Origin of the sequence: Bradyrhizobium sp. 137, assembly GCF_023074095.1 — a bacterium.
In the GTDB taxonomy this organism is placed as follows: domain Bacteria; phylum Pseudomonadota; class Alphaproteobacteria; order Rhizobiales; family Xanthobacteraceae; genus Bradyrhizobium.
In genome coordinates this window covers 1-44,990 of the sequence record NZ_JADPKU010000007.1, presented here as the reverse complement: position 1 = coordinate 44,990, position 44,990 = coordinate 1, and the positions used below count along the sequence as shown (strand labels likewise).

45 protein-coding genes are annotated in these 44,990 nt (G+C 64.7%); 29 read left to right on the top strand and 16 right to left on the bottom strand.

Annotation, left to right across the window (positions count from 1 at the left end; all coding sequences use genetic code 11):
* On the top strand, positions 1–521 hold a 521-nt coding region (locus IVA78_RS01815), incomplete at its 5' end, for a GyrI-like domain-containing protein (protein ID WP_247463940.1).
* A gap of 5 nt (positions 522–526) precedes the next feature.
* Positions 527–1,243 carry an SIMPL domain-containing protein gene (locus tag IVA78_RS01810; protein WP_247300064.1) on the top strand — a complete coding sequence of 239 codons (717 nt, stop codon included), beginning with the start codon at positions 527–529 and terminating at the stop codon, positions 1,241–1,243.
* Between the two features lie 52 nt (positions 1,244–1,295).
* Here the strand turns inward: IVA78_RS01810 and IVA78_RS01805 are convergent, their stop codons facing one another.
* Positions 1,296–2,360: an MBL fold metallo-hydrolase gene (locus IVA78_RS01805; protein WP_247463937.1), complete on the bottom strand. Its 1,065-nt coding sequence runs from the start codon at positions 2,358–2,360 to the stop codon at positions 1,296–1,298.
* A gap of 466 nt (positions 2,361–2,826) precedes the next feature.
* On the opposite strand from IVA78_RS01805, the gene ffh reads away from it, so the two are divergent.
* From ffh to IVA78_RS01770, 7 genes are all read left to right on the top strand, one after another.
* A complete protein-coding gene (gene ffh, locus IVA78_RS01800) occupies positions 2,827–4,374 on the top strand; it encodes a signal recognition particle protein (protein WP_247463934.1) in 1,548 nt (515 codons plus the stop codon).
* An 85-nt stretch (positions 4,375–4,459) separates the two neighbouring features.
* Entirely contained in the window at positions 4,460–4,792 is a 333-nt protein-coding gene (gene rpsP / locus IVA78_RS01795) for a 30S ribosomal protein S16 (RefSeq protein WP_011083313.1), read from the top strand.
* Between the two features lie 9 nt (positions 4,793–4,801).
* On the top strand, positions 4,802–5,341 hold the full coding sequence (rimM, locus tag IVA78_RS01790) for a ribosome maturation factor RimM (protein ID WP_247463932.1): 540 nt from the start codon (positions 4,802–4,804) through the stop codon (positions 5,339–5,341).
* A 6-nt stretch (positions 5,342–5,347) separates the two neighbouring features.
* Positions 5,348–6,103 (top strand): tRNA (guanosine(37)-N1)-methyltransferase TrmD, encoded by a 756-nt coding sequence (gene trmD, locus IVA78_RS01785; RefSeq protein WP_247463929.1) that lies wholly within the window; start codon positions 5,348–5,350, stop codon positions 6,101–6,103.
* 109 nt (positions 6,104–6,212) lie between these two features.
* The gene (gene rplS / locus IVA78_RS01780; RefSeq protein ID WP_247463927.1) at positions 6,213–6,593 is read left to right on the top strand and encodes a 50S ribosomal protein L19; all 381 of its coding nucleotides are present in this window, start codon (positions 6,213–6,215) and stop codon (positions 6,591–6,593) included.
* 412 nt (positions 6,594–7,005) lie between these two features.
* The gene (leuC, locus tag IVA78_RS01775; RefSeq protein WP_247463925.1) at positions 7,006–8,412 is read left to right on the top strand and encodes a 3-isopropylmalate dehydratase large subunit; all 1,407 of its coding nucleotides are present in this window, start codon (positions 7,006–7,008) and stop codon (positions 8,410–8,412) included.
* Between the two features lie 92 nt (positions 8,413–8,504).
* A complete protein-coding gene (locus IVA78_RS01770) occupies positions 8,505–8,714 on the top strand; it encodes a hypothetical protein (RefSeq protein WP_247463922.1) in 210 nt (69 codons plus the stop codon).
* Between the two features lie 102 nt (positions 8,715–8,816).
* Here the strand turns inward: IVA78_RS01770 and IVA78_RS01765 are convergent, their stop codons facing one another.
* Positions 8,817–9,389, bottom strand: a complete 573-nt coding sequence (locus IVA78_RS01765; protein ID WP_247463919.1) for a hypothetical protein — start codon at positions 9,387–9,389, stop codon at positions 8,817–8,819.
* Between the two features lie 178 nt (positions 9,390–9,567).
* On the opposite strand from IVA78_RS01765, the gene IVA78_RS01760 reads away from it, so the two are divergent.
* Positions 9,568–9,867 (top strand): DUF1330 domain-containing protein, encoded by a 300-nt coding sequence (locus IVA78_RS01760; protein ID WP_247463902.1) that lies wholly within the window; start codon positions 9,568–9,570, stop codon positions 9,865–9,867.
* Positions 9,868–9,871: 4 nt separating this feature from the next.
* On the opposite strand, the gene IVA78_RS01755 is transcribed toward IVA78_RS01760, so the two are convergent.
* Together IVA78_RS01755 and IVA78_RS01750 are read right to left on the bottom strand one after the other, a co-directional pair.
* Entirely contained in the window at positions 9,872–10,126 is a 255-nt protein-coding gene (locus IVA78_RS01755; RefSeq protein WP_247463899.1) for a hypothetical protein, read from the bottom strand.
* A 55-nt stretch (positions 10,127–10,181) separates the two neighbouring features.
* Positions 10,182–10,460 (bottom strand): hypothetical protein, encoded by a 279-nt coding sequence (locus IVA78_RS01750; RefSeq protein ID WP_247280362.1) that lies wholly within the window; start codon positions 10,458–10,460, stop codon positions 10,182–10,184.
* 156 nt (positions 10,461–10,616) lie between these two features.
* On the opposite strand from IVA78_RS01750, the gene IVA78_RS01745 reads away from it, so the two are divergent.
* The 3 genes from IVA78_RS01745 (at position 10,617) to IVA78_RS01735 (ending at position 12,759) form a co-directional block, all read left to right on the top strand.
* A complete protein-coding gene (locus IVA78_RS01745) occupies positions 10,617–11,015 on the top strand; it encodes a metallopeptidase family protein (RefSeq protein ID WP_247280345.1) in 399 nt (132 codons plus the stop codon).
* 273 nt (positions 11,016–11,288) lie between these two features.
* Positions 11,289–11,894 (top strand): 3-isopropylmalate dehydratase small subunit, encoded by a 606-nt coding sequence (leuD, locus tag IVA78_RS01740; protein ID WP_247463897.1) that lies wholly within the window; start codon positions 11,289–11,291, stop codon positions 11,892–11,894.
* A 79-nt stretch (positions 11,895–11,973) separates the two neighbouring features.
* Positions 11,974–12,759, top strand: a complete 786-nt coding sequence (locus tag IVA78_RS01735; protein ID WP_247463894.1) for a capsular polysaccharide synthesis protein — start codon at positions 11,974–11,976, stop codon at positions 12,757–12,759.
* 84 nt (positions 12,760–12,843) lie between these two features.
* On the opposite strand, the gene IVA78_RS01730 is transcribed toward IVA78_RS01735, so the two are convergent.
* Positions 12,844–14,325 carry a tetratricopeptide repeat protein gene (locus tag IVA78_RS01730; protein ID WP_247463891.1) on the bottom strand — a complete coding sequence of 494 codons (1,482 nt, stop codon included), beginning with the start codon at positions 14,323–14,325 and terminating at the stop codon, positions 12,844–12,846.
* Positions 14,326–14,665: 340 nt separating this feature from the next.
* A complete protein-coding gene (locus IVA78_RS01725) occupies positions 14,666–15,547 on the bottom strand; it encodes a CoA ester lyase (protein WP_247280349.1) in 882 nt (293 codons plus the stop codon).
* Between the two features lie 103 nt (positions 15,548–15,650).
* Here IVA78_RS01725 and IVA78_RS01720 point away from each other — a divergent pair, with 103 nt between their 5' ends.
* Positions 15,651–16,295 (top strand): carbonic anhydrase, encoded by a 645-nt coding sequence (locus IVA78_RS01720; protein WP_247463888.1) that lies wholly within the window; start codon positions 15,651–15,653, stop codon positions 16,293–16,295.
* A 115-nt stretch (positions 16,296–16,410) separates the two neighbouring features.
* On the opposite strand, the gene IVA78_RS01715 is transcribed toward IVA78_RS01720, so the two are convergent.
* A complete protein-coding gene (locus tag IVA78_RS01715; protein ID WP_247280351.1) occupies positions 16,411–17,445 on the bottom strand; it encodes an aspartate-semialdehyde dehydrogenase in 1,035 nt (344 codons plus the stop codon).
* 116 nt (positions 17,446–17,561) lie between these two features.
* Between IVA78_RS01715 and IVA78_RS01710 the strand changes: the two genes are divergently transcribed.
* Both IVA78_RS01710 and IVA78_RS01705 read left to right on the top strand, forming a co-directional pair.
* Positions 17,562–18,350: a hypothetical protein gene (locus tag IVA78_RS01710; RefSeq protein WP_247463886.1), complete on the top strand. Its 789-nt coding sequence runs from the start codon at positions 17,562–17,564 to the stop codon at positions 18,348–18,350.
* 210 nt (positions 18,351–18,560) lie between these two features.
* Positions 18,561–18,956 (top strand): hypothetical protein, encoded by a 396-nt coding sequence (locus IVA78_RS01705; RefSeq protein WP_247280352.1) that lies wholly within the window; start codon positions 18,561–18,563, stop codon positions 18,954–18,956.
* A gap of 144 nt (positions 18,957–19,100) precedes the next feature.
* Here IVA78_RS01705 and leuB read toward each other — a convergent pair whose 3' ends face one another.
* The gene (gene leuB, locus IVA78_RS01700) at positions 19,101–20,213 is read right to left on the bottom strand and encodes a 3-isopropylmalate dehydrogenase (protein WP_247280353.1); all 1,113 of its coding nucleotides are present in this window, start codon (positions 20,211–20,213) and stop codon (positions 19,101–19,103) included.
* Between the two features lie 219 nt (positions 20,214–20,432).
* On the opposite strand from leuB, the gene IVA78_RS01695 reads away from it, so the two are divergent.
* A complete protein-coding gene (locus IVA78_RS01695; RefSeq protein ID WP_247280354.1) occupies positions 20,433–21,620 on the top strand; it encodes a YbfB/YjiJ family MFS transporter in 1,188 nt (395 codons plus the stop codon).
* 101 nt (positions 21,621–21,721) lie between these two features.
* On the opposite strand, the gene IVA78_RS01690 is transcribed toward IVA78_RS01695, so the two are convergent.
* From IVA78_RS01690 to IVA78_RS01675, 4 genes are all read right to left on the bottom strand, one after another.
* The gene (locus IVA78_RS01690; protein WP_247280355.1) at positions 21,722–22,504 is read right to left on the bottom strand and encodes a molybdopterin-binding protein; all 783 of its coding nucleotides are present in this window, start codon (positions 22,502–22,504) and stop codon (positions 21,722–21,724) included.
* Positions 22,505–22,517: 13 nt separating this feature from the next.
* Positions 22,518–23,147, bottom strand: coding sequence for a cytochrome b/b6 domain-containing protein (locus tag IVA78_RS01685; RefSeq protein WP_247280356.1), 630 nt, complete (start codon positions 23,145–23,147; stop codon positions 22,518–22,520).
* Positions 23,148–23,327: 180 nt separating this feature from the next.
* Entirely contained in the window at positions 23,328–23,882 is a 555-nt protein-coding gene (locus tag IVA78_RS01680; RefSeq protein ID WP_247463883.1) for a fasciclin domain-containing protein, read from the bottom strand.
* A gap of 337 nt (positions 23,883–24,219) precedes the next feature.
* Complete coding sequence (locus tag IVA78_RS01675) at positions 24,220–24,981, bottom strand: SDR family NAD(P)-dependent oxidoreductase (RefSeq protein ID WP_247463880.1); 762 nt, start codon at positions 24,979–24,981, stop codon at positions 24,220–24,222.
* A gap of 86 nt (positions 24,982–25,067) precedes the next feature.
* Between IVA78_RS01675 and IVA78_RS01670 the strand changes: the two genes are divergently transcribed.
* Positions 25,068–26,597 (top strand): malonyl-CoA synthase, encoded by a 1,530-nt coding sequence (locus IVA78_RS01670; protein ID WP_247463877.1) that lies wholly within the window; start codon positions 25,068–25,070, stop codon positions 26,595–26,597.
* A gap of 74 nt (positions 26,598–26,671) precedes the next feature.
* On the top strand, positions 26,672–27,136 hold the full coding sequence (locus tag IVA78_RS01665; RefSeq protein ID WP_247463949.1) for a DUF3658 domain-containing protein: 465 nt from the start codon (positions 26,672–26,674) through the stop codon (positions 27,134–27,136).
* A 148-nt stretch (positions 27,137–27,284) separates the two neighbouring features.
* On the opposite strand, the gene IVA78_RS01660 is transcribed toward IVA78_RS01665, so the two are convergent.
* Positions 27,285–28,145, bottom strand: a complete 861-nt coding sequence (locus IVA78_RS01660) for a sulfite exporter TauE/SafE family protein (protein WP_247463872.1) — start codon at positions 28,143–28,145, stop codon at positions 27,285–27,287.
* A 510-nt stretch (positions 28,146–28,655) separates the two neighbouring features.
* Here IVA78_RS01660 and sdhC point away from each other — a divergent pair.
* The 10 genes from sdhC (at position 28,656) to IVA78_RS01610 (ending at position 40,604) form a co-directional block, all read left to right on the top strand.
* Positions 28,656–29,054: a succinate dehydrogenase, cytochrome b556 subunit gene (sdhC, locus tag IVA78_RS01655; protein WP_247299897.1), complete on the top strand. Its 399-nt coding sequence runs from the start codon at positions 28,656–28,658 to the stop codon at positions 29,052–29,054.
* Complete coding sequence (gene sdhD, locus IVA78_RS01650) at positions 29,051–29,467, top strand: succinate dehydrogenase, hydrophobic membrane anchor protein (protein WP_247276140.1); 417 nt, start codon at positions 29,051–29,053, stop codon at positions 29,465–29,467. Before sdhC ends, sdhD begins: the two co-directional genes overlap by 4 nt.
* 3 nt (positions 29,468–29,470) lie before the next feature.
* Positions 29,471–31,306 (top strand): succinate dehydrogenase flavoprotein subunit, encoded by a 1,836-nt coding sequence (gene sdhA / locus IVA78_RS01645; RefSeq protein ID WP_247299894.1) that lies wholly within the window; start codon positions 29,471–29,473, stop codon positions 31,304–31,306.
* A gap of 130 nt (positions 31,307–31,436) precedes the next feature.
* Positions 31,437–32,219, top strand: a complete 783-nt coding sequence (locus tag IVA78_RS01640; protein ID WP_247463944.1) for a succinate dehydrogenase iron-sulfur subunit — start codon at positions 31,437–31,439, stop codon at positions 32,217–32,219.
* 186 nt (positions 32,220–32,405) lie between these two features.
* Complete coding sequence (locus tag IVA78_RS01635; protein ID WP_247463869.1) at positions 32,406–34,538, top strand: hybrid sensor histidine kinase/response regulator; 2,133 nt, start codon at positions 32,406–32,408, stop codon at positions 34,536–34,538.
* 55 nt (positions 34,539–34,593) lie between these two features.
* Complete coding sequence (locus IVA78_RS01630; protein ID WP_247463867.1) at positions 34,594–36,552, top strand: ABC transporter ATP-binding protein/permease; 1,959 nt, start codon at positions 34,594–34,596, stop codon at positions 36,550–36,552.
* A 99-nt stretch (positions 36,553–36,651) separates the two neighbouring features.
* Positions 36,652–37,476 (top strand): FkbM family methyltransferase, encoded by an 825-nt coding sequence (locus IVA78_RS01625; RefSeq protein WP_247463864.1) that lies wholly within the window; start codon positions 36,652–36,654, stop codon positions 37,474–37,476.
* A gap of 24 nt (positions 37,477–37,500) precedes the next feature.
* Positions 37,501–37,887, top strand: a complete 387-nt coding sequence (locus IVA78_RS01620; protein ID WP_247421283.1) for a VOC family protein — start codon at positions 37,501–37,503, stop codon at positions 37,885–37,887.
* An 83-nt stretch (positions 37,888–37,970) separates the two neighbouring features.
* Entirely contained in the window at positions 37,971–38,213 is a 243-nt protein-coding gene (locus tag IVA78_RS01615) for a hypothetical protein (protein ID WP_247463861.1), read from the top strand.
* Between the two features lie 186 nt (positions 38,214–38,399).
* Positions 38,400–40,604 carry an OmpA family protein gene (locus IVA78_RS01610; RefSeq protein ID WP_247463857.1) on the top strand — a complete coding sequence of 735 codons (2,205 nt, stop codon included), beginning with the start codon at positions 38,400–38,402 and terminating at the stop codon, positions 40,602–40,604.
* 66 nt (positions 40,605–40,670) lie between these two features.
* Here IVA78_RS01610 and IVA78_RS01605 read toward each other — a convergent pair whose 3' ends face one another.
* The 3 genes from IVA78_RS01605 to IVA78_RS01595 all read right to left on the bottom strand — a co-directional run bounded on the left by IVA78_RS01605 (position 40,671) and on the right by IVA78_RS01595 (position 44,744).
* Positions 40,671–42,428 carry an alkaline phosphatase gene (locus IVA78_RS01605; RefSeq protein WP_247463854.1) on the bottom strand — a complete coding sequence of 586 codons (1,758 nt, stop codon included), beginning with the start codon at positions 42,426–42,428 and terminating at the stop codon, positions 40,671–40,673.
* A 103-nt stretch (positions 42,429–42,531) separates the two neighbouring features.
* On the bottom strand, positions 42,532–43,869 hold the full coding sequence (gene argG, locus IVA78_RS01600; RefSeq protein ID WP_247463851.1) for an argininosuccinate synthase: 1,338 nt from the start codon (positions 43,867–43,869) through the stop codon (positions 42,532–42,534).
* Between the two features lie 98 nt (positions 43,870–43,967).
* On the bottom strand, positions 43,968–44,744 hold the full coding sequence (locus tag IVA78_RS01595) for a phosphatase PAP2 family protein (protein WP_247276129.1): 777 nt from the start codon (positions 44,742–44,744) through the stop codon (positions 43,968–43,970).
* Positions 44,745–44,990: the final 246 nt, after the last annotated feature.

Genomic DNA, 44,990 nt, shown 5'->3' with positions numbered 1-44,990 from the left:
GCGCTCAAGCATCGGCGGTCTGTACCGGGGCGGCCGCCACCCCCGCCCCGGTACAGACCGCCGATCCTTTTGGCCTCGAGACCGTGCTCGAGCCCAAGAAGGTCGTGATGGTCAAGGGCACTGCCAATTGGGATTCGGCCTTCGACACCCTGATCGACGCCTTCAAGGCGCTGAACACGCTCCTGGACAAGCAGGGCATCAAGCATGCCGGCAATTCGATGATCGTCTACACCTCCACCGACGACACCGGCTTCACCTTCCTCGGCGAGATCCCGGTCGAGCAGGATCCGAAGAACCTGCCCAAGGACATGAGCATCGGCAAATCGCCGGAGGGCAAGGCGCTGAAATTCGTCCATCGCGGCTCCTACGACAACATGGACAACACCTATGAGGCGATCACCAATCACCTCGACGACAAGAGGTTGGAAGCCAAGGATACCTTCATCGAGGAGTACCTCACCGATCCCCTGAAGACGGCCGAGGACAAGCTCGTGATCAACGTTTTCGTGCCGCTGAAGTGAGAATGATGAAAAAGCCTGCCGTCCTTTTTGCTCCACTCGCCGCCGTTTTCGCCACAACGCTGCTGGCGGCCCCCGCCCGCGCCGACGATTTTCCGTCAGCCATTTCGGCGAGCGGCGAAGCCACGATTTCCGCCGCCCCCGATCTCGCGCAGATCGACGCCGGGGTCGCCAACGATGCCAAAACGGCGAAGGAAGCCTCCGATGCCAACAACGCGGCGATGGGCAAGGTGCTGCTGGCGCTGAAGGGCGCCGGGATTGCCGAGAAGGATTATCAGACCTCGCGCCTGTCGCTCCAGCCGCAATACGGCCAGAACAAATCCACCGGCGCCTCGCCCGTGGTCGGCTTCCGCGCCTCCAACCGTGTCACCGTGAAAATTCGCGACGTGACCAAGGTCGCAGGCATCATCGACACGCTGGTCAGCGCCGGCGCCAACGACATCGGCAATATCTCCTTCGAGGTGACGCAGGCCTCAAAACTGCTGGATGATGCGCGCGAGCAGGCAGTCGCTGATGCCCGCCGCAAGGCGGAGATTTACGCCAAAGCCACCGGCGTCACGCTAGGGGCGCCGCTCAGCGTCACCGAGGGCGGCGGCCCGGTACCGCTGTTCAAAGGCCGCGTCGCTGCGGCTCCGATGGCTGCACCCGCAGCCGTCGCGCCCGGCGAGGAGACTCTGTCGGTGACGGTGAATGTGAGCTGGGCGATCAAGCCGAAAGAGCAATGACTCTGGTGTCCCGGATGCACTGCGTCCGGGACACGCGCAGTTTGCCGGCACGCTAAATCTCCACCACCTGCCCCGGCAGCATCGCGACGAACCGCTCTTGCGGAATCTTCGCGGCATCCAGCGCTTCGACCAGCGCCTTTGCCGGCGCATCGATTGCCTCATCCGTCAGCTGGAACGTGCCGTGATGATGCCCGAGCGCTTCCTGCGCGCCGCAATCCGCGAGCGCCTTCACGGCATCTTCCGGATTCATGTGCTGGTCACGCATGAACCAGCGCGGCTCGTAGGCACCGATGGGAAGGATCGCGAGCCGCAGCGGCCCGTGCTTCTCCGCGACGCGGCGGAAATGCCTGCCCTCGCCATAGCCGGAATCGCAGACGACGTAGATCTTGCCGGCCGGCGTCTCCAGCACGAAGCTCGCCCATAGCGCCTTGTTGCGATCGAACACACCGCGCGCGGTCCAGTGCCGGGTCGGAACCAGATGCACGGCGATGCCGCCACCGAGCTCGACGCGGTCGTGCCAGTCGAACGCCTCCGCCTTGACCGTGGGATCCCAGCTTCGAATCGTCACGTCGTTGCCGAGCGGGGTGACGACGCGCGGCGCAAAATTCTTGGCGAGCCGCGATAGCGTCGAGATGTCCAGGTGATCGTAGTGGCCGTGCGAGACCAGCACGACGTCGATCTTCGGCAAATGTTCGAAGGCAATGCCGGGATCGTTGTGCCGCTTCGGCCCGGCCCAGGCGACCGGCGAGACCCGCATCGACCAGACGGGATCGACCAGGATGTTGAGGCCGCCGGTCTGGATCAGCCAGCTGGCGTGGCCGACGAAGGAGAGCCGCACCTTGTCGCCGTCGACCCGCGCCGGCGGGGTGTCGGCATGGGGGCTCGGGGCCCAATCCGGCCATTCTGCGCGCTGCCGCTTGCCGCCGAATTGCCAGCGCAGCACCTCTCGAAGCGATTTCGGCGGCGCGCCGTCGGGATCGAAGAAGTGCAGACCGTTGAAATGGTCGGAGGCCGGACCGTCATAGGTTTTCATGCGAGACATCCAAAGGGACGGAATAGCGACGAGCGCGCCGGCCCCGGCTAGCAGTCCGAACAGGCGGCGGCGGGTGATCGGCACGGCGGCTCAGGGATGATAGTGGAGATCAGTCATCGCCATCTATATGGGCGAAGCCCAGGGAAATGGAACCGGCGGCAAAAGGGCCCTAAATTTCAGGACCTTGTCCTGGCAAAGGCGCCGCGGCACCCTAACTTTCCTTGACTTTTGGGCGTGAGCGGCGTTTAACCCCGCCACTTTCTCGGAAAGGCTTTCTTTTCGACCCGCCGACTGGCCCTGGAGGCCGGAGGTCAACGCCCGACAGCGCTGTGCGCCCTCGGGCGCAAAGGTGTTTGGAACTACGTCTTGGGGCAATGCGCCAAGGCACATTCAGGGTCATCCCCCGCGAAGGCGGGGGATCCAGTATTCCAGAGACGTCTCGGCTAAAGCCGAGAAGCCGCGGCGTACTGGATGCCCCGCCTGCGCGGGGCATGACAGCGGAGAGTAACGGCGCGCCCCTCATCGGGGGGACAGCAACAGGATAACGGCATTGTTCGACAATCTGTCGGAACGGCTTGGCGGCATCCTCGATCGTCTGACGGGGCGCGGGGCGCTGACCGAAAAGGACGTCGACGCCGCGATGCGCGAGGTGCGCCGCGCGCTGCTGGAGGCTGATGTCGCGTTGGAGGTGGTGCGCAGCTTCACCGAACGCGTCCGCGAGCAGGCGATCGGCGCTACCGTCGTCAAGTCGGTCACACCAGGCCAGATGGTGGTCAAGATCGTCCATGACGAGCTGATCAACACGCTCGGCGCCGAAAGCCAGACCATCGACGTCAATTCCGTGCCGCCGGTGCCGATCATGATGGTCGGCCTGCAAGGCTCCGGTAAGACCACCACCACCGCCAAGCTCGCCCGCCGCCTGGTCCAGCGCGACAAGCGCAAGGTGCTGATGGCTTCGCTCGACGTCTATCGCCCGGCGGCGATGGAGCAACTGGCCGTGCTCGGCCGCGATCTCGACATTCCAACGCTCCCCATCGTCGCAGGCCAGCAGCCGCCGCAGATTGCCAAGCGCGCGCTGGAGGCCGGCAAGCTCGGCGGCTACGACATCGTGCTGCTCGATACCGCCGGCCGCACCACGCTCGACGAAGAGATGATGGCGGAGGCGGCCGCGATCAAAGCCGCGGCCAATCCGCATGAAGTTCTGCTGGTCGCCGACAGCCTAACCGGCCAGGACGCCGTGAATCTCGCGCGCTCGTTCGATCAGCGCGTCGGCCTCACCGGCATCGTGCTGACCCGCGTCGACGGCGACGGCCGCGGCGGCGCCGCGCTGTCGATGCGCGCGGTCACCGGCAAGCCGATCAAGCTGATCGGCACCGGCGAAAAGACCGATGCGCTGGAGGATTTCCATCCTGATCGTATCGCCGGCCGCATCCTCGGCATGGGCGACGTCGTCTCGCTGGTCGAGCGCGCCGCCGCCAACATCGACGCCGAGAAGGCCGCGCGCACCGCCGAGCGCATGCGCAAGGGTCAGTTCGACCTCAACGACATGCGCGAGCAGCTGTTGCAGATGTCCAACATGGGCGGCATCAGCGGGCTGATGGGCATGATGCCCGGCATCTCCAAGATGAAGAACCAGATCGCGGCCGCCGGCATCGACGACAAGATCCTGAAGCGCCAGGTCGCGATCATCGATTCCATGACGCGCGAGGAGCGCCGTCACCCCGACTTGCTGAAAGCGAGCCGCAAGAAGCGCATCGCTGCAGGGAGTGGCCAGAGCGTCGAGCACGTCAACAAGCTCCTGAAGATGCACCGGAACATGGCCGACGTGATGAAGGCCATGGGCTCGGGCAAGCGCGGCCCGCTCGCCGGCATCGCGCAGGCCATGGGCTTTGGCGGCGGCATGAAGATGCCGTCTCCGGAAGAGATGAAGGCTCTTCAGGAGAAGATGCAGAGCGGCGGCGGACAGGGCCTGCCGAGCCTGCCGAAGGATTTGCCGGCTGGTCTTCGCACCGGCCTGCCCAACGTTCCCGGACTGACTGGGCTCAGCGGCAAGCCGATGCTGCCGGGCCTCGGCGGTTTCCCGGGCAAGAAGAAATGAGGAATTCGTCGCACGGGATCGCAAGCGTCCCGCGCAACGCGGAATACCAATCAACCCAACAGACTGTACTTTGAAGGAGAACTTGATGTCCGTCGTTATCCGCCTCGCCCGTGCAGGCACCAAGAAGCGTCCCGTCTATCACGTCGTCGTCGCCGATTCGCGCTTTCCGCGCGATGGCCGCTTCATCGAGCGTCTCGGTTATTTCAACCCGCTGCTGCCGAAGGATAACGAAGCCCGCCTCAAGCTCGACATGGAGAAGGTGAAGGCCTGGGTCGCCAAGGGCGCGCAGCCGTCGGACCGCGTGTCTCGCTTCCTCGACGCCGCCGGCGTCAAGAAGCGCGAAGCGCGCAATAACCCGCAGAAGGCCGTGCCGCGCAAGGAGCGCAAGGCGCAGGCCGAAGCCGCCGCGAAGGGTTAAGGCCAGACCATGCCGGCGCTGGTCTGCGTCGCGCGGATCGGCGCCGCGCACGGGGTGCGCGGTGCGGTCAAATTGTGGACCTTCACCGAAGATCCCTTTGCCATCAGGCGCTACGGTCCGCTGCTATCCAAGGACGGCAAGCGCCAGTTCGAGGTCGCAACGGCGCGCGAGGCCAAAGATCATCTGGTCGCGACCTTCGCGGGGGTCACGACCCGCGATGAGGCCGAACGGCTCAACGGCGTCGAGCTCTACGTCCCGCGCGACAAGCTGCCCGCGACCGACGCGGACGAATATTACCACACCGACCTGATCGGGCTCGCCGCCGTCACCACGGACGGCGACGCTCTCGGCCGCGTGCTCGCGATCCATAATTTCGGCGCCGGCGACATCATCGAGATCGCTCCGCTCAAGGGCACGACGCTGCTGCTGCCGTTCTCCAACGCGGTGGTGCCTGAGGTCGACATTGCCGGCGGGCGTGTGGTCATCGCCCTGCCGCAGGAGATTGAGGGCGAGGACCCTACCGCTAGTCGTCCCGGCGAAGGTAATTGAGATGCAATGACCACCCCCTCACCCTGGCGCGCGACGGTGCTGACGCTGTTTCCGGACATGTTTCCCGGGCCGCTCGGCGTGAGCCTGGCCGGCCGGGCGCTGGCGGGCGGGCTTTGGCAACTCGAGGCGCGGGACATCCGGGCCTCCGCCACCGACCGCCACCGCAGCGTCGACGACACCCCGGCCGGCGGCGGGCCGGGCATGGTGCTGCGGGCGGATGTCCTGGCCGCCGCCATCGATGCCGCTGAAATCAGCCCGGATCGGCCCCGTCTGCTGATGAGCCCGCGCGGTCGGCCATTGACCCAGGCCCGCGTTGTGGAACTGGCCAGGGGTCCCGGCCCCCTCATCGTCTGCGGACGGTTCGAGGGGGTGGACCAGCGGGTGATCGACGGGAGATGCCTGGAGGAGGTCTCGATCGGCGATTACGTGCTGTCCGGGGGCGAAATCGCCGCGTTGGCCGTGATCGACGCCTGCGTCCGGCTGCTGCCGGGGGTGATGGGCAAGGAGACATCGGGAACCGAGGAAAGTTTTTCGGACGGCCTGCTCGAATACCCGCAATACACCCGCCCGCAGCTGTTCGAGGGGGCTCCGATCCCGGAGATCCTGACCTCCGGCGACCACGCCAAGGTCGCGGCTTGGCGGCGGGCGCAATCCGAGGCGTTGACGGCGGCCCGGCGGCCGGATTTGTGGGCCCAGATCCCGAGCAAGGCCCCGAATCGGGCCGGGCGCCAAAAAACGCCAAAAAACAAGACAGACGGGTGACAAACGCTCCGGCTTGCCTTATAGGAGCGGCCACATCCGCAATGGCTGGATAGACGAATTTCGCGCAGCCCCCGTTGAAAAGGCTGGGCGCGCCGATGGAGATTTACCCATGAACCTGATCAAGCAGCTCGAACAAGAGCAATTCGACAAGCTGTCCGCCGGCAAGGACATCCCGGAATTCGGCCCCGGCGACACCGTGATCGTCAACGTGAAGGTCGTGGAAGGCGACCGCACCCGCGTGCAGGCCTATGAAGGCGTCTGCATCGGCCGTTCCGGCGGTGGCCTCAACGAGAGCTTCACCGTGCGCAAGATCTCCTATGGCGAGGGCGTGGAGCGTGTGTTCCCGGTGATGTCGCCGATGATCGACTCGATCAAGGTGGTGCGCCGCGGCAAGGTGCGCCGCGCCAAGCTCTATTACCTCCGCAACCTTCGCGGCAAGTCGGCCCGCATCGCCGAGAAGCAGGACCGCGCGGCTGCCGTCGGCGAGTAAGCTTCGCCACCAGGCAAGTTTCGAAAAGCGCGGGGCTCGGCTCCGCGCTTTTTTGTTTCCCCGCGCTGTCATTGCGGGGAGTCCTTGCGACGAAGCAATCCAGACTGTCTCCGCGGACGCATTTCTGGATTGCTTCGCTGCGCTCGCAATGACGACGCCGCTAAGCTCTCGCGCTTTAACTTCCGCGTGCTATATATCTCTAGAATGTTTCCAGATCTGACCAGCCTCGCCCCCGTCAAGCGCATCGTCATCGACGATCGCTCGCGGCTGCCTGGCCGGTTCTTCGGACGCTTCGCGACCTCGGCAACCTCAGAGCTTACGCGCGCAGCTTAAACGCTGCGCCGACGATTTTGTTGCCCGCGCGCCAAGTGCGCCTATCCGCTTACACAGCATTCCTTCGGAGCTGACGCTCATGTCCAAGCCGACCACATTGTACGACAAGATCTGGAACGACCATCTGGTGCACGAAGCCGAGGACGGCACCTGCCTGCTCTATATCGATCGCCACCTGGTGCACGAGGTGACCTCGCCGCAGGCGTTCGAAGGCCTGCGGGCCACGGGTCGCAAGGTGCACGCGCCCGAGAAGACGCTCGCCGTCGTCGACCACAACGTGCCGACCACCGACCGCACCAAGCCGAATCCGGACCCGGAAAGCATCGAGCAGATCAAGGCGCTGGCCGAGAACGCCAAGGAATTCGGCATCGAATATTACAACGAGTTCGATAAGCGCCAGGGCATCGTTCACGTCATCGGCCCCGAGCAGGGCTTTACGCTGCCCGGCACCACCATCGTCTGCGGCGACAGCCACACCTCGACGCACGGCGCGTTCGGCGCGCTCGCGCATGGCATCGGCACGAGCGAGGTCGAGCACGTGCTGGCGACGCAGACGCTGATCCAGAAAAAAGCGAAGAACATGCGCGTCACCGTCGATGGCAAATTGCCTGACGGCGTGACGGGCAAGGACATCATCCTGGCCATCATCGGCGAGATCGGCACCGCCGGCGGCACCGGCTACGTGCTGGAATATGCGGGCGAAGCGATCCGCGCGCTCAGCATGGAAGGCCGCATGACGGTCTGCAACATGTCGATTGAAGGCGGCGCCCGCGCCGGTCTCGTCGCACCCGACCAGAAGGCCTACGACTTCCTGCGCGACCGGCCGAAGGCGCCGAAGGGCGCGGCTTGGGACGCAGCGATGCGCTATTGGGAGACACTGCGTTCCGACGAAGGCGCGCATTTCGACCACGAGCTGCGGCTCGACGCCGCAAAGCTGCCGCCGATCGTGACCTGGGGCACTAGCCCGGAGGACGTCATCTCGGTGACCGGCATCGTGCCCGACCCCGACAAGATCGAGGACGAGGCCAAGCGCATCTCCAAGCATCGTGCGCTCAAGTATATGGGCCTGACGGCGGGAACGAAGATCACCGACATCAAGCTCGACCGCGTCTTCATCGGCTCCTGCACCAATGGCCGCATCGAGGATTTGCGCGCCGCCGCCAAGATCGCGGAAGGCAAGCAGGTCTCTGGCCACGTCAATGCGATGGTGGTGCCGGGCTCGGGCATCGTGAAGGAGCAGGCCGAAGCTGAAGGTCTCGACAATATCTTCATCAAGGCCGGCTTCGAGTGGCGCGAGCCGGGCTGCTCGATGTGCCTCGCCATGAACCCGGACAAGCTGAAGCCGGAAGAGCGCTGCGCCTCGACCTCGAACCGCAACTTCGAAGGCCGTCAGGGCTTCAAGGGCCGCACCCATCTGGTGTCGCCGGCGATGGCGGCAGCGGCGGCGATCGCGGGTCACTTCGTCGACGTCAGGGACTGGCGCTGAGCTGCTCCCTGCAATTATAGCGATCGCGGCAAGCTGCCCTTAATCGGCAGCGCCGACATTGCGTCCTCGCGGATTTCGCGAGGACGCAAGCCATGGCCGACAAGCCGGAATATGTCGATTTGATCAGCGAGGCCACGCGCCAGCACCGCCGGCGCGCAACGCCGCTGCGCATTGTTGCCAAGCCCGAGGTCCAGGAAACCTCGAAGCTCAGCCGCTGGCCGCCGGCGATGTTCAGGCAATGGAAGCTTGAGAATTTGCGGCGGTGGAAATCCGCGTCGTGGAAGCTGAAGGATTGGCTGTAGGCCACGCTGTCATTCCGGGGTGGCGCGGAAGCGCCAGACCGGAATCTCGAGATTCCGGGTTCGATGCTTCGCATCGCCCCGGAATGACGGTGCTAACTCACATCACCAATACCGGTACGGATAGTGCCAGCGGGGCCAGCGGCAGACGCGGCGCGGGCCGTAATAGGTCCAGATGATCCGGCAGCGGCGCGGATAGTGGTAGTAGGGATAATAGCCGCCGTAATAATAGCGCCGGTGGAAGTGACGGTAGCCGTAATAGGGGCGGTGATAGCCCCAGTGACGGTGATAGCCGCCATAGCCACCGTAGCGAACGCCGCCATAGCGATAGCCGCCGATATGGCTGTGAAAGGCCGGCGCGGCGCGGAAGCCGCCGATATGGCCGCCACGAAATCCACCGCCGCGGAAGCCGCCGATATGTCCTCCGCCGCCATGGAAGCCGCCACCGCGGAAACCTCCGCCGTGAAAGCCGCCACCATGTCCGCCGTGCCCGCCGCCGTGGCGAACCTGCATGACGAGATCGTCGGCTGCAGCCTTCGTCGCGGGCGACGTGGCCGGATTGATCAACGTGAGTGCTTCAGCGCGACGCGCGGTGCCGGCCGACAGCATCAGCGCCGTGGCGGCCGCGATCCCGAGCAAGCGCATCGGGCTTGCCTTGAGACCTGATGTCCTCAGCATGGAATCCTCCCTAAATCTGGACAGCGCAGTTGCGGCGCGACGTCTTGGCCGCGCCAAACGCTGTTCAATTGCGGTCGCTCCCTGGATTAGACTGAGGAGACCGATGTGAACGCCCCATGAATGAACGACGCTGGGCTTCGCGATGCGACGCAGTGCCGCGACGGAAGGAGTTTTGGAAATGACTGTCTACGCGATTGCGCAATTGAAGATGACAGACCGCGCGGCCTATGACCGTTATCAGGAGCGCTTCTTCGACGTGTTCAAGAAGTATGGCGGAAAGCTGCTCGCCGCGGACGAACATCCGCGCGTGCTCGATGGCGCATGGCTGCATGACAAGATTGTCATGATGTCATTCCCGGATGAGGCTGCGTTCCTCGCCTTCTCGAACGCACCCGACTACGAGGAAATCTCGCGCGACCGCAAAGCGGGTGCGCAGGCGACGATACTTCTGGTCAAGGGATTTGCGCCAGACCGCTAACGCGTCACCACCACGGCCCGTAGCCGAACACGAAGGGAGCAGGCACCGCGTAGGGATAGGGACGGTAGTGGACCGGCCGCGCGTAATAGCGTGGATCATGGTGCGCAGCCGGCCGCACCATGTCATGGGTTCGCGCGTGTCGTCGCACATCGAAAACGGCGATCCCGGCCGCGGCCTCCGGCACCCTTCGCGCAGTGGAAGCGCGCGGCAGACCGGCGGCAAGCCCGACGGCAACGGCTAATGCAATCCATCTCGCCATGACGACCCCCACGAGGCCACCGCGCCGTTCGTTGGCGCGGGCAGTGAACCTGGCATCAGCCCCGGCGCCAGTAACAGCTCACACGCGGCACGATCACCGTGCCGCTCGGGCGGTACTCCTGCACATAGGTGGCGTTGCACACGCGGACTGCGTCGGGGCCCGGATTGTAGCGCGGATAGACACCGTCCGGGCTGTAATAGGGCGTGACGCGCAGGCGTGCCGGGGCCCGCTTGCGCGGCGGGGGAACGTCGTCCGGCGAGGCGGCCTGGGCGAGACGGATCTCGGGGGCGGTCTGCGCCTCGGCGCCAACGCAAAACTGCGAAAACAACCCCATGCACAGTAGCGTCAGCGCTGTTTTCGCTCGCATTTTTCCGCCCACCTGAAACGTCCCATTCGAGGTCCCACGCTCCCCGTTTTGGCGGCGCTCGTCAACCTCGCCGGGCTTATAAAGCCAGATGCATCGCCGCGGAACCCGCGGTAAGAGAACCCCATGTGGACGGAATTGAAAGCGCCCTCACTGGCCGAGATGGAAGCGACGGCGCACGACATCTTCGAGCGCCTGCCGGCGGAGTTTCGCAAGCTCTGCGAGGGCGTCATCATCCGCGTCGACGACTTCCCGACCGATGAGGTGCTGGACGAGATGCAATGCGAGAGCGAGTTCGACCTGCTCGGCCTGTTCCAGGGCATCGGCCTGCCGCAGCAGAGTTTCGGCGACGTGGCGCGGCTGCCCAACATGGTCTGGCTCTACCGTCGGCCGATCCTGGACTATTGGGCCGAGCACGACGAGACCCTCGGCCACATCGTCCGCCACGTCCTGATCCACGAGATCGGCCACCATTTCGGTCTGTCGGACGACGATATGGCCGCGATTGAGGCGAAGGCGGATTGAGGGCCGCACAAAGCCGGTGCGCTCCCTCTCCTGCTTGCGGGGGAGGGCTGGGAGAGGGTGTCTCCACAGCGGGAAAGTCCCCTAGAGGAGAGAGCCCCCACCCGCCGCGCTACGCGCGTCGACCTCCCCCGCAAGCGGGAGAGGTGCAATCCCGATGCCGCACCAGTCCAGCCTCAAACCCGCCAGCAGACGAGATCTGCCGAATTCGGCCTAGGATTTCCAGCCCGATCGCGATAAACACCTGTCCCCTAGACCCATCCGGGAAGCGCAACCATGGACAAGTTCACCACGCTGGAAGGCGTCGCGGCGCCGCTGAAGATCATCAATGTCGACACCGACATGATCATTCCGAAGCAGTACCTCAAGACCATCAAGCGCACCGGCCTTGGCAAGGGGCTCTTCTCCGAGCAGCGCTACAAGGACGACGGCAGCGAGAATCCCGATTTCGTGCTGAACCAGCCGGCCTATCGCAACGCCAAGGTGCTGGTGGCCGGCGACAATTTCGGCTGCGGGTCGAGCCGCGAGCACGCGCCCTGGGCGCTGCTCGACTTCGGCATCCGCTGCGTGATCTCGACCTCGTTCGGCGACATCTTCTACAACAACTGCTTCAAGAACGGCATTCTGCCGATCCGCGTCTCGCAGGAAGACCTCGACAAGCTGTTCGACGACGCTGAGCGCGGCGCCAACGCGACGCTGACGATCGACCTGCCCAACCAGGAAATCCGCGGTCCCGACGGCGGCAAGGTCAAATTCGAGATCGATCCGTTCCGCAAGCACTGCCTGATCAACGGCCTCGACGACATCGGCCTGACGATGGAAAAGAAGGACTCGATCGACAGCTATGAGGAGAAGCTCAAGCGCGAACGCGCCTGGGCCTGAGATCGCTTTTCTGGTTCGAGCCCCGGTGCTGACCGCGCCGGGGCTTTTTCTTTGCTCTGACTATCCTTATAGCTCGCGCATGCTGCCCGACATCGTCACCTTCTGGCATGGTCCGATGGACGCCCTGCGCCAGACCTGTCTGCGCTCGCAGCTGGCTGCCGGCCACAAGATCACGGTCTATAGCTTCGACACCATTCCGGGCCTGCCTGCAGGCATCGCGAATGCGGATGCCGAAGCGATCCTGCCGCACGCCTTCTCCGAACGATTGCGGCCGCCGCAGCCGGACGGCAGCTGGCGCGACTGGACCACGCTGCAGTTCAGCGACTTCTTCCGCATGAAGCTGATGGCGAAGGGCCTCGGCCTCTGGCTCGATGCCGACGTGCTGCTGCTGAAGCCCGTCGAGATCGATCCGGCAAAACCCTATTTCGCCTGGGAGCGGCCGCGCCAACTCGGCAATTCCGTGATCTACCTGCCGGCCGGGCACGGCATCGTCGCGGCGTTCGAGGAGCTGATGGAGCAGGAGGAGCTGACGCCGAACTGGCTGTCCGTGCGCCACCGCGTCACCTTCGCGATGCGCCGCCTCCGCGGCGGCTCGAACCGTCTCTCGGACATTCGCGTGGCGATCTACGGACCGGCGGCACTGACCGCGCTCGCGCGTCGCACCGGCGAGCTCGCTTACGCGCTGCCCAAGCAATCGTTCTACGCCGTGCATGCCGAGCCAAAACTGTTCTTCGATCCATCGAGCTATCTCGGCCTCGTCACCAATCCCGAGATCATCGGCCTGCACATCTCGCCCAAGGGCCGTGGCGGCGAAAAGCCGATTCCGGGCAGCCTGTATGCCTGGGCGGCGGAGCGGTTCGGATAGCGGCCGCGTAGAAAGTGCGCTCCAAAGGCGGCTCTCCCGCAAGCAAGTCCGCGTTGGGCACTGAGATTGCTCTTCGTTTGAAGATCATTTAGCAGCCACGAAATAGAAGTCCTGTCGGCCGGAGATCGAGCCGTAACTGAAGGGTTTTTGCCGACGACCGGTCGCTTCCATGACATCGTCGCGAACGAAATCGAAGAGCCTGCGGACTTCGAGGCCCGGCGTTGGAACATTCTTGACGAAGGCAGCCGCGAACGGACTATTGATCCCGTCACCGTCGAGTGCGGTCTCGCCATCCTTGGCGGCGTAGACCACCAGCGTTCCCGCCTCTGGCTCGATCGGGGCCAAACCTCGCGATACCGAACGCGACGCCACCGTCATCGTCCGCTTCATCTGGTTTGCGAATGGGTTGTCGCGGCAGGCATCGAGAATGACGAGGCGCAGCTTTTTGGCGCGCTCCGCCGCATTGAGAACCTGATCAACCGGAACGGCTTCAAATCCGATTTCGCGATCCGCGGCAATCTTGGCATCCGTCGGAATGAGATAGTTGACGCCGCCGACTTCCATGCCGTGCCCGGCATAATACACGACGGCCCAATCCGCCGTTTCCGCACGTGCTGCGAATTCGCGCAGGGCATTCACCAGCGCATCCTTGCGGAGATTGGTCAGCAGAGTAACTGCTTCGAACCCAGTGAGCTTCAGCACGTCGGCGACGAGGCTTGCATCCCGCACGGGGTTCGCTAGCGCGGCGACGTTTTCATAAGCCGAATTGCCGATCACGAGAGCGATGCGGCGATCGCCGTTCGCAGCCCCGGACGCCACGACAGCCGGCGCGACACTGGGTTTCTCGACCAATATCGTTGCTGGCCGCGGCGAAGGCAGGACAGCAAGCCGCTCGCGGGCCTTGTCCTGGGCCCATCTTGTGGCGCCATGGGCCAATCCGAGCGTGGCATTGAAGTCGGCCCTTGCTTTGGCGAAATCTCCGCGCTTCTCGTAGGCCAATCCGCGATTGACATACGCGTTCGCGTATGTGGGATCCACGCGTATCGCTCCTGTGTAATCTGCAATGGCGCGGTCCGCGTCCCCCTTGCTGCCGTATGCATTCCCGCGGTTGAAATAGGCGTTTGCATTGGTGGGCTGCAGGCGAACCGCTTCGCTATAGTCAGCAATTGCGCGGTCGGTGTTGCCTTTGTTGCTGTAGGCATTGCCTCGATTGTAGTACGCGTTCGCATAGGCCGGATCGAGCCGGATTGTCGCCGTGTAGTCCGCGATCGCACGCTCCGTGTCGCCTTTGATGCTATAAGCGTTGCCGCGATTGTAGTACGCGTGCGCATGCGTCGGATCGAGACGGAGCGTTGCCGTGTAGTCCGCTATGGCACGATCATTGTTGCCATTAGCGCTGTAAGCGTTGCCCCGGTTGTAGTAGGCGTTCGCATCCTTGGGATCTCGCCGGATCGCCTCCGAGGCGGCTGCAATGGCAGCGCTCGTGTCGCCCTTGACGCGATCGACAGCCGCTGCCGGGCCAGCGAGGGCAAGAATGACAAAGCAGTAAAATAATTTGCGGAGCATAAGAACCCCACTCGCCATATCGAAAGGATGGAAGCCATATTTAAACGGCGCAAATTTAATGGGGCAACCAGCCGGACTGTGTGACCTAAATCACAGGAATATCGGCTTCGCGGCGGCTGTCGCCAGTTGGTGCTGAGGATAGATGCCCGTGCACTCGAGCGCTTGCTGAGGAGCATCATGCCCGGTTGCGAACATGCCGGCGCACCGGCGAGAGGTCCAGAGATATCGTGCTTGGATAGGATATGGGCGAGCAGCTCAGGCTTGTGATCCAGGCACGCCGCCGGGAATCGACCAACGTTCCGTCGAGATCGAGGAGGACGCAGCGGGCTGCGCCCATGGCTCAGCCCTTCCCCATCGCCGCGATTGCGTCTGCGATCTCGATCGTTCGCCGCGCCATGTCCGCGTGCAGGCGCTCCACCATCGCGCCGTCGAGCCGGATCGCGCCGCGCGAGACGTTCTCCGGCAATTCGAACGCCGCGATGATTTTTCGCGCCCGCGCGACTTCCTCTTCGGGCGGGGTGAAGATCGCGTTGCAGGCATCGATCTGCGAGGGATGGATCAGCGTCTTGCCGTCGAAGCCGAGATCGCGACCTTGCGCGCATTCGGTGGCAAAGCCGTCGGCATTGGCGATGTCGCTATAGGGGCCGTCGAGGATTTCGAGGCCGTGGGCGCGCGTCGCCAGGATACAATGGGTGATCATCGGGATCATCGCGGCACGGCCCGGCAGCATCCTGATGCGGGTCTCGCGCGAAATGTCGTTCGGGCCGAACACGAAGCCTGCGAGGCGGCTCGACGGATCGCGGCCGGCGGCGGCCAGTTCCTCGGCATGGAGCACGGCGCGCGCGGTCTCGATCATGGCCCAGACCTTCACGGTCGACGCAGCGCCAAGCTCGGCCAGCTTCCGGCCGATCGTATCGAGATCTTCGATGCTTGAAACTTTTGGAACCAGGATGCCGTCCGGGGACGCCTTAGCAGCCATCGCGACGTCACCGGCCCACCAGGGCGTGTCGAGGCCGTTGGTCCGGATCAGGACCTCGCGTTTGCCAAAACCCTTGGCGGCGATCGCGGCGGCGATGCCGTCGCGCGCCACCGCCTTGGCCTCGGGGGCGACGGAATCCTCGAGGTCGAGGATGAGGCCGTCGGCGGGAAGATTGCGCGCCTTTTCCAGCGCGCGGGGGTTGGAGCCGGGCATGAACAGATGGCTGCGGCGCGGGCGGGTCATGCGAGCGTTCCTTCCTCGTCAGTCCTCTGACCGAAGCCGATAGCATCTGGCCTGCCTATTCGAAAGGCTTGTTCGCCCCTGCGGTCTATGATTAGGCATAGGCATGACGACATTCCCGAAGCATTTGCTGGAAGGCTACAAGGCCTTCGCCACCCAGCGGCTGCCGACCGAGCAGAACCGCTATCACGAACTCTCTGTCAAAGGACAGTCGCCCGAGACGATGGTGATCGGCTGCTGCGACTCGCGGGTCTCCCCCGAGGTGATCTTCGATGCCGGGCCGGGCGAACTCTTCGTCGTCCGCAACATCGCCAACCTGGTGCCGACCTATCAGCCTGACGAGAACGCACACGGCGTCTCGGCGGCGCTGGAATTTGCGGTGACGGTGCTGAAGGTGAAGCACATCGTGGTGCTCGGCCACGCCCAATGCGGCGGCATCCGTGCCTTCATCGACAAGAGCGAGCCGCTGACGCCGGGCGACTTCATCGGCAAATGGATGCAGATGTTCATCAAGCCGGGCGAGGTGGTCGAGCAGCGCGAGCACGAGACCATGGCGCAGTTCGTCGAGCGCATCGAGAAGGCCGCGGTGTTCCGCAGCCTGGAAAACCTGATGACCTTCCCGTTCGTGCGCAAGGCGGTGGAGAGCGGCCAGATGCAGACCCACGGCGCCTATTTCGGCGTGGCCGAGGGCACGCTGTTCGTGCTGGACAAGGCCGCGAAGGAATTCAGGAGCGCGCAAAGCGTGGCGTAGGCTACCACTCTTGTACGGTGGGCAAAGCGGAGCGTGCCCACCACTTCTGTCGCAATCTGGAGAGATGGTGGGCACGGCGCTTCGCGCCTTTGCCCCACCCTACGGCAGCTCGACTTTACGCCGCCTTCTTCTTCGCACTGATCAGCTTGCGGTTGATCAGGACTTCCGCGATCTGGATCGCGTTCAGCGCGGCGCCCTTGCGCAAATTGTCGGACACGCACCACAGCACGAGGCCGTTCTCCACCGTCGCGTCCTCGCGGATGCGGCTGATATAGGTGGCGTCCTCGCCGGCCGCTTCGTAAGGGGTGGCGTAGCCGCCGGGCTCCTGCTTGTCGATGACGAGGCAGCCCGGCGCCTTGCGCAGGATCTCGCGGGCTTCGTCCGCACTGATCGGGTTCTCGAACTCGATGTTGACGGCCTCGGAGTGACCGACGAAGACCGGCACGCGCACGCAGGTGGCGGAGAGCTTGATCTTGGGATCAAGAATCTTCTTGGTCTCCGCCATCATCTTCCACTCTTCCTTGGTGTAACCGTCCTCCATGAAGACGTCGATGTGGGGGATGACGTTGAATGCGATGCGCTTGGGGAATTTCTTCGCGACCAGCTCGTCATTGGTGTAGACGGCCTTGGTCTGCGAGAACAATTCGTCCATCGCGTCCTTGCCGGCACCCGACACGGATTGATAGGTCGAGACCACGACGCGCTTGATGGTCGCCTTGTCGTGCAGCGGCTTGAGCGCGACGACGAGCTGCGCGGTCGAGCAATTCGGGTTGGCGATGATGTTCTTCTTCTTGAAGCCTTCGGTCGCAGCCGCATTCACTTCCGGCACGATCAGCGGCACGTCCGGATCCATGCGCCACGCCGAGGAATTGTCGATCACGACCGCGCCGGCCGCGCCGATCTGCGGCGACCATTCCTTCGACACCGAGCCGCCCGCCGACATCAGGCAGATGTCGACGTCGGAGAAGTCGTAATGCTCAAGCGCTTTGATCTTCAGGGTGCGATCGCCATAGGAGACCTCGACGCCGACGCTGCGGCGTGACGCCAGGGCCACGACCTCGTCGGCGGGGAATTTGCGCTCATCCAGGATGTTGAGCATTTCCCGTCCGACATTGCCGGTCGCGCCGACGACTGCGACTTTGTAACCCATCGTTCACTCTCCGATGAAAAAGCCCGTTCCTGAAGCTGACGCTTAAACAGGAAGAGCAGCGCTTCTATGCGAGAACCGGCCTCAAGACAACGTTGGACCATGCCTGAAGGCCGTGGATGCAGTCGCCAGAGGCCAGCACGGCCGTTAGCCCCACCCAGATCCACCTGGCGCTTGCAGCCTTCGCCGATGAGGTCGTCGGCACGCTGGCGCGCCTGATCGCCTATGTGGGGGCGCTCGCCCTGTTTGCCATCCTCGCCCTCGCGGCCCTCGGCCAGCTGCCCGACTTGCGCGACGATGAGCCGGCGGACAAGCCAGCCTGGAGCGTGGCCGACCGCTCGCACCCGGCCTTCGCCATCAGCCGGATCGATTCATCAGAGAAAACAGCCTCTTACACCATCCTTCGGCATCCCGAAGGCGGCCGCAGGGACGTGCTGCGCTGGACAAACGAGGCCGGCCAGCCCGTGGCCGAGCTCGACATCTACCGGGAAGGCGGCGAGTTCGACGTGGCTCGTCCGGCGATTGCGGATCTGGCCGTGGAAATGGGATTGAGCACGACGAGCACGCTGGAGCAGGCCGGCCTGATCGACACGAAATTCGGTCCGGTCGCCCTGTTCCGGCCGGTCGGCGCGGCGGAGGGGACGCGGGCTTGCCTCGGCTATCTCAAGCGCAGCGAGGAGCCGGCGCTGCAGATCTCCGGCTTCTCCTGCCAGGGCAACACCCTGCCCGCCCGGCGCGCGGCGATTGCCTGCACGCTGAACCGGTTGACGCTGCTGACCTCGGGCAACGAGCCAAGGCTGGCCGAATTGTTCGCCCGCGCCGAGTTGAAGCGCCGCACCTGCGATTCCCCGGGATCACCGGACTGGCTGCTGGGCGCCGCCAACGCGCAATTGCGCGGGGCGCTTTAGGTTGTTGTTTGAGCGTGATCAAACCGCTGCACACTTTTCCGGATCACGCTCAAGACCGCATCAAGCTCAAGTGGCTGGTATTGATGCAACTTTTGCCGGCACGCGCGATTATTCCGAGCTGGTGTGACCCAATTGACCTAGTTGCGTCTGCCCCGGCCGGGCTAGTATGGGGTGAAATCGACTGGCGGCCTGCCGCCTGAAGGGGACGTGATGAGCTTGAATTTCTCTGCGGCGAACAAATTGGCGACCTTGCTTGCGGCGGGCGTCGTCATTGCCATGTCCTCTGCGATCGGTTTGGCTTCGCCGGCTTCGGCCGACACCAAGACCAAGCGCTATGACGAGCGCGGCCGACACTATTACGGACCGAGCGGCCCCAACGCGGTCTACCAGCAGGGCCGCACCCGCATCTATGTGAGCAAGCGCTCCTGGCTCGACGGCGGCACCGAGGTCAATCCCGGCGACCGCAAGTTCAGCGACTACGCCTTCCCGCCGGCGGTGGGCTATCCGTCCTTCGCCCGCGAGAACCTCAACCGTCCGATCGACCGCCAGCCGCTCTCGCCGCCGCAGGATGTCGGCGGTTACCCGCAGAATTTCCCGCTGTACTGAAGCGGACCGTCGACCGAATCAAAATGGCCGGGCTCACGCCCGGCCATTTTGTTTGGGCCGTCATTCCGGGGCGGCTCGAAGAGCCGAACCCGGAATCTCGAGATTCCGGCTCTGGTCCTTCGGACCATCCCGGAATGACGGCATCTACCCATGCAGCTTCTGCAATTCCTTCAAAATCGCTTCGCCCATCTGCGTGGTCGAGGCGGCTCTGGTGCCTTCCGACTTGATGTCGGCGGTGCGCAGGCCGCTGGCCAGCACGGCGGCGATCGCGGCATCGACCTTGTCGGCGAGATCGCCCATGTCGAAGGAGTAGCGCAGCGCCATGCCGAAGGACGAGATCATCGCGATGGGATTGGCGAGGCCCTTGCCGGCGATATCGGGGGCGGAGCCGTGCACCGGCTCGTACAGCGCCTTGCGCTTCTTGCTCTTGACGTCGACCTCGCCGAGCGAGGCCGAGGGCAGCATGCCGAGCGATCCGGTCAGCATCGCCGCGATGTCGGACAGCATGTCGCCAAACAGATTATCGGTGACGATGACGTCGAACTGCTTCGGCCACTTCACCAGCATCATGCCGCCGGAATCGGCGAGCTGATGCTCGAGCGTGACGTCAGGGTATTCGCGCTTGTGAACTTGCGTGACGACCTCGTTCCAGAGCACGCCCGACTTCATGACGTTGCGCTTCTCCATCGACGTCACCTTGTTCTTGCGCTTCTTGGCAAGCTCGAAAGCGACGCGGGCGATGCGCTCGATCTCATAGGTGTCGTAGACCTGGGTATCGACGGCGCGCTTCTGACCGTTGCCGAGATCGGTGATGGTCTTGGGCTCGCCGAAATAGACCCCGCCCGTGAGCTCGCGCACGATGACGATGTCGAGGCCCTCGACCGCTTCGCGCTTCAGGCTGGATGCATCGGCCAGCGCCGGGTAGCACATGGCGGGACGGAGGTTCGCGAACAGAGCGAGATCCTTGCGCAGGCGAAGCAGGCCGGCCTCCGGGCGCACCTCATAGGGCACGGCATCCCATTTCGGGCCGCCGACCGCGCCGAAGATCACGGCGTCGGCGTCCTTGGCCTTGGCCATGTCGCCTTCCGAGATCGACACCTTGTGCGCGTCATAGGCTGCGCCGCCAACAAGGCCCGTATCGGTCTCGAACTTGGCGATGCCGGCCGAATTGAGCCAATCGATCAACCGCTTCACCTCGCCCATCACCTCGGGGCCGATACCGTCGCCGGGGAGCAGCAGCAGTTTATGGGTCGCCATGGTCGTATCCTCAGTTTTTCCTCGTCATTGCCGGGCTTGACCCGGCAATCCAGCCTTCTTGAAAAGATGGATGCCCGGGTCAAGCCCGGGCATGACGAAGGGGATGAATTTCGGCCGGAGTGCTAGAGCGGCGTTGCGCGCTTGGCAAGACACCATTGCCGGGGAGCCGGCTGTGCAAAACGGATGGAGCCTGCCACACTCGCGCGGCCGGAGTACTCCTTGCACGCCCCTGACCGCCTGCCGCCCTACGCGCATCCCGCGCGGCTGATCCTGACCTTGTCGCTGGCGGCGACGGTCGGGCTTGGGATCGGCCGCTTTGCCTATGCACTGGTGCTGCCGGATATGCGGGAGACCCTCGACTGGTCCTACTCGGCGGCCGGGTTCATGAACACCATCAACGCCGTCGGCTACCTCGTTGGCGCGCTGGTGGCGTCCCGGCTGATCCAGCGGGTCGGCTGGTCGGCGGCGATCCGCCTGGGAACCCTGGCCTGCGTCGCCGGGCTCGCCACCTGCGCGCTATCCGGCAATTTCGTTGCGCTGAGCCTCGCGCGCCTCGTGCTGGGCTTGGGCGCGGCGGCCGGCTTCGTCGCCGGCGGCGCGCTGGCTGCGACCATCGCCCAGTCGCGCCCGGAGCGCGCCAATTTCCTGCTGAGCCTGTTCTACGCCGGCCCGGGCATCGGCATTCTCGCCTCGGGGCTGATCGCCCCGTTCACGTTGCAATATTTCGGGCCAGGCTCGTGGTGGATCGTCTGGTGGGCGCTGACGCTGCTGTCCGTCGCAATGACGATTCCGCTGTTCCTGATCCGCATCGAAAGCGGTGCGCGCTTCTCGGAAGGCAGCCACGCGTCGTTTGCGATTCTGCCCGTGCTGATCTATCTCGCCGGCTACTTCCTGTTCGGCGCCGGCTACATCGCCTACATGACCTTCATGATCGCCTATGTGCGCGACGGCGGCGGCGGGGCCGCGGCACAGGCCGCATTCTGGAGCCTGATCGGGCTGAGCGCCTTCGTCACGCCATGGGTTTGGCGCGGCGTGCTGGCGCTCGATCGCGGCGGGCTTGCCACCGCCATCATTCTCGGCACCAACGCGTTAGGAGCCGCCTTGCCGATGCTGGGACATTCGCCGGCGTGGCTTGCGGTCTCCGCGGTGGTGTTCGGCGTCGCGTTCTTCGCCGTGGTCGGCTCGACCACCGCCTTCGTGCGCTTCAACTATCCGCCCGAGATGTGGCCGACCGCGATCGCGGCGATGACGATCTCGTTCGGCGTCGGCCAGACGCTGGGGCCGATCGTGGTCGGCGCGATCACCGATGCGCTGGGGAGCTTGAGTTACGCGTTGAACGTATCGGCGGCGCTGCTGGCGCTGGGGGCGTTGGCGGCGCTGTGCCAGCGCAAGGTGGCGTCGGCATAATCGTCGTTTCCGGGGCGCGCGCAGCGCGAACCGGGAATCCAGAGGTTTGTGGCGCGAGATTCCGGGTTCTCGCTTCGCGAGCCCCGGAATGACAGCCTCAATCAGCTCCCACTAAACGAATTATACCCCTGGTCTTCCCAATAGCCGCCCTTGTAGTCGTTGGTGACTTCCATGGACACCACGTATTTCGGATTCTTGAAGCCAAGTTTTGTCGGCACGCGGATCTTCATTGGGAAACCGTAGGCGCGCGGCAGAATCTCGTTCGCGTATTTGAATGTCATCTGGGTCTGCGGATGCAGCGCGCTGCGCATGTCGAGCGGCGAGTTGTAGCCGTCCTTGTCGGCGCACTGGAACCAGACATATTTCGCACGCGTGTCGGCGCCGATCAGTTTGAGGAAATCGCGCAGCGGCGTGCCGGTCCAGCTTCCGATCGCGCTCCAGCCCTCGACGCAGATGTGGCGGGTGATTTGCGTGACCTGCGGCAGCTTGTAGAGCTCATCCAGCGTCCAGGACTTCGTGTTGTCGACGAGGCCGCGCACCTCGAGCTTCCAGTCTTTGCCGTCGACGTCGGGCGCGTCGTCGAGATCGTAATAGGCGTTGAACGGGAACGGCTTGGTGATCGCGCTCTCGGGAAACGTCGGCGCCAGCGCATCGGGATTGAAGATGAAGGCCTGCACCGCGTCGTTGAACTTGGAGACCTGCTTCAGCATCTCCTCGGCCGAGGAGGAATCGACGACGTCGCAGCCGGTGAGCAGCGTCAGCGCCCCTAAGCTGGCGCCGCCCGCGATGAAGCGGCGGCGGGTGACATCAGGCATCGTCTTGATGGAGTCCTTGATCAGCAATCGCTTGTCGACGCCGGGGATCAGGAATGAGCGCTTGGCCATGATCTCCTCCCTCTCAACGACCAATGATCATCGCGCGTAGGCTCTTCGGCACCAGCAGCGCGAGAGCAACGTGAACGATCAGGAACGCACAGATCGCGGCCATGCAGAAGAAGTGCACATAGCGCGCGGTTGGATAATCGCCGAACAGCATCACCAAATAATAGAGCTGCACCGGCTTCCAGATCGCGAGGCCCGAGAGCACGATCAGCACGCCGACCACGATGATGCCGGCATAGAGCAGGCGCTGCACGTAATTGTAGACGGTGAGATCGTCATGGCCGAGCTTGAAGGTCAGCGCCGCCCTGACGTCGTGCAGCACGCCGGACGCCGTGATCGGCAGCAGCTTCTTGCGGAAGCGGCCGGTGGCGAACCCGGTGATGAGATAAGCGAGGCCGTTGATCATCAACAGCCACATCGCCGCAAAATGCCAGAGCAGGCCGCCGCCAAGCCAGCCGCCGAGTGTGTACTCGCGCGGAAAGCTGAAGCCGAACAGCGGCGAGGCGTTGTAGATCTGCCAGCCCGACAGGATCATCAGGATCATGGCAAGCGCATTGATCCAGTGCATGATCCGCACCCAGGCCGGCTGGATCACTTTGGCCGGAGTGGCCCTGACCTGCTCGTCGCTGACTGTGAGGCTCGCCATGATGGTTCCGTCCTGAAGGTCGTGACAGCAATTATACGCCGAAGCGTCCGCTTTCGTTACGCCCTTCCGGCATCGAATCGATACCGGCAGGCTATCACGGTCACAATAAAGCGAGCCGGGTACCCCCGGCTCGCCGCCTCAAGGCCTCCTGTTCGGGGGATGAAACAGGACCGCGCAGTATTACGTCGCCGGCATCAGCACGGTGTCAACCACATGGATGACGCCATTCGACTGGTTGACGTTGGAGATCGTCACCATCGAGGTGCCGCCCTTGGCGTCGACGATCCAGACCTTGCCGTCCATTTTCTTTACCGTCAGCTCCTCGCCTTCTGCGGTCTTCAGCTTCTTGCCGTCGGTGAGGGCAGAGGCATCGAGCTTGCCGGGCACGACATGGTAGGTCAGGATCTTGGTCAGCGCCGCCTTGTTCTCGGGCTTGACCAGATTGTCGACGGTGCCGGCCGGCAGCTTGCCGAAGGCGGCGTTGGTCGGCGCGAACACCGTGAACGGGCCCTTGCCTTCGAGCGTCGGCACCAGGCCGGCCGCCTTCACCGCCGCCACGAGCGTGGTGTGGTCCTTGGAGTTGACCGCGTTCTGGACGATGTTCTTGGACGGGAACATCGCGGCGCCGCCGACCATGACGGTCTTTTCCTCGGCGCTGACAGGCGCGACGACGGTCGCGGTGATGGCGAGGGCACTGAAGGCGGCGGCAGCGAGACAGGCAATGCGCTTCGACATGGAGAATCTCCCGATTGAATTGAGACCGGCGACGGCCGGCGTTGAGCTGGCAACAACGGCGGCTGCGACAGTGTGGGGTGATGCAGCAGTGCCGTCGTTGGACCGAATTACGGGAGGGCTTGGGCTGCGGTTTCGGGTCAAAACTCTTTGTGATGCGTGAAACTATGGGGAAGGAATTACGTGTGGGGGCGCGCGAGAGGGTGCGAAGCGGACGGTCCTGTAGGGTGAGCAAAGCGCGCCATGCGCTTCCTCAAATGCGGAGAGATGGTGGGCAGAGCGCTTCGCGCCCTTGCCTACCCTACGGCAGTGTGCCTCCATCCGCGCTCCAGGCTGACATTCAATCCCTGCTCTGCGGCGTCTGGATGAAGCCGCGATTATGCGTGGGGCTGATCAACACTTCGTTGATGCAGACTCTGGCCGGCATGCTTGCGATGAAGGCGATGGTGCGGCCGAGATCTTCGGATTGCAGCATCCTGGCCTGCTCCTCCTCGCTCGGCACCACCGGGCGCAGTTTCAGGATCGGCGTCGCCACCTCGCCCGGCATCAGGCAGCAGGCGCGCAGGCCGTTGACGCATTCGTCCATGTTGAAGGAATGGGTCAGCGCCAGCACCGCATGCTTGGTCGTGGTATAGGCCGGGCCCGGCATCTTCGAGACATGACGGCCGGCCCAGGACGAGACGTTGATGATCGCGCCGTCCTGCTGCTTGCGCATCGTCGGCAGCACCGCGCGCATGCAATAGAGCACGCCGTTAAGATTGACCTGGACCAGTCTGTCCCAGCCTTCCAGTTCCATGTCTTTCCAGCTGCGCTTCGGGACATTGATGCCGGCATTGTTCACCAGCAGATCGATCCGGCCATGTCTGGCGACGATCTGATCGGCCGCCTTCTGGGCTTCCGTGGCGTTGGACACGTCCAACATAATGGCCTCGGCCGTCCCGCCCGCTCCCGTGATCTTCGCGACCACGGCATCCAGGGCTGGCTGGCGCCGGCCCGAGACCACCACCGTCCAGCCATCGGCCGCGAGCGCCTCGGCGCCGGCCTCCCCGATGCCGCTGCCGCCGCCGGTGACCCAGGCCACGCGTTTCCCGTTTCTTGTCATGCCAACTGTCTCCGTTGCTTCTGCGGGGCGGTTTTTGCTAATCCAGCCCTCGGTTTTGACCGGCCTTTACCGGCGAGGAATGTTGCATGAACCAAGCTGCCAACGCCAACCTGTTTTCCCGCCTGTTCGACGGCCTTTCCGATCCCAAACGCCTCGCGATCGAGACGCATGACGGCGCCCATATCAGCTATGGCGATCTGATCGCGCGCGCGGGGCAGATGGCGAATGTGCTGGTCGCACGCGGCGTGAAGCCCGGCGATCGCGTCGCGGTGCAGGTGGAGAAATCGGTCGCCAATATCGTGCTGTATCTTGCCACCGTGCGGGCCGGCGCGGTCTATCTGCCGCTGAACACTGCCTATACGCTGAACGAGCTCGACTACTTCATCGGCGATGCCGAACCGTCGCTGGTGGTCTGCGATCCCTCCAAGGCCGAGGGCCTCGCCCCGATCGCTGCCAAGGTGAAAGCCGTGGTCGAGACGCTCGGCCCTGACGGCAGGGGCTCGCTGACGGATGCCGCCGCCAAGGCGAGCAGCGAGTTTACGACGGTGCCGCGCGAAAACGGCGACCTCGCCGCGATCCTCTATACGTCCGGCACCACGGGCCGCTCCAAGGGCGCGATGCTCACCCACGACAATCTGGCGTCGAATTCGCTCAGCCTCGTCGATTACTGGCGCTTCACGGACAAGGACGCCTTGATCCACGCGCTGCCGATCTACCACACCCACGGCCTGTTCGTTGCGACCAACGTGACGCTGTTCGCGCGCGCGTCGATGATCTTTCTGCCGAAGCTCGATCCGGATCTGATCATCAAGCTGATGGCGCGCGCCACGGTGCTCATGGGCGTTCCGACCTTCTACACACGGCTTCTGCAGAACCCCGCGCTGTCGCACGAAACGACCAAGCACATGCGGCTGTTCATCTCGGGCTCCGCGCCACTGCTGGCCGAGACCCATCGCGAATGGTCGGCCCGCACCGGCCACGCCGTGCTCGAGCGCTACGGCATGACCGAAACCAACATGAACACGTCGAACCCCTATGACGGCGAGCGCGTGCCCGGCGCGGTCGGCTTCCCGCTGCCCGGCGTCTCGTTGCGCGTGACCGATCCCGAGACAGGGAAAGAGCTGCCGCGCGACGAAGTCGGCATGATCGAGGTGAAGGGCCCGAACGTCTTCAAGGGCTATTGGCGTATGCCGGAGAAGACCAAGGCGGAATTCCGGCCCGACGGCTTCTTCATCACCGGCGATCTCGGTAAGATCGACGCCAAGGGCTACGTCCACATCCTCGGCCGCGGCAAGGACCTCGTCATCTCGGGCGGCTTCAACGTCTATCCGAAGGAAATCGAGAGCGAGATCGACGCCATGCCCGGCGTGGTCGAATCCGCCGTGATCGGCGTGCCGCACGCCGACTTCGGCGAGGGCGTCACCGCGGTGCTGGTGCGCCAGCCCGGCGCGAGCATCGATGAGGCGACCGTGCTGAAGGGCCTGGAAGGGCGGCTCGCCAAATTCAAGATGCCCAAGCGCGTTTTCGTCGTCGACGAGCTGCCGCGCAACACCATGGGCAAGGTGCAAAAGAACATTTTGCGCGAGACGTATAAGGATATCTACGCGAAGAAATAGGGCTCAATCGCTCCGGGATTGGGGGGAACGCATGAACCGAGAGCAGGCCGTCCGGATCAACGATCATCTGCTTGATGCTTGCGAAGCCCTCGACCGGGCTCGAATGGCGATTGCAGCACTTGGCAAGACCGAGCGGATGGAGCTCGGAGACTGGCTTAACGCTCGTCGGCGCTCTGGAGGACAAGCTGCTCCTGCCGATTTACGAGCAGCATCCGGATCTGGAGCCGCCATTGGCCGATTTAGAGGAGCCGACGGTCACCAGTGAGCTCACATGGAATGACGTCCAGCTTCTGCCGCCAGTGACCGAGCAGCGTTTCGACGAGATCATTTTTTCGGTCATGGAGCGGACTTGGCGGAAGACCGCCATGATGGTGTGGCTTGTGGTGAATCGCTGCAGGGAACTTGGATTGTCGATCGACGACGAAACGGTTGCTGCGCGATTGAAGGCGCTTTCCGACTCCGATCGCATCGACGGTATCGGCGATCTCCGAATGTGGCGCCACAGCGAAGTACGATTGAAGGACGAGACCGCCGATTAGGCCAGATCGGGGCTCAGTCCGGTCACTTGGTGTAGCGTACGCTCTCAACCCCGCCCTTGCGAGGAGCTCTTGCGACGAAGCAATCCAGACTGCTGTTGTTGAAAGATTCTGGATTGCTTCGCTTCGCTCGCAATGCGGGAGTGTGTAGCTACTGTCCGCCCAACAGGCTCAGCACAAACCGGCTGCCCACGATGAACAGATAGCAGCCGAACGCGACCTCCAGCGTCCGCTTCGACATTGCATGCGCGGCTTTCACGCCGAGCGGCGCGGTGACGAGGCTCATCGGCATCACCAGCGCGGCGCCGATCAGCGAGACGTAGCCGAGCGCGAACGGAACTTGCAGCGCTACGATGGCCGGATAGGTCGCCGCGGCCGGCCAGCCAGCATAGACGTAGCCGAGCGCGCCGGGGATCGAGATCAGCACGGCGAGCGCCGATGAGGTCGCGACCGCCTGATGGATCGGACGCCCGTAGAACGTCATCAGCAGGTTGGAGAACAGGCCGCCGCCGATGCCCATCAGCGTCGAGAGGATGCCGACGCAGAAGCCGTAGACCCGCATCAACCCGCCCTTCGGCAGATCGCCGCCGAGCTTCCAGCTCTCGCGCGCGAAGACGAGCCTCGCCGCAGCGGCGTAGGCGACGCAGACGAACACGATCTTGAACAGCCGCTCCGGCGCGTAGCGCGCAACCACGCTGCCGGCGACAACGCCAATGACGATCGGCAGCCACCAGAGGCGCAGGATCGCCATGTCGACCGCGCCGCGCCGGTAATGCGCCTGGAACGAGCGAAGCGAGGTCGGGATGATGATCGCGAGCGAGGTGCCGATGCAGAGCGGCATCCGCACTTCCAGCGGCACGCCAACGATGCGGAAGCATTCGTAGAGCACCGGCACGAGGATCGCGCCGCCGCCGATGCCGAACACGCCGGCCAGGAATCCCGAGAGTGCGCCGGTTGCAATCAGCAACAGCGCGAGCTCGATGATCTCCTTGATATCAAGGCCTGCAATCACCCCTGACCTACTCCGGCATCGCCCCGAAACGTCCGCTCGGATTCGGCTGCAGGCCCAGCTGTAGAAGATCTGATTTGCCCGGTCGACACGCCGCGCCTGCCGCCTTGGGTGGGATGCAGGACGCGCATATCCGCCATCGCGCGGAAAATCGGTGCGCACGGCAGAAATTGGACATGGCCGTTCGCCCGAGGCGCTTCGCGCGTCATGAACTGACTGGCGCGAGCGACATTCGCACCACCATCATGGCTTGGAGGCGTTCCAATAGTGATTTCAATGGACCTCCCCGAAGCTCACAAAGGATGAACATATATTCGATCTTTCGTTGGTAGGCCTTGGCTCTGGTATACCAAGCCTCTGATTGGCCTTGTTTCATCAACGCTCTAGAGCTGAACTCGCGTTCGATTTATGCCCATTTGGTGATTGCGCAGGCGAAATCGACTCCGTAAATAGAGCCGACCTTTCCGATCCCCACGCGCCCTTCTGTTGGGCCGCGATACAACATCAAAGCCCATGACCGCACGGATCGAACGACCGCTCTCGCCACACATGCAAGTCTACCGCTGGACGCTGACGATGGCGCTGTCCATCGTCCATCGCGCCACCGGTATCGCCCTTTATGTCGGAACCCTGCTGCTGGTCTGGTGGCTGGTTGCCGCAGCCTCCGGTCCGGCCGCCTATGGCCATGTCCAGGCCTTCGCCGGCAGCATCATCGGCCGGCTGATCGTGTTCGGCTACACCTGGGCGCTGATGCATCATATGCTCAGCGGCATCCGGCATTTCGTGTGGGACCTCGGCTACGGCTTCAAGGCCAATGAGCGGGAAGCGCTGACCTGGGGCGCCCTGATCGGCGGCATCGCTCTGACGGTGCTGATCTGGATCATCGCCTATGCGATTGGAGGCGGCCGATGAGTTTTGACGAATCCCACGGCTCGCCGCAGCGTCCCTCGATGCGCACCCCGCTTGGCCGCGTCCGCAATCTCGGCGCCGCGCATTCGGGCACGTCCGATTTCTGGCGCCAGCGCATCACCGGCGTCGCGATGACGCTGCTGATGATCCCGGTGCTGGTGATCATCATGATGCTGCTCGGCCGCAACCAGGTCGGCGCTGCGCAGATTCTCAGCTCCATTCCTGTCGCGGTGATCCTGCTCCTCTTCATCATCGCCAGCGCCTGGCACATGAAGATCGGCATGCAGGTGGTGATCGAGGACTATGTCCATAACGAGAAGCTGAAGCTCACCGCCATCATGCTCAACAACTTCTTCTCGGTCGCCGTGGCGCTCGCCTCGACCTACGCGATCCTGAAACTGTCATCCGGAGTGTAACCCATGGCCACCACAACGAATGGCTCGGGCAAGGGCGCTCCCGCCACCAACGGCAAAGCCTATCCGATCGAAGACCACACCTATGACGTCGTCGTGGTCGGCGCCGGCGGCGCGGGCCTGCGCGCCGTGGTCGGCTGCAGCGAAGCCGGCCTGCGCACCGCCTGCATCACAAAAGTGTTTCCCACCCGCTCGCACACGGTCGCTGCGCAGGGCGGCATCTCCGCCTCGCTCGGCAACATGCACAAGGACGACTGGCGCTGGCACATGTACGACACCGTCAAGGGGTCGGATTGGCTCGGTGACCAGGACGCGATCGAATACATGGTGCGCAACGCGCCCGACGCGGTCTACGAGCTCGAGCATTGGGGCGTGCCGTTCTCACGCACCGAGGACGGCAAGATCTACCAGCGCCCGTTCGGCGGCATGACGACCGAATTCGGCAAGGCCCAGGCGCAGCGCACCTGCGCCGCCGCCGACCGCACCGGCCACGCCATGCTTCACACGATGTACGGCCAGTCGCTGCGCCACGCGGCCGAGTTCTTCATCGAGTTCTTCGCCATCGACCTGATCATGGACGACCAGGGCACCTGCCGCGGCGTCATCGCGCTCAAGCTCGACGACGGCACGCTGCACCGCTTCCGCGCCCAGACCACGATCCTGGCAACCGGCGGCTACGGCCGCGCCTATGCCTCCTGCACCTCGGCGCATACCTGCACCGGCGACGGCGGCGGCATGGTGCTGCGCGCCGGCCTGCCGATGCAAGACATGGAGTTCGTCCAGTTCCACCCGACCGGCATCTACGGATCGGGCTGTCTCGTCACCGAGGGCGCGCGCGGCGAAGGCGGCTATCTCGTCAACTCCGAGGGCGAGCGCTTCATGGAGCGCTATGCGCCGTCGGCCAAGGATCTCGCCTCGCGTGACGTCGTCTCGCGCGCGATGACCATCGAGATCCGCGAAGGCCGCGGCGTCGGCAAGAAGAAGGACCACATCTTCCTGCACCTCGACCATCTCGATCCCGCGGTGCTGGCCGAACGGCTGCCGGGCATCTCCGAATCCGCAAAGATCTTCGCCAATGTCGACGTGACGCGCGAGCCGATCCCGATCGTGCCGACCGTGCACTACAACATGGGCGGCATCCCCACGAATTATCACGGCGAGGTGCTGACCAAGAAGGATGGCGACGACAACGCCATCATCCCGGGCCTGATGGCGATCGGTGAAGCCGCCTGCGTCTCGGTGCACGGCGCCAACCGCCTCGGCTCCAACTCGCTGATCGACCTCGTCGTGTTCGGCCGCGCCGCGGCGCTCCGCCTCGCCGAGAAGCTCACGCCCAACGCCAAGCAGCCCGAGCTGCCGGCGAACTCGGCTGACCTCGCGCTCGGCCGGCTCGACCATTACCGCTACGCCTCCGGCGGTACGCCGACGGCGAAGCTGCGTGAAGGCATGCAGCACGTGATGCAGAACAATTGCGCGGTGTTCCGCACCGGCGAGGTGTTGAGCGAAGGCCAGAACCTGATCCAGAAGGTCCACAGCGGCATCACCGACATCGCGGTGTCCGACCGCTCGCTGGTGTGGAATTCGGACCTCGTCGAGACGCTCGAATTCGACAATCTGATCTCGCAGGCGGTGGTGACGATGAACTCGGCCGCCAACCGCACCGAGAGCCGCGGCGCTCATGCGCGCGAGGATTTCTCCGAACGCGACGACAAGAACTGGATGAAGCACACGCTGGCCTGGCTGGACGAATCCGGCAAGGTCAAGATCGAGTACCGCCCCGTTCACAACTACACCATGACCAACGACGTGCAGTACATCCCGCCGAAGGCGCGCGTGTATTGATCATTGCTTGTCATTGCCGGGCAAAAGGCGCGAAGCGTCGTCTTCAAACCTGATGACCCGGCAATCCATACTTTAAAGATGGATGCGCGGGTCGAGCCCGCGCATGACGGAAGAACCAGAGGCAGGACTTATGGTTGAATTCGCACTTCCGAAGAACTCCAAGATCACTGGCGGCAAGACCTGGCCGAAGCCCGCGGGCGCCACCGAGCTCCGCGAGTTCAGGGTCTACCGCTGGAATCCGGACGACGGCAAGAATCCGAGCGTCGACATCTATTATGTCGACACCAATGATTGCGGTCCGATGGTGCTGGATGGCCTGATCTGGATCAAGAACCACATCGATCCGTCGCTGACCTTCCGCCGCTCCTGCCGCGAAGGCGTCTGCGGCTCCTGCGCCATGAACATCGACGGCCAGAACACGCTGGCCTGCACGCGCTCGATGCACGACGTGAAGGACGGCGCGGTGAAGATCAACCCGCTGCCGCATCAGCCGGTCGTCAAGGACCTCGTCCCCGACCTGACCAATTTCTACGCGCAGTACGCCTCGGTCGAGCCGTGGCTGAAGACGACCTCGCCGACGCCGCAGAAGGAATGGCGCCAGAGCCACGAGGACCGCGAGAAGCTTGACGGCCTCTACGAGTGCATCCTGTGTGCCTGCTGCTCGACCTCGTGCCCGAGCTATTGGTGGAACAGCGAGCGCTATCTCGGCCCCGCCGCGCTGCTTCAGGCCAACCGCTGGGTGTCCGATTCGCGCGATGAAGCGACCGGCGAGCGGCTCGACAATCTCGAGGACCCGTTCCGCCTCTATCGCTGCCACACCATCATGAACTGCGCCAAGGCCTGCCCGAAGGGCCTGAACCCCGCGGAAGCCATCGCCGAACTCAAGCTCAAGATGGTCGAGCGCCAGATCTGAGTCGAAATTGATGGTCCCGCCCCGGCCGGGCTGGCCGGGGTATGCTGCAATCGCACGCAATTCGAGGAGAATTTTCTCCAACCCGCTGCGCGCGCAAATTTTCGATCCACAACCAAAGGTTCCAGCAGAAGCTGCTTCCTTCCCTGCGCGTGATTCAGTTAAGCTCCGGCCAGGGACGGAGCGACTGTGCAGAGGGCGCAACGCAATTCGCTGAAACTGTTGCAGTGGATGATGGCGGCATCCCTGGCGCTGCCGATTGCGCTGTTCGCCATCGCCGCCGCGATCTCCTACACATCGACGAATGACATCGCCGACCGCGAGATCGAGCGCACCCTCGACGTCGCGCATGAGCATGCGCTCAAGGTATTTGAAACCATCGACCGCAGCCTTGCCGAGCTCAACGAGGTCGTGCGCAGCCTTCCCGACGAAACCATCCGCGTGCGCGAACCGGCTTTGCACCGTCGCCTGAAGCGGCTGACCGATTCGCTGCCGCAGCTCAAATCGGCCTGGATCTTCAATGCGGACGGAAAAGCGCTGGTCAACAGCCTCGTCTCGCCGCCGCCGGAGCTGAGCTTTGCGGACCGCGATTACTTCTATGCCCACGTCGACCAGAGCATCGGCACCTTCATCGGGACGGCGCTGACGCCACGCCCGCCCTATCAGGGCGCCCGCTTCTTCGGCGTGAGCCGGCGCCGCGATGCCGACGACGGCCGCTTCATCGGCGTGATCCAGGCCTCGGTCCTGCCGGAATATTTCGAGAGCTTTTATGCCAGGATCGGCTCCGATCCCGGCAGCTTCTTCGCAATGGGACGCACGGACGGCGCACTGCTCGCGCATTTCCCGCGGCTCGACCACGACCTGCGGCTCGATCCGGGTGGTCCGGTTGGCCAAAAGATCGCGACAAGCCCCGAGCACGGCCTCATGACCATCGCCTGGCCGTTGGACGGGATTGAGCGCCGCATCGGCTACCGGCGCATCGCCGAATATCCGATCTATGTCAGCGCCGGGCTCGAAAGCTCGGCCATCCGGGCACGCTGGTTCGCCACCATGGGCCAGCATCTGGTGTTCGGCATTCCCGCGACGGCGCTGCTGTTCCTGCTGCTCGCCTTCGCGTTCCGCCGCACCCAGCATCTCCAGGCCGAGGCCGCAGCGCGGCGAGAAGCCGAGGACGCGCTCAAGCACAGTCAGCGCCTGGAGGCGCTCGGGCAACTCACCGGCGGCGTCGCGCACGACTTCAACAATCTGCTGACGGTGATCCGCGCCTCGGTCGACCTGCTGAATCGCCCGCAACTGACCGAGGAGCGGCGGCAGCGCTACATCACGGCCATCGCGGACGCAGTTGCGCGCGCCGCCAAGCTGACCTCGCAGCTCCTCGCCTTCGCGCGGCGCCAGACCTTGAAGCCGGAAGTGTTCGATGTCGGACAGCGGATGCAGTCGCTGCATGACATGCTGGCAACGCTGCTCGGGCCCGCCATCGAGATCGTCACGCGGCTGCCGGCCGAGCCCTGCCTCGTCAACGCCGATGCCGGCCAGTTCGAGACGGCGCTGATCAACATGGCGACCAATGCGCGCGATGCCATGCAGGGCAAGGGCAGGATCACCTTCGAGGTCGAGGCCGCGACGACCATTCCGGATACGCTGGCCCCCGGCGCCCATGGCTACATAAGCGTCACCGTCCGCGACACCGGGATCGGCATTCCTGCGGCGCGGCTCGGGCGCATCTTCGAGCCGTTCTTCACCACCAAGCAGGTCGGCCACGGCACCGGTCTCGGCCTGTCCCAGGTGTTCGGTTTCGCCCGGCAATCCGGCGGCGAGGTGACGGTCACGAGCGAGGTGGGACAAGGCAGCACCTTCTCGCTCTATCTGCCGCGCGTGCCGCTGGAGCTGCGGCCGCAGCGGCAGGCGCCGAGCACGGCGCCGGCGGTGGCCGGCAGCGGCATGTCGGTGCTGGTGGTCGAGGACAACATCGAGCTCGCCAATTTTGCCGCCGACGGGCTGACCGAGCTCGGTTACAGCATCACGCTGGTCGACAATGCGACCGATGCGCTTGCCGAGCTCGTCGTGGACGCCGATCGTTTCGACGTCGTGTTCTCGGACGTGGTGATGCCTGGGATGACCGGGCTCGACCTGGCGCAGGCGGTCCGCGACCGTGGCATCGGCGTGCCGGTCGTGCTGACCACGGGCTACAGCCAGGCTCTATCCCAGGATGGCGCCGCCGAGTTCGATCTCGTGCAGAAGCCCTATTCGATCGAAGAATTGTCGCGCGTGCTCCACCGGACCGCCCGGCTGCGGCGCGTCCGGGACGGCGCTGCCGAATGAATCGGCGCGCTCGGAACCCAAGGGAACCGTTTGATTTCCTTTGCGTTGTCGGCCCATGCACAAGCCGGCTGCGAAGCGCGAACAGGGCAAGAATCCGCCCATTGTCGAGATCAAAGGCGAGAACGGCGATGACGTGGCGCCGCCGCCGCCCGAGCTGCTCGAACCGGACCCCGAACTGTCGCCCGAAGAAGCCGAGCAGGCCCGCAAGGACTATCTGCTGACGCGCTTCTGGATCAGCGCGCGCGGCTTCTGGGGCCGCAACGGCGATCGCATGGCCTGGCCGTTCTCGATCGGCCTCGGCATCCTGATCGTCCTGACCGTCGGCTTCCAATACGGCATCAACGTCTGGAATCGCGCGATCTTCGACGCCATCGAGAAGCGCGATGCGACGAGCGTCTTCCATCTCACGGCGCTGTTCTTCCCGCTCGCAATCGGCAGCATCGTGCTCGGCGTCGCCCAGGTGTTCGCGCGGATGAGCATCCAGCGGCGCTGGCGAGCCTGGCTCACGAGCAGCGTGCTGACGCGCTGGCTCGCCAACGGCCGCTATTATCAGCTTAACCTCGTCGGCGGCGATCACAAGAATCCCGAATACCGCATCGCCGAGGATCTGCGCATTGCGACCGACTCGCCGGTCGATTTCCTCGCCGGCGTCACGTCCGCGCTGCTGTCGGCCGTGACCTTCATCATCGTGCTCTGGACCATCGGCGGCGCACTCACCGTCAGGCTCGGCGGCTCAAGCCTCACCATTCCCGGATTCCTGGTGATCGCCGCGATCCTCTACGCCGCGACCGCCTCCAGCTCGATCCTGGTGATCGGCCGCCGCTTCGTGCAGGTCTCCGAGGACAAGAACCAGGCCGAAGCCGATTTCCGCTACACGCTGACGCGCGTGCGCGAACATGGCGAGAGCATCGCGCTGCTCGGCGGCGAACAGGAGGAGCGCGACGGCATCGACCGCAATTTCACCAGCGTGCTTCGGCAATGGGCGCGCCTGGCCGGACAGCACATGCGGACGACGCTTGTCTCGCAGGGCTCCAGCCTCGTCGCGCCCGTGGTCCCCCTCCTGCTCTGTGCGCCAAAATTCCTCGACGGCAGCATGACGCTGGGACAGGTCATGCAGGCGGCCTCCGCCTTCACCATCGTGCAGAGCGCGTTCGGCTGGCTGGTCGACAATTATCCGCGCCTCGCCGACTGGAATGCCTGCGCGCGGCGCATCGCCTCACTGATGATGTCGCTCGACGGTCTCGAACGTGCCGAGCAAGGCGATGGGCTTGGCCGCATCAAGCGCGGCGAGACCAGCAATGACGCCATGCTGGAGTTGAAAGACCTTTCTGTCACGCTGGACGACGGCACCGCCGTGGTCGGCGAGACCGAGGTGGTGATCGAGCCGGGCGAGCGGCTTCTGGTCGCCGGCGAATCCGGCACCGGCAAGAGCACGCTGGTGCGCGCCATTGCGGGGTTATGGCCGTGGGGCGGCGGCAGCGTCAATTTCCATCCCGACCGGCGGCTGTTCATGCTGCCGCAGCGGCCCTACGTACCCTCAGGATCGCTGCGCCGCGCGGTGGCCTATCCCGGCGCCGCTGACGATTGGACGATCGAGGAGATCGGCAAGGCCCTGCGCAAGGTCGGCCTCGATCACCTCAAGGAGAAGATCGAGGAGGAGGCGCCGTGGGACCAGACGCTATCAGGCGGCGAGAAGCAGCGCCTCGCATTTGCGCGGCTGCTGCTGCACAGTCCCGACATCATCGTGCTCGACGAGGCCACATCCGCGCTCGACGAGAAGAGCCAGGACAAGATGATGAAGATGGTCACCGACGAGCTGCCGAAGGCGACCATCGTCAGCGTCGCACATCGCGCCGAGCTGGAGGCTTTCCACAGCCGCAAGATTGTGCTGGAGCGCCGCAAGGGCGGCGCCAAGCTCGTCAGCGACGTCGAACTGATCCCGCGCAAGGGCAAGCGCAGGCTGCTCGGCCGCTTCCTGCGCCAGCGCATGGCCCCGCCGAAGAAGGCGGCGTGACTCTCGGTTCGCCGTCCCGGCCGTAATCGCCCGCATCGAGCGTTGGAGTCCCTCGCAAAACCGGCTATGCATGCGCCGCTTGCAATGAGGACCGCCTGCTTGACGACCGACAACGCCCCTTCGTCCGCGCCGTTCGGCGCCTTTGCGCCGAATGCGGCGCAGGCCGCTCTCATTCGCCTGGCCCAACAGTCCGGGCTGAAGCGCGGCGCGTTCCGGCCCTGGATGTCGCGGCTGGTCAACCTGCTGCGCGGCGGCCCGGTCGACGTGCAATATCAGGGCGCTTCGTTCCGCTTCTATCACCAGGGCAGCGCGACCGAGCGCGGTGCGCTGTTCAATCCCGACTACAATCTCGACGAGCTCGATTTCCTGCGTGAGCACACCCCGGCGGGCGGCACATTCGTCGACGTCGGCGCCAATGTCGGCACGTTTGCGCTGGTGATGGCGCGGCAGGTCGGCACCAAAGGCAAGGTCGTGGCGATCGAGCCGCATCCGACGACGTTTGCGCGGCTCGCGTTCAATCACGCCGCATCGAACGCGACGCAGGTGCGCCTGGTGCAGGCCGCTGCCGGTGACAGCGACGGCGAATTGATGATCGAGAGCGGCGGCGGTAATCTCGGTGCCACGCACGTCGTCACCGGCACGGCGAGCGCTGATGCGATCAAGGTCCCCTCGCTGCGCCTGACCCGTATCCTCGACGAGGCTGGCGTCACGCAGATCGATTCGCTCAAGATCGACGTCGAAGGCTTCGAGGACCGCGTGCTGATCCGCTTCTTCCGCGACGCGCCGCTATCGCTGTGGCCCCGCGCCGTGGTAATCGAACACCTGTCACAAAACGAATGGCAGCAGGATTGTATTGCCGACATGGTGGCGCGCGGCTTTGCCATCGCGCGCAAGACGCGCAGCAATACGTTCCTGTCGCGCTGACAGGGACGAACAACGGAGGTTGCGATGCTGGATCACATGGGATTCTCGGTCTCCGACTATGAGCGCGCCAAGGCGTTCTATGCCAAGGCGCTGGCGCCGCTCGGTTACAGCCTGATCATGGAAGTGACGGCAGAGCAAACCGGGCACGCCGCAGCCGCAGGGTTCGGCGCCGACGGCAAGCCGGATTTCTGGTTCGGCGGCCAAGGCGCGATGAACAAGCCGGTGCACGTCGCGATCGCAGCCAAGGACCGCGCCACGGTGGACGCGTTCTACAAGGCGGCGATAGCGGCGGGCGGACGCGACAACGGGCCGCCCGGCATCCGCCCGCATTATCATGCGAACTATTACGGCGCCTTCGTGCTCGATCCCGACGGGCACAACATCGAGGCCGTCTGCCACGCACCGGAATAAGCCGCGCTCCACACCCGCGAACAGGGAACATCGGCACGGCATCATCGTTATCGTCCTCTGGGCCATTGATCACGAAGGTGCCGATGCCAATCGAGCCGCCAGAGATTCCACCGACAACACCGGGCACTCCAACCGAGCCGCCTCCTGGAATTCCGCCGGGCAATCCGCAGCCCGACATCACGCCGCCGATGCGCGAGCCCGGCGAAACACCGCGGCCGGATGAATTGCCCGGCCATGTTCCCGAAGAGATTCCACGACGCGGGCCGAACGGACCGCTCACGCCCAATCCCGCGACGGATGCGCGTTCGCCACGGCATCACACATGAGGCGAGCGATCACATGCGGGGCGATTGCAACATGCGTCTGAATGCGCAATGAACGTCGTCATAGCGAAGTTATTTGCGTGCAGAAATAAATCGGGCCCCGACTGCTTGGCCCGCCACATTCCGGCCTAACGCGTAGCTGTTCATCCCAACACTTCGTCAAAGAACCTTCCGGGGAAGTTCACCACCATGACCAACCTTCGTCTCGTGCTGCTTGCAACGACGGCTCTGACCGCGATGCAATTCGCAAGCTCCGCATCGCATGCGCAAAGTGCGCCGCCGCTCGTCGTCGCGCAGGCCCAGCCACAAGAGACTGGCCCTGACGGAAAACCGAAGCAGCCTCCGAAGGGACCGCCAGCGGCCGCGCCGCCTGCAGCGCCCGCGCGCCCGGCCGCACCGCCGCCCGCGGCTGCACCGCCCCATCCACCCGCCGCGCCGCCGCCCGCCGCCGCACCGCCGCGCCCGACAGCGCCGCCTCCGCCTCCACCTGCGGCCCGTCCGGCTCCGCCGCCGCCACCTCCGCCGGCTGCCGCACCGAAGCAGCCTTCGCCGCCGCCGGCTGCGGCGCCACAGCAGCATGCGCCGACACCGCCCCCTCCGGCACCGCCTGCAGCACGTCCGGCTCCCACGCCGCCTCCCGCCGCAGCTCCGCAGCAGCATGCGCCGACGCCACCGCCGCCTGCAGCTCGCCCGACACCAACGCCGCCTCCTGCCGCGCAGCCGCATACGCCGCCTCCGGCACCGTCCGGCGCACGCCCGGCGCCGACGCCACCGGCCCCGCCCGCAGCAGCGCCTCAAGGCCGCCCGACGGCGACGCCTTCGCCTTCGCCCGCAGCGCCGCCGGCACGACCTGGCGCGCCTGCCCCGACCGCCGCGCCTGCACCGACTGCGTCACCAGCCCCGACGCCTGCGCCGACCGCGACGCCGGCTCCCGGGAGCACGCCCGGCGCGCCGCCGGCTGGACGCCCGGGTGCGCCGCCGCCGGGACGCCCGGGCGCGCCACCGGCTGCAGGATCGCCAGCTCCCGGCGCAACGCCCGCTCCAACGGCGACACCGTCACCAGGCGCCGGCACCCCGACGCCGCTGCCCGGACGTCCCGGTGCAGCATCGACGCCTGCTCCCGGCGCAACACCAGCCCCGGGCGCGACACCAACGCCTGGCCCTCAGGGCGGTACGCCGCCTGCGGGTGCGCCCGCTGCCGGAGCTCCGCCCGCGTCGCCGCAAGCCGGCGCCCCGGCCCGGCCGCCGGCGCCTCCCGCCGGTGCCGCGGCGCCAAGTGTCGTCCCTGGCACGGCAGCCGCAGCACCACCGCCGAACCGGGCGCAATACGCTCCGCCCACGGTTGCGCCGGCCTTCCGGGCCGCGCCCACCGTAGCAGCACCATTGCCGCCTCCGCCGCGTCCGCCGCAGCGTGACCTGACGCCGCTCGCGATCGGCGCAGGCGTGGTGGCCGGCGTCGCGATCGGCGCCACCATCGCCGACCTCCACAACCAGCGGCGTGAGGTCGTCGAAGGCGGCCGTACCGTCTATACCGAGCCGGATCGCATCATCATCCGCGATCCGGGCGGGCAGGCCTATGTCCGCGGCAACGATCTCTATCGCTTCCGCTACGGCGCCCGCGACATCCGCACCGACACAGTCGGCGGCGAAACCCGCACCGTCGTGGTCCGCCCTGACGGCAGCGAGGTGATCACCGTGGTCGGTGCGGACGGTTCGCTGCTGCGCCGAATCCGCAGGGATCCCGGCGGGCGCGAGATCGTCATCATCGACAACAGCTACCGGGATCCGCGCGCGATCGGCGGGTTCTATGTCGACGTGCCGCCGCCGGTGGTCAACATTCCCTATGATCGCTACATCGTCGATGCCCAGGAGGCGTCGCCGGACGTGATCTACGCGACCATGCAGGCACCGCCGGTGCAGCGGATCGATCGGCGTTACTCGCTCGACGAGATCCGCTACAGCCCCAATGTTCGCATGCAGATGCCGAGCATCGACGTCAACACGATCAACTTCGAGACCGGATCGTGGACCATCCCGCCGGACCAGGCGGCACGGCTGCAGGTGATCGCCGACGGCCTCAACCAGGCGATTCAGCGCAACCCGCGCGAGGTGTTCCTGATCGAGGGACATACTGACGCGGTCGGCAACGAGGTCGACAATCTATCGCTGTCGGACCGCCGCGCGCAGTCGGCGGCCGAATTGCTGACGCAGCAATTCGGTGTGCCCGCGGAGAACCTGACGTCGCAAGGCTACGGCGAGCAGTATCTGAAGGAGCAGACGCAAGGGCCGAGCCTGATCAACCGGCGCGTCACCATCCGCCGCATCACACCGCTGCTCAATGGCGGCCAGGCCTCGCTGCCGCCGCCCCCGCCCGGCACCGCGCCGCCGCGCTGAGACGAAGCATACGAACGCAAATGGCCGGGAGCGATCCCGGCCATTTTTGTTTGGACAGCATCGCCGCTACGGCCGAGCGGCCAGCCCAAGCGCGTCGACCATGAGGCGAAAGACCTCGGTATTGTCCATCGAACCGCGCACACCATCGTTGCCTGGCCCTGCCGCCGTGAGGATGACGTCCTCACCCGAATGCACACTGGCGCCGATCATCGCCGGCAGATTGCCCGGGCGCAGCACGACGCCTGGAACATCCTTGTATTTGTCGTTGGCCTTGAAGGTCCCGTCCTCGCCACCCTTCACGGTCGGCTCGTTGGGATTGTCGAGCTTCGGGCGGAACGTCTCGTAATGGTCCGGCAGACTGGCCGAGAAGATGGCGAGCCGCCGGCTCACGTCCACGCGTGCCGGATAGCCCTCCGCATCCGCAGCCGGATAATTGGGAAATCCGGCCTGCTCGTAGACGCCGACGCGCTCGCGCAGCGGCACGTTGGCCGCAGTGCCCATGTCATCATTCACCGTACCGACGAGGCTGTTGGGATGATTGTGGTCCGCCACCACCAGAATGAGGGTGTCGTCGCCACGCGCATGCGCCCATTCACGTGTCTGGCGCACAGCATTGTCGAGCATGATCGTGTCGTAGACGGCTCGCTCCATGTCGAGCAAATGCGCGTATTTGTCGATCATCCCGGACTCGACCATCAGGAAGAAACCGGCCTCATTCCGCGACAAGAGTTTCAGCGCCGCCTGCACCTGCTCGGTCAGGTCGGGCTGCTCGGGGAATTTCCTGACGCCGCCGCCCTTCAGGAATTTGCGGTCCAGTGCGCCGTCCATGTTTCCCGTGGCGAAGAGGCCGAGCAGCTTGCCCGTCTCCGGCTTGGCCGCGAAAGCGCCGAGCTCACGCGCGGTCGTCGCCACCTGATAGCCTGCATCGCGAAACTTCGCGATGTAATCGGTCTCGTCCTTGCGTTTCGAGCCGGCGGCGGATTTCGGCAGAAAATTTGCGCTGCCGCCGCCCATCAGCACATCCGGCTTCGCCGCGAAGAATTGCTCGACGATCTCGTCATAGGCGGCGCGCCGGCGGGTGTGCGCAAGCATCGCCGCCGGCGTCGCGTCCTCGATCTCGGTATTGGTGACGATACCGATCGCCATGTCGAGCCGCCTCCTGGCGAGGCTCGTGATGGTTTCGACCCGGGGATCGTCAAACGGGCTTGCGGTGCGATCCGCATAGACGCCCAAAGCGTTGACGGCGCTCTTGTGCCCGGTCGCATAAGCGCTGGCCGAATTCGCGGAGTCCGTGATGATCGAGTCCGAGCCCGCAGTCGCCACCAGTGCCATGTGAGGCATGTCGTCGATGGCGAGCTTGCCGCGGCTCTTGCCCTCCGAAATGCCCTTGGACAGGATGCGGGCTGCGACCCGATGCGCCGGCGACATGCCATCACCGATGAACAGGATGACGTTCTTCGCCTTGCGCGGACCCGTGTCGTAGACCGTCCATGTGACGCTGCGCTGGCGCGTGCCGTCGCTCACGTCCACGGCAACGCTGCCGGGCGTGGTCAGTGTAACGTCGCGCAGGACCAGGGCCGACTGTTCCTCGCCGTCCTCGCGATCGACGAAAGTCCCGGAGCGGCCGAACGCGATTGCGTAATCTGCGCCGTTCACCGTCACCTTCAACTTGGCCGGGTCAACCGGCCCGGGGAGTTCGACCTTGAAATCGAATTGAGCTCCGGCCAGGATCTCGGCACGATCAATCGGATAGATCGTCTGCGCCGACACTGGCGTTGTCCAAAGAAGGACGATGAGAGAGGCGACGGCCGACTGCTTGACCATGTTCGATGCTCCGCGCTGCCCATTCCGGGGAAGCAAGGAGCCTAGCGGCCGTCAATGACACCGTCATTATGTCGTGCATCGCCCGATCGGGGCGACAAAGAGCTCAATCCTTGTCGCTCTCCAGCCGGAAAATCTGCGAGCCTTCGCTGCCCGACAGCAGCCCGGTGTCGCTGTAGAGTTTCAGCTTGGTGCGCGTGTCGGCGATGTCGAGGTTGCGCATGGTGAGCTGGCCGATTCGGTCGGCCGGCGTGAAGGCGGCGTCCTCGACCTTCTCCATGCTGAGCCGCTCGGGCGCGTAGGTGAGATTGGGGCTCTCGGTGTTGAGGATCGAGTAGTCGTTACCGCGGCGCAGCTCCAGCGTGACTTCGCCGGTCACGGCGCGCGCGACCCAGCGCTGCGCGGTCTCGCGCAGCATCAGGGCCTGCGAGTCGAACCAGCGGCCCTGATAGAGCAGCCGGCCGAGGCGCATGCCGCTGATGCGGTACTGCTCGATGGTGTCCTCGTTGTGGATGCCGGTGACGAGGCGCTCATAGGCGATGTGCAAGAGCGCCATGCCGGGCGCCTCATAGATGCCGCGGCTCTTGGCTTCGATGATGCGGTTCTCGATCTGGTCGCTCATGCCGAGGCCGTGGCGGCCGCCGATGGCGTTGGCCTCGAGGAACAGCGCGACGGCATCAGAGAAGGTCTGGCCGTTGAGCGCAACCGGCTGGCCTTCCTCGAAACGCACCACGACCTTCTCGGCCTTGACGGCGCAGTCGTCGCGCCAGAACGGCACGCCCATGATCGGGTTGACGATCTTGATGCCGCTGTCGAGGCTCTCGAGATCCTTGGCCTCGTGCGTGGCGCCGAGCAGATTGCTATCGGTCGAATAGGCCTTCTCGGCGCTCATCTTGTAGGCAAAGCCCTGGGCTGTCATGAACGCCGACATCTCGGCGCGGCCGCCGAGCTCGTCGATGAACTGCTGGTCGAGCCAGGGCTTGTAGATCTTCAGGCCCGGATTGGTCAGCAGGCCGAAGCGGTAGAAGCGCTCGATGTCGTTGCCCTTGAAGGTCGAGCCGTCGCCCCAGATGTTGACGCCGTCCTCCTTCATCGCCGCGACCAGCATCGTGCCGGTGACGGCGCGCCCCAGAGGCGTGGTGTTGAAATAGGTGATGCCGCCGGTTGAGATATGGAAGGCGCCCGACTGGATCGCGGCGATGCCTTCGTGGACGAGTTGCGTGCGGCAATCGACCAGCCGGGCCTTCTCGGCGCCGAACTCCATCGCCTTGCGCGGAATCTCGTTGTAGTCGGCTTCATCAGGCTGGCCGAGATTGGCGGTGTAGGCGTAGCAGCGTGCGCCCTTCTGCTTCATCCAGAGCAGCGCCGCAGAGGTGTCGAGGCCGCCCGAAAAAGCAATGCCGACTTTCTCACCCTTGGGCAGGCTTTTCAGGATCGTGGTCATGGTGCTTCCAATCGGGTCTCAAGGGCTGATGTCGGGGCGGGTTTGACCCGCGCGAATATCAAATTTCGCAGGGGTGGGCACGCATTTAATATAATAGCTCAAACCGAGGGCTCGGGACCGGTCTTGCGCCCGAACAGGCGCTGGCGGATCCGGTAGGCGGGCATGTTCAGCCGCGTCAGGGCGGCGTCGACCGCCTCATCTGAAAACCGTGTCCGCGGCCAGCGGTAGATCAGCGCGTAGGCGAACCAGATCACCACAAAGGTCACGAGGCCCGCAATCGAGACATCGGTGAAGAAGTGCCCGCCGAAGGCCATGCGCAGCCCGCTCGTGACAGCGCCAAAGATCACGGCTCCAGCATAGGCCAGCGGACGCCACGCCGGCGGCGCCAGCGCGGCCGGCGCCAGCGTCCAGAATGCCGTCGCGCCTTCGCCGGAGAAGAACGAGCAGTTGCGCGCGCAACCGCCGCGCGGATCCCACCACGGTACGAATTGCTGATCGCCGGCGAACTCGGTCACCACCACCGGACGCGGGCGGCCCCAATAGGTCTTGAAGGTGAGGTTGGTCAGAATGCCGGCCGACAGGATGATCGTGACCAGCAGGAACACGATCGCGCGCCCAGATACCATCAAGGGACGATCGGGCCTGATCATCTTGACCACGAGCGCCACGAGCGACGGCAGCACGAAGGCCCAGGCGACCCACATCGCAGCATCACGCGCGACGCCGGCCCAGCCATTCAGCTTGAGCGGAAAGGTTTTCGTTTCGCCGTCGAAGAAGAGCGACGCGAGCTTGAGGTCGAGCTCGGGATAGAGGCCGAAGACAAGGCCGATCACGAGCCACAGCGAAAGGGCGATGAAGAGTCCGGTCCGGTTCATGGCGCGCGGTTTAGCGGAGCAGGGCGGAGATGAAAACCCCAACGGCGGTCCTGAGCAACCGGCGACATGGGTAACAGTTCAAACCGACGACATGGGTAACACAATTCTCGTTTCGTTCAGGCCTGCTGTTGTTGGGGCTGTGGACCTTGGGGGCAACGCGCAGCGTTGTCCCCAAGGTCCACAGCGCTTTGGCGTTCTTAATTGATCCGCCCGATAAGCAATGGTGCCGAGCGTGACCGGGCCGTA

Coding starts and splice junctions, on each gene's coding strand:
- IVA78_RS01810 (WP_247300064.1), top strand. CDS start 527: ATGAAAAAGCCTGCCGTCCTTTTTGCTCCACTCGCCGCCGTTTTCGCC.
- rpsP (WP_011083313.1), top strand. CDS start 4,460: ATGTCCGTCGTTATCCGCCTCGCCCGTGCAGGCACCAAGAAGCGTCCC.
- rimM (WP_247463932.1), top strand. CDS start 4,802: ATGCCGGCGCTGGTCTGCGTCGCGCGGATCGGCGCCGCGCACGGGGTG.
- trmD (WP_247463929.1), top strand. CDS start 5,348: ATGACCACCCCCTCACCCTGGCGCGCGACGGTGCTGACGCTGTTTCCG.
- rplS (WP_247463927.1), top strand. CDS start 6,213: ATGAACCTGATCAAGCAGCTCGAACAAGAGCAATTCGACAAGCTGTCC.
- leuC (WP_247463925.1), top strand. CDS start 7,006: ATGTCCAAGCCGACCACATTGTACGACAAGATCTGGAACGACCATCTG.
- IVA78_RS01770 (WP_247463922.1), top strand. CDS start 8,505: ATGGCCGACAAGCCGGAATATGTCGATTTGATCAGCGAGGCCACGCGC.
- IVA78_RS01765 (WP_247463919.1), bottom strand. CDS start 9,389: ATGCTGAGGACATCAGGTCTCAAGGCAAGCCCGATGCGCTTGCTCGGG.
- IVA78_RS01760 (WP_247463902.1), top strand. CDS start 9,568: ATGACTGTCTACGCGATTGCGCAATTGAAGATGACAGACCGCGCGGCC.
- IVA78_RS01755 (WP_247463899.1), bottom strand. CDS start 10,126: ATGGCGAGATGGATTGCATTAGCCGTTGCCGTCGGGCTTGCCGCCGGT.
- IVA78_RS01750 (WP_247280362.1), bottom strand. CDS start 10,460: ATGGGGTTGTTTTCGCAGTTTTGCGTTGGCGCCGAGGCGCAGACCGCC.
- IVA78_RS01745 (WP_247280345.1), top strand. CDS start 10,617: ATGTGGACGGAATTGAAAGCGCCCTCACTGGCCGAGATGGAAGCGACG.
- leuD (WP_247463897.1), top strand. CDS start 11,289: ATGGACAAGTTCACCACGCTGGAAGGCGTCGCGGCGCCGCTGAAGATC.
- IVA78_RS01735 (WP_247463894.1), top strand. CDS start 11,974: ATGCTGCCCGACATCGTCACCTTCTGGCATGGTCCGATGGACGCCCTG.
- IVA78_RS01730 (WP_247463891.1), bottom strand. CDS start 14,325: ATGCTCCGCAAATTATTTTACTGCTTTGTCATTCTTGCCCTCGCTGGC.
- IVA78_RS01725 (WP_247280349.1), bottom strand. CDS start 15,547: ATGACCCGCCCGCGCCGCAGCCATCTGTTCATGCCCGGCTCCAACCCC.
- IVA78_RS01720 (WP_247463888.1), top strand. CDS start 15,651: ATGACGACATTCCCGAAGCATTTGCTGGAAGGCTACAAGGCCTTCGCC.
- IVA78_RS01715 (WP_247280351.1), bottom strand. CDS start 17,445: ATGGGTTACAAAGTCGCAGTCGTCGGCGCGACCGGCAATGTCGGACGG.
- IVA78_RS01710 (WP_247463886.1), top strand. CDS start 17,562: ATGCAGTCGCCAGAGGCCAGCACGGCCGTTAGCCCCACCCAGATCCAC.
- IVA78_RS01705 (WP_247280352.1), top strand. CDS start 18,561: ATGAGCTTGAATTTCTCTGCGGCGAACAAATTGGCGACCTTGCTTGCG.
- leuB (WP_247280353.1), bottom strand. CDS start 20,213: ATGGCGACCCATAAACTGCTGCTGCTCCCCGGCGACGGTATCGGCCCC.
- IVA78_RS01690 (WP_247280355.1), bottom strand. CDS start 22,504: ATGGCCAAGCGCTCATTCCTGATCCCCGGCGTCGACAAGCGATTGCTG.
- IVA78_RS01685 (WP_247280356.1), bottom strand. CDS start 23,147: ATGGCGAGCCTCACAGTCAGCGACGAGCAGGTCAGGGCCACTCCGGCC.
- IVA78_RS01680 (WP_247463883.1), bottom strand. CDS start 23,882: ATGTCGAAGCGCATTGCCTGTCTCGCTGCCGCCGCCTTCAGTGCCCTC.
- IVA78_RS01675 (WP_247463880.1), bottom strand. CDS start 24,981: ATGACAAGAAACGGGAAACGCGTGGCCTGGGTCACCGGCGGCGGCAGC.
- IVA78_RS01670 (WP_247463877.1), top strand. CDS start 25,068: ATGAACCAAGCTGCCAACGCCAACCTGTTTTCCCGCCTGTTCGACGGC.
- IVA78_RS01665 (WP_247463949.1), top strand. CDS start 26,672: ATGCTTGCGAAGCCCTCGACCGGGCTCGAATGGCGATTGCAGCACTTG.
- sdhC (WP_247299897.1), top strand. CDS start 28,656: ATGACCGCACGGATCGAACGACCGCTCTCGCCACACATGCAAGTCTAC.
- sdhD (WP_247276140.1), top strand. CDS start 29,051: ATGAGTTTTGACGAATCCCACGGCTCGCCGCAGCGTCCCTCGATGCGC.
- sdhA (WP_247299894.1), top strand. CDS start 29,471: ATGGCCACCACAACGAATGGCTCGGGCAAGGGCGCTCCCGCCACCAAC.
- IVA78_RS01640 (WP_247463944.1), top strand. CDS start 31,437: ATGGTTGAATTCGCACTTCCGAAGAACTCCAAGATCACTGGCGGCAAG.
- IVA78_RS01630 (WP_247463867.1), top strand. CDS start 34,594: ATGCACAAGCCGGCTGCGAAGCGCGAACAGGGCAAGAATCCGCCCATT.
- IVA78_RS01620 (WP_247421283.1), top strand. CDS start 37,501: ATGCTGGATCACATGGGATTCTCGGTCTCCGACTATGAGCGCGCCAAG.
- IVA78_RS01615 (WP_247463861.1), top strand. CDS start 37,971: ATGCCAATCGAGCCGCCAGAGATTCCACCGACAACACCGGGCACTCCA.
- IVA78_RS01610 (WP_247463857.1), top strand. CDS start 38,400: ATGACCAACCTTCGTCTCGTGCTGCTTGCAACGACGGCTCTGACCGCG.
- IVA78_RS01605 (WP_247463854.1), bottom strand. CDS start 42,428: ATGGTCAAGCAGTCGGCCGTCGCCTCTCTCATCGTCCTTCTTTGGACA.
- argG (WP_247463851.1), bottom strand. CDS start 43,869: ATGACCACGATCCTGAAAAGCCTGCCCAAGGGTGAGAAAGTCGGCATT.
- IVA78_RS01595 (WP_247276129.1), bottom strand. CDS start 44,744: ATGAACCGGACCGGACTCTTCATCGCCCTTTCGCTGTGGCTCGTGATC.